49 protein-coding genes (1 of these 49 running past the window's edge) are annotated in these 57671 nt (G+C 73.6%); 27 read left to right on the top strand and 22 right to left on the bottom strand.

Annotation, left to right across the window (positions count from 1 at the left end):
• Positions 1-31: the start of a hypothetical protein gene (locus AB0J67_RS03495; RefSeq protein WP_363475798.1), read on the bottom strand. 515 nt of this gene lie to the left of the window's left edge; only the first 31 of its 546 coding nucleotides appear in the window; it begins with the start codon at positions 29-31; the stop codon falls past the left edge of the window.
• A gap of 175 nt (positions 32-206) precedes the next feature.
• Between AB0J67_RS03495 and AB0J67_RS03490 the strand changes: the two genes are divergently transcribed.
• Together AB0J67_RS03490 and AB0J67_RS03485 are read left to right on the top strand one after the other, a co-directional pair.
• On the top strand, positions 207-962 hold the full coding sequence (locus tag AB0J67_RS03490) for a hypothetical protein (protein WP_363475796.1): 756 nt from the start codon (positions 207-209) through the stop codon (positions 960-962).
• Between the two features lie 52 nt (positions 963-1014).
• Complete coding sequence (locus tag AB0J67_RS03485) at positions 1015-1404, top strand: tautomerase family protein (protein ID WP_363475794.1); 390 nt, start codon at positions 1015-1017, stop codon at positions 1402-1404.
• A gap of 7 nt (positions 1405-1411) precedes the next feature.
• Here AB0J67_RS03485 and AB0J67_RS03480 read toward each other — a convergent pair whose 3' ends face one another.
• Entirely contained in the window at positions 1412-1696 is a 285-nt protein-coding gene (locus AB0J67_RS03480) for a transcriptional regulator (protein ID WP_363475793.1), read from the bottom strand.
• A 33-nt stretch (positions 1697-1729) separates the two neighbouring features.
• Between AB0J67_RS03480 and AB0J67_RS03475 the strand changes: the two genes are divergently transcribed.
• Positions 1730-2353 (top strand): hypothetical protein, encoded by a 624-nt coding sequence (locus AB0J67_RS03475; protein ID WP_363475791.1) that lies wholly within the window; start codon positions 1730-1732, stop codon positions 2351-2353.
• 58 nt (positions 2354-2411) lie between these two features.
• Here AB0J67_RS03475 and AB0J67_RS03470 read toward each other — a convergent pair whose 3' ends face one another.
• The 3 genes from AB0J67_RS03470 to AB0J67_RS03460 are packed head-to-tail and all read right to left on the bottom strand — an operon-like array spanning position 2412 to position 4242.
• Complete coding sequence (locus AB0J67_RS03470; protein WP_363475790.1) at positions 2412-3176, bottom strand: hypothetical protein; 765 nt, start codon at positions 3174-3176, stop codon at positions 2412-2414.
• Positions 3177-3199: 23 nt separating this feature from the next.
• Entirely contained in the window at positions 3200-3547 is a 348-nt protein-coding gene (locus AB0J67_RS03465; protein WP_363475789.1) for a hypothetical protein, read from the bottom strand.
• Complete coding sequence (locus AB0J67_RS03460) at positions 3544-4242, bottom strand: hypothetical protein (protein WP_363475787.1); 699 nt, start codon at positions 4240-4242, stop codon at positions 3544-3546. Before AB0J67_RS03460 ends, AB0J67_RS03465 begins: the two co-directional genes overlap by 4 nt.
• Positions 4243-4479: 237 nt before the next feature.
• Between AB0J67_RS03460 and AB0J67_RS03455 the strand changes: the two genes are divergently transcribed.
• Positions 4480-6165: a PQQ-dependent sugar dehydrogenase gene (locus AB0J67_RS03455; RefSeq protein ID WP_363475785.1), complete on the top strand. Its 1686-nt coding sequence runs from the start codon at positions 4480-4482 to the stop codon at positions 6163-6165.
• Between the two features lie 33 nt (positions 6166-6198).
• On the opposite strand, the gene AB0J67_RS03450 is transcribed toward AB0J67_RS03455, so the two are convergent.
• The 10 genes from AB0J67_RS03450 to AB0J67_RS03405 all read right to left on the bottom strand — a co-directional run bounded on the left by AB0J67_RS03450 (position 6199) and on the right by AB0J67_RS03405 (position 17344).
• On the bottom strand, positions 6199-7293 hold the full coding sequence (locus tag AB0J67_RS03450; protein ID WP_363475783.1) for an LLM class flavin-dependent oxidoreductase: 1095 nt from the start codon (positions 7291-7293) through the stop codon (positions 6199-6201).
• Between the two features lie 134 nt (positions 7294-7427).
• Positions 7428-7958, bottom strand: a complete 531-nt coding sequence (locus AB0J67_RS03445; RefSeq protein WP_363475781.1) for an NAD(P)H-dependent oxidoreductase — start codon at positions 7956-7958, stop codon at positions 7428-7430.
• Positions 7955-9016 carry an aldo/keto reductase gene (locus AB0J67_RS03440; RefSeq protein WP_363475779.1) on the bottom strand — a complete coding sequence of 354 codons (1062 nt, stop codon included), beginning with the start codon at positions 9014-9016 and terminating at the stop codon, positions 7955-7957. Before AB0J67_RS03440 ends, AB0J67_RS03445 begins: the two co-directional genes overlap by 4 nt.
• A 20-nt stretch (positions 9017-9036) precedes the next feature.
• Positions 9037-10368 carry an LLM class flavin-dependent oxidoreductase gene (locus tag AB0J67_RS03435; protein WP_363475777.1) on the bottom strand — a complete coding sequence of 444 codons (1332 nt, stop codon included), beginning with the start codon at positions 10366-10368 and terminating at the stop codon, positions 9037-9039.
• A complete protein-coding gene (locus tag AB0J67_RS03430) occupies positions 10365-11102 on the bottom strand; it encodes an ABC transporter ATP-binding protein (RefSeq protein WP_363475775.1) in 738 nt (245 codons plus the stop codon). Before AB0J67_RS03430 ends, AB0J67_RS03435 begins: the two co-directional genes overlap by 4 nt.
• Positions 11078-11917 carry an ABC transporter permease gene (locus AB0J67_RS03425; protein WP_363475774.1) on the bottom strand — a complete coding sequence of 280 codons (840 nt, stop codon included), beginning with the start codon at positions 11915-11917 and terminating at the stop codon, positions 11078-11080. The genes AB0J67_RS03430 and AB0J67_RS03425 overlap by 25 nt, the downstream gene beginning before the upstream one ends.
• Positions 11917-12978, bottom strand: a complete 1062-nt coding sequence (locus AB0J67_RS03420; RefSeq protein ID WP_363475772.1) for an ABC transporter substrate-binding protein — start codon at positions 12976-12978, stop codon at positions 11917-11919. Before AB0J67_RS03420 ends, AB0J67_RS03425 begins: the two co-directional genes overlap by 1 nt.
• Before the next feature lie 3 nt (positions 12979-12981).
• On the bottom strand, positions 12982-13491 hold the full coding sequence (locus AB0J67_RS03415) for a flavin reductase family protein (RefSeq protein WP_363475770.1): 510 nt from the start codon (positions 13489-13491) through the stop codon (positions 12982-12984).
• Positions 13492-13826: 335 nt separating this feature from the next.
• Positions 13827-15611 (bottom strand): ABC transporter ATP-binding protein, encoded by a 1785-nt coding sequence (locus tag AB0J67_RS03410; protein ID WP_363475768.1) that lies wholly within the window; start codon positions 15609-15611, stop codon positions 13827-13829.
• Positions 15608-17344, bottom strand: a complete 1737-nt coding sequence (locus AB0J67_RS03405; RefSeq protein ID WP_363475766.1) for an ABC transporter ATP-binding protein — start codon at positions 17342-17344, stop codon at positions 15608-15610. Before AB0J67_RS03405 ends, AB0J67_RS03410 begins: the two co-directional genes overlap by 4 nt.
• Positions 17345-17556: 212 nt before the next feature.
• Between AB0J67_RS03405 and AB0J67_RS03400 the strand changes: the two genes are divergently transcribed.
• From AB0J67_RS03400 to amaP, 6 genes are read left to right on the top strand one after another with little or no spacing between them, the layout of a single operon-like run.
• The gene (locus AB0J67_RS03400) at positions 17557-18024 is read left to right on the top strand and encodes an Asp23/Gls24 family envelope stress response protein (protein ID WP_363475765.1); all 468 of its coding nucleotides are present in this window, start codon (positions 17557-17559) and stop codon (positions 18022-18024) included.
• Positions 18024-18407 (top strand): hypothetical protein, encoded by a 384-nt coding sequence (locus AB0J67_RS03395; protein WP_363475763.1) that lies wholly within the window; start codon positions 18024-18026, stop codon positions 18405-18407. The genes AB0J67_RS03400 and AB0J67_RS03395 overlap by 1 nt, the downstream gene beginning before the upstream one ends.
• A gap of 22 nt (positions 18408-18429) precedes the next feature.
• Positions 18430-18624, top strand: coding sequence for a hypothetical protein (locus tag AB0J67_RS03390; RefSeq protein WP_363475761.1), 195 nt, complete (start codon positions 18430-18432; stop codon positions 18622-18624).
• The gene (locus AB0J67_RS03385) at positions 18621-19037 is read left to right on the top strand and encodes an Asp23/Gls24 family envelope stress response protein (protein ID WP_363475759.1); all 417 of its coding nucleotides are present in this window, start codon (positions 18621-18623) and stop codon (positions 19035-19037) included. Before AB0J67_RS03390 ends, AB0J67_RS03385 begins: the two co-directional genes overlap by 4 nt.
• Before the next feature lie 13 nt (positions 19038-19050).
• Positions 19051-19584 (top strand): DUF6286 domain-containing protein, encoded by a 534-nt coding sequence (locus AB0J67_RS03380; protein WP_363475757.1) that lies wholly within the window; start codon positions 19051-19053, stop codon positions 19582-19584.
• Positions 19581-20165: an alkaline shock response membrane anchor protein AmaP gene (gene amaP, locus AB0J67_RS03375; RefSeq protein WP_363475755.1), complete on the top strand. Its 585-nt coding sequence runs from the start codon at positions 19581-19583 to the stop codon at positions 20163-20165. The genes AB0J67_RS03380 and amaP overlap by 4 nt, the downstream gene beginning before the upstream one ends.
• A 163-nt stretch (positions 20166-20328) precedes the next feature.
• Here the strand turns inward: amaP and AB0J67_RS03370 are convergent, their stop codons facing one another.
• The gene (locus tag AB0J67_RS03370; protein WP_363475753.1) at positions 20329-20895 is read right to left on the bottom strand and encodes an AAA family ATPase; all 567 of its coding nucleotides are present in this window, start codon (positions 20893-20895) and stop codon (positions 20329-20331) included.
• A gap of 361 nt (positions 20896-21256) precedes the next feature.
• Here AB0J67_RS03370 and AB0J67_RS03365 point away from each other — a divergent pair, with 361 nt between their 5' ends.
• From AB0J67_RS03365 to AB0J67_RS03355, 3 genes are all read left to right on the top strand, one after another.
• Entirely contained in the window at positions 21257-21757 is a 501-nt protein-coding gene (locus tag AB0J67_RS03365; RefSeq protein ID WP_363475751.1) for a hypothetical protein, read from the top strand.
• Between the two features lie 195 nt (positions 21758-21952).
• Positions 21953-22444, top strand: a complete 492-nt coding sequence (locus AB0J67_RS03360; RefSeq protein ID WP_363475749.1) for a hypothetical protein — start codon at positions 21953-21955, stop codon at positions 22442-22444.
• Positions 22445-22800: 356 nt separating this feature from the next.
• Positions 22801-23175: a VOC family protein gene (locus tag AB0J67_RS03355; protein ID WP_363475747.1), complete on the top strand. Its 375-nt coding sequence runs from the start codon at positions 22801-22803 to the stop codon at positions 23173-23175.
• Positions 23176-23235: 60 nt separating this feature from the next.
• Here the strand turns inward: AB0J67_RS03355 and AB0J67_RS03350 are convergent, their stop codons facing one another.
• Together AB0J67_RS03350 and AB0J67_RS03345 are read right to left on the bottom strand one after the other, a co-directional pair.
• Positions 23236-24888 carry a heparinase II/III family protein gene (locus AB0J67_RS03350; RefSeq protein WP_363475877.1) on the bottom strand — a complete coding sequence of 551 codons (1653 nt, stop codon included), beginning with the start codon at positions 24886-24888 and terminating at the stop codon, positions 23236-23238.
• A gap of 5 nt (positions 24889-24893) precedes the next feature.
• The gene (locus AB0J67_RS03345) at positions 24894-26030 is read right to left on the bottom strand and encodes a substrate-binding domain-containing protein (protein ID WP_363475745.1); all 1137 of its coding nucleotides are present in this window, start codon (positions 26028-26030) and stop codon (positions 24894-24896) included.
• 311 nt (positions 26031-26341) lie between these two features.
• Here AB0J67_RS03345 and AB0J67_RS03340 point away from each other — a divergent pair, with 311 nt between their 5' ends.
• From AB0J67_RS03340 to AB0J67_RS03315, 6 genes are all read left to right on the top strand, one after another.
• Positions 26342-27352, top strand: a complete 1011-nt coding sequence (locus tag AB0J67_RS03340) for a hydroxyacid dehydrogenase (RefSeq protein WP_363475743.1) — start codon at positions 26342-26344, stop codon at positions 27350-27352.
• Positions 27349-29520 carry a DUF2264 domain-containing protein gene (locus tag AB0J67_RS03335; RefSeq protein WP_363475741.1) on the top strand — a complete coding sequence of 724 codons (2172 nt, stop codon included), beginning with the start codon at positions 27349-27351 and terminating at the stop codon, positions 29518-29520. The genes AB0J67_RS03340 and AB0J67_RS03335 overlap by 4 nt, the downstream gene beginning before the upstream one ends.
• Positions 29521-29532: 12 nt before the next feature.
• Positions 29533-30801, top strand: coding sequence for an extracellular solute-binding protein (locus AB0J67_RS03330; RefSeq protein WP_363475739.1), 1269 nt, complete (start codon positions 29533-29535; stop codon positions 30799-30801).
• Between the two features lie 64 nt (positions 30802-30865).
• Entirely contained in the window at positions 30866-31807 is a 942-nt protein-coding gene (locus tag AB0J67_RS03325) for a sugar ABC transporter permease (RefSeq protein WP_363475737.1), read from the top strand.
• Positions 31804-32664 carry a carbohydrate ABC transporter permease gene (locus AB0J67_RS03320; protein ID WP_363475735.1) on the top strand — a complete coding sequence of 287 codons (861 nt, stop codon included), beginning with the start codon at positions 31804-31806 and terminating at the stop codon, positions 32662-32664. Before AB0J67_RS03325 ends, AB0J67_RS03320 begins: the two co-directional genes overlap by 4 nt.
• 6 nt (positions 32665-32670) lie before the next feature.
• Entirely contained in the window at positions 32671-33321 is a 651-nt protein-coding gene (locus AB0J67_RS03315; protein WP_363475733.1) for a DUF624 domain-containing protein, read from the top strand.
• 42 nt (positions 33322-33363) lie between these two features.
• Here AB0J67_RS03315 and AB0J67_RS03310 read toward each other — a convergent pair whose 3' ends face one another.
• Entirely contained in the window at positions 33364-34062 is a 699-nt protein-coding gene (locus AB0J67_RS03310) for a TetR family transcriptional regulator (RefSeq protein WP_363475731.1), read from the bottom strand.
• Between the two features lie 66 nt (positions 34063-34128).
• On the opposite strand from AB0J67_RS03310, the gene AB0J67_RS03305 reads away from it, so the two are divergent.
• From AB0J67_RS03305 to AB0J67_RS03290, 4 genes are all read left to right on the top strand, one after another.
• Entirely contained in the window at positions 34129-35250 is a 1122-nt protein-coding gene (locus tag AB0J67_RS03305; protein ID WP_363475729.1) for an NAD(P)/FAD-dependent oxidoreductase, read from the top strand.
• A 205-nt stretch (positions 35251-35455) separates the two neighbouring features.
• Positions 35456-45208, top strand: coding sequence for a calcium-binding protein (locus AB0J67_RS03300; protein ID WP_363475727.1), 9753 nt, complete (start codon positions 35456-35458; stop codon positions 45206-45208).
• A 251-nt stretch (positions 45209-45459) separates the two neighbouring features.
• Positions 45460-45960 carry a SigE family RNA polymerase sigma factor gene (locus tag AB0J67_RS03295; protein ID WP_363475725.1) on the top strand — a complete coding sequence of 167 codons (501 nt, stop codon included), beginning with the start codon at positions 45460-45462 and terminating at the stop codon, positions 45958-45960.
• Complete coding sequence (locus AB0J67_RS03290; RefSeq protein WP_363475723.1) at positions 45957-47327, top strand: hypothetical protein; 1371 nt, start codon at positions 45957-45959, stop codon at positions 47325-47327. Before AB0J67_RS03295 ends, AB0J67_RS03290 begins: the two co-directional genes overlap by 4 nt.
• Before the next feature lie 64 nt (positions 47328-47391).
• Here AB0J67_RS03290 and AB0J67_RS03285 read toward each other — a convergent pair whose 3' ends face one another.
• Both AB0J67_RS03285 and AB0J67_RS03280 read right to left on the bottom strand, forming a co-directional pair.
• Positions 47392-48228, bottom strand: coding sequence for a potassium channel family protein (locus AB0J67_RS03285; RefSeq protein ID WP_363475721.1), 837 nt, complete (start codon positions 48226-48228; stop codon positions 47392-47394).
• 139 nt (positions 48229-48367) lie between these two features.
• Complete coding sequence (locus tag AB0J67_RS03280; protein WP_363475719.1) at positions 48368-48850, bottom strand: MarR family transcriptional regulator; 483 nt, start codon at positions 48848-48850, stop codon at positions 48368-48370.
• 84 nt (positions 48851-48934) lie between these two features.
• Here AB0J67_RS03280 and AB0J67_RS03275 point away from each other — a divergent pair, with 84 nt between their 5' ends.
• The 3 genes from AB0J67_RS03275 to AB0J67_RS03265 all read left to right on the top strand — a co-directional run bounded on the left by AB0J67_RS03275 (position 48935) and on the right by AB0J67_RS03265 (position 53729).
• A complete protein-coding gene (locus tag AB0J67_RS03275; RefSeq protein ID WP_363475717.1) occupies positions 48935-49600 on the top strand; it encodes an NAD(P)H-binding protein in 666 nt (221 codons plus the stop codon).
• Positions 49601-49921: 321 nt separating this feature from the next.
• Positions 49922-52990, top strand: coding sequence for an EAL domain-containing protein (locus tag AB0J67_RS03270; RefSeq protein WP_363475715.1), 3069 nt, complete (start codon positions 49922-49924; stop codon positions 52988-52990).
• A 58-nt stretch (positions 52991-53048) separates the two neighbouring features.
• Positions 53049-53729 carry a DUF899 family protein gene (locus AB0J67_RS03265; RefSeq protein ID WP_363475713.1) on the top strand — a complete coding sequence of 227 codons (681 nt, stop codon included), beginning with the start codon at positions 53049-53051 and terminating at the stop codon, positions 53727-53729.
• Here the strand turns inward: AB0J67_RS03265 and AB0J67_RS03260 are convergent, their stop codons facing one another.
• The gene (locus AB0J67_RS03260; RefSeq protein WP_363475711.1) at positions 53730-55898 is read right to left on the bottom strand and encodes a DEAD/DEAH box helicase; all 2169 of its coding nucleotides are present in this window, start codon (positions 55896-55898) and stop codon (positions 53730-53732) included. It abuts the gene before it with no gap.
• A 332-nt stretch (positions 55899-56230) separates the two neighbouring features.
• Between AB0J67_RS03260 and AB0J67_RS03255 the strand changes: the two genes are divergently transcribed.
• Positions 56231-57628, top strand: coding sequence for a trehalose-6-phosphate synthase (locus AB0J67_RS03255; RefSeq protein WP_363475709.1), 1398 nt, complete (start codon positions 56231-56233; stop codon positions 57626-57628).
• The last annotated feature ends 43 nt before the right edge of the window (positions 57629-57671 follow it).

Raw genomic sequence — 57671 nt, 5'->3', positions numbered from 1 at the left:
CGCCGAGCAGCGCCGGGATCTGATCGAGCACGACAGACAATGAGCACCTTCCTGCGGTGGACGGATCCCAGAGTCGCACGGGGCCGCAATATCGATCACAGGCGATAGATGCGGGTGCGTGTCGATAGACTGCGTCAGCCTTTGAGCGGCGGCCGGGCGGAGCTCCGGGGGGCACCGGAGAGCCGGCCGGTGTGGCACCATGCGGCATGGCCGACGTCAGGTGGAGAAGGACCGCGGGGATCGTCCTCACCCCGGTGGTGTGCGCGGCGCTGCTGGTGCTGGGCGTGATCGCGTTCGTGCTGGGGCTGAGCGTCACCGGCAACAACGTGATCGACAACGCGTCCGTGGACTACGGGTACCTGCTGGTGGCGGTGATCGTCACCGTACTGGCGGCCGTCGCGGCGTACCGGATCGCGGGGCTGCTGCGGGTGCGCGGCTGGTGGACGGTCGTCGCGGCGCTGGTCCCGGCCGGGGTGTTCGCGTTCCTGCAGCTCGGCGAGGGGTTCGGCAAGCGGGAAGGGGGCCTGGCCTGGCTCGCGGGCCTGGCGGTCGCGCTCGTCGTCGCCGCGCTGCTGGCCCGCCGCGGCCTCGTCCGCATGGCATGGATCTTCGGGGTGCTCGCGGCGGTCGCCGTGGCCGACATCGCGGTGATCGTGCAGCTGATGCCGTCGACCGGGGCCGGCGTCGATCCCGCCGAGACGCTCGACCGGGCGTACGCGCCGCTGTGGATGCTGTTCGCACTGATCAACTACGACTTCGGCCTCGACCCGCTCGCGTGGCACATCGGCGACTCGCTCGACCTGCGCGAGGTGGGGTATCCGCTGTACGCGCTGATCGCCCTCGGCTTCGTCGTACGCGCGATGCGGCGCGACCCGGTGCCCGCCGGGGAACCGGCTCCGCCTGCCCCGTCGCAGCCGGGTGCGGTGGAGGCGGGCGTTCGCGCGGAAGGCACGCCGTCCTGAGCGACGCGCGGACATAAGCTGGTCCGCGGTTCGCCGTCGGAGGGGAGCGGTAGTGGCGCAGGTGAAGGTCTACGGGCTCAGGGCGCATCTCGACGAGATGCGCGGGCCGATCTCGGACGTGATCCACGGCTGTGCCGTCGAGGTGCTCGGGCTGCCGCCGGAGAAGCGGTTCCACCGCTTCCTCAGGCTCGACCCGGAGGACTTCCTGTATCCGGCGGACCGCAGCGAGCGCTACACCGTCATCGAGGTGTCGATGTTCGAAGGCCGCACCGTGGACACCCGCAAGCGCTTCGTCCGGGAGCTGTTCGCCCGGCTGGAGAGCGGCTGCGGCATCGCGCCGCAGGACGTCGAGATCACGATCTTCGAGACCCCGCGCCACAACTGGGGGATCCGCGGCCGGCACGGCGACGAGCTGAAACTGAACTACACCGTCGAGGTCTGAACGTTGCTCAGCCGGCCTGCGGGACGCCCGCGGGCCGGTAGGTGGTGCGCCGCATGACGGCGTAGACGTGCCGCTCGTTCTCCACCATCGAGACGAGCTCCCAGCCCCACTGCTCGACCATCTCGACCGCGGCCAGCAGCGACTGCACCCGCTCGCCCATGACGTTGATGTGCGAGTGGACCGCCAGGTAGCGGTGCGGGTACGAGCGGAGGTCCGCGCGGCCCTCCAGCAGCGCTCGGGCGGTGACGAAGCGTTGCTGGGCGATCATCTCTGCGGTCTCGATGCCGGGCATGCGGTCCACCGTATCCGACGGTAGGTTCGGGCGATGACCTCGCTGCGCCTGGTGCCCCTCGCCCTGACCGCCCTGTCGCTGGCCGCGTGCGCGGGCGGCACGCCGACGCCGGGGGCGAGCACCGCCGCCGCCACACCGTCGGCCGCGGCGGCGTCGCCCTCGGCGGCCGCTGCCGCCTACCGCTACTCCGATCTGGACCTGTGCGCGGCGACGGACCTCGCGCCGCTGGCGGGCCTGAAGCTCACGGTGCAGGACGAGCGCCGCACCGCCCCAGCCGGGCACCGCAAGGGCGAGGGTGAGGCGTGCCTGCACGAGATGAAGACGGCAGGCGGCCACACGGCGCGGCTGACCGTGGAGGCGATCCCGGCGGCGTCGGCGGACGCGGCGGACGCGATCTACCGGGCGGTGGAGCAGGACGCGATGAAGGCCGACGGCGCGGTCGCCGGGCCGTGGGAGCAGGGCGCGGGCCGCACGCTGGACACCACGCAGGGCTACCGGCACTCGGAGTACCTGGTGCACGGGGTCAGCGGCAACCTGCACGTCTCGGTGTGGCTGGCCGTCGGCGGCGACGAGTACACGCCGAAGGAGAAGCTCGCGCCGCTGGTGAAGGCGGTCGCCGAGCAGGTGCACGGGACCGTCGCCCGCGCCTGGCGCTAGCAGGAGACGCGAAGGGCGCCGCGCGTGGAGCGCGGCGCCCTGCACGTGCGGGCCTCGATCAGCCGGTGACGGCCTGCGGCCACGCCCCGTCGGGGAACTTGCCGTAGTCGACGCGGTCGCTGACGGTCTTGCGCACGTTCTCGCCGGCCTCGACGATGCGCTTGACGATGCTGAGCATCGTGTTGACCGCGGTCTCCACGATGGCGCCCACCGCCGAGGCGAGCCGGTCGATGGCCCACGGGATGTCGATGATCGTGGCCGCCTCGATCGCGGCGGTCGTGATCTCACCGAGGATCCGGCCGAGCACCGTCGACAGCTCGGTCACGAACGTGACGTTGGCCATCGCGATGCCGTACAGCCACTCGCTGATGAAGCCGGCCTTGGCGGCCAGGGCGTCGACGGCGTCCTTCTGCGGGGGCACGACCTTGTCGTTGTAGTAGCCGGCCGTGCCGCCCTCCCAGTAGGCCAGGTTGCGGTTGGCGTACTGGGCGACCACCGGGCTGAGGTTGGAGACGGGCTTCTTCACCGCGTCCAGCCAGTGGAAGCTGATGTTCACCAGCGAGATCACCGGCGTGTAGTGGGCGAGCACCTCGCTGCCGTACTTGAGGATCTTGTCGAGTGCTTCCTTGAACTCGTTGATGCTGTGGTGGATCCAGAGCTTCACCGCCGGCGACAGCAGGAACCAGTTGCTGTCGGCGTGGTCGATCGCGGAGTTGGCCTTGTCGACGATCTTGGTGAGGTTCTCCCGGATCTGGTCGACGGCCTTCTCGATGGCGCTCGTGTGCTCGAACGCGCTGCCCTGGGGCTCGGCTGGGCTGGTCATCTGGGGTGCATTCCTTCCCGGGATCAGGGCTGGGTGTAGATCTTCTCGAGATCCGCCTTCTCCGTCTGGTCGGTGCGGTCGAACTCGGCCGCGATCCGGTCCAGCGCGCCGCCGAGCTGCTCCCACTCGGTGACCGCTCCGGCGACGAGCTTCTGCACGTGCTCGTAGTAGGTCTGGTAGGCGCTGGAGTGCGCCGCGGTGGCGACCAGCTCCGTGGGGCCGATGAAGAACGCGGTCGGGCCCAGCATGAGGCCCTGGTTGCCCACCGGGTTGCTCTTCACCGCCCCCATGTCGTCCGACAGCTCGCGCCACTTGCCGGCCTCCTCACGGACGTTGTCCGTGATGACCTTGGTCGTCGTCGGGTCTGTCACAGGTTCTCCCTCCCCGTCGTGTCCTGTGCCTGCTGGAACAGCTCCAGTGCCGCCGACCGCAGCTGCGCGCTGTCGGCCTGCTCGACGAGCATCACGTCAGCGGTGATGCTGGTCAGCGAACGGCCCCGGCAGGTGCCCCGGAAGTGCCCGAACGGGCTGTGGACGGTGTGGGTCCCGTCGGCGGGTGCCTGCCGCGACAGCTTGTCGGCGCGGTACATCATGTCTTCCACATTGGACAGCATGCGCCAGATCTCCGCGATACCCGGTTCGGGCGCCTCCGGCAGCCGCCGCGGCGGCGCGGGCTCGTCGCCGCCCTCGGCGGCCCGGCGCTCCTGCTCCGCGAGCGAGGCCAGGGCCAGGGCGTTCACCATCGCGGTGCTGGCGTTGCGGTGGGCCTCCAGCAGGGCCGGGCCGAGGCTCTGCGGGATCAGCTCCTGGCGCCAGTCCGACCGGATGTTGACGTCCACGACGTCACCCCGCTGGTCCACCGCGACCAGCACCGAGCCGGTGCCGTCCGCGGCCTCCTCGTAGCGCGGAGCCTGGTAGCCGCGCCCGCCGACCTTCTGCAGGTCGGCCAGCGCCGCCGCGCGCAACTGCTGCGGGTCGCCGAGGAAGTCCAGGTTTCGCAGCTGGAACTCGTCTCGGTGCTCAGGATGCATGTGCCGCGCCCCCCGGTAGACATGTGGTGTGTCCATGCGGGTCCATCGTTGCGGCCTGGCTGATACACACCTGGTCTGCCGGCGATGTGCCGCGCATGGGCCCCTGACGATAGCGGGTGACGGCTTCGGCGTCCGTCCGGGCGGCGGCTTTCCCGCCGGGGCACCGGTCGGCACCGCCCGGGTGCCCTGGCGTCGCGGCTGTGACGAGGGCTCCGGGCGCTCCGGCCGGATGGGGGCTGGTGCTGGAGCCGCCCGCCTCGCTAAATTTCCGCAATGACGCCCGTCGCTCCGACCCCGGTCGCCGAGGGTTCCCGCGGTTCCCGGCTGCTCAGCGGCCTGCTGTTCGTCGCGGTCGCGGGTCTGGTCGTCCTGGTGCTGCGGTGGCCGGAGCCGCCGCCGGACACGTCTGCGCCCACCTCGCCCGGGGCGCTGAGCGTCGGCGAGACGACCTGCAAGTCGATCTCGCTGAGCTGGGCCGAGTCGTCGGACGACCGGGAGGTCGCCGGGTATGACGTCCACCGCGACGGCCGGGTGGTCGCCAGCGCCGGCCGCGACGCGCGGTCCGTGGTCGTCGACGTGGCGGCCGGCGGCGACTGGAAGCTCCACGTGAGCGCCCGCGACGAGGCCGGCAACGTGTCGCCGGCCAGCGCGACGGTCGCGGTGACGCCGCCGGCGTGCGGCGCGGACGCCAAGGCGCCCGCCTCGCCCGGCAACGTCAAGGCCACCGCCGACGGCACGACCGTCACCATGACCTGGGACGCCGCCAAGGACGACGTCGGCGTCGCGGCGTACGACGTGTTCCGGGACGGAACGCGGGTCGGCACCCTCGCCGGCACGGGCGGCGAGCAGTTCACCTTCATCGACTTCGGGGTGCCCGCCGACAGCCGGCACCGCTACCAGGTCAGCGCCCGCGACGAGCAGGGCAACGCGTCGGGGCGCGGCGGCGGCGTCGAGGTGACCGCGGGCTCGTCGTGCACGCTGCTGTGCGCGGTCACCGTGGTGGCCGAGGACACCGGGGTCGTGTCCGGGCTGGTGGAGCTGCCCGACGGCACGGTGCTCTACAGCCGGCGGGACACGCGCGACGTCGTCCGGCTCGATCCGCGCACCGGCAAGGCCACCCCGGTCGGTGCGGTGCCGGGCACGGCCGGCTCCGGTGAGGGCGGCGGCGTGCTGGACATCGCCGTCGCGCGCACCTTCGCCAGGGACCGCTGGGTGTACGTCTTCCAGTCGACGGCGACCGACAACCGGATCGTCCGGCTGCGCCTGGGCGGCGGCGGGCTGGACGGCGGGTCGATGCAGTCGCTGGTCGTCGGCATCCCGCGGGGCAAGGGCAACAACGGCGGGCGGCTGCGGTTCGGGCCCGACGGCAGGCTCTACGCCGCCACCGGTGACGCCGGCAACGCGCGCGCGGCCCAGAACCAGGCCAGCCTCGCCGGGAAGGTGCTGCGGTTCAACGCCGACGGCACCGTCCCGTCGGGCAACCCGTTCGGTGGATACATCTGGAGCCTGGGCCACCGCAACCCGCAGGGCCTCGCCTTCGACAGCCGGGGCAGGCTGTGGATGCAGGAGTCCGGCGGCGACGTCGTCGACGAGACCAACCTGATCGTCAAGGGCGGCAACTACGGCTGGCCCGCGTGCGAGGGCACCGAGTCGAAGTCCGGCGGCGGCTGCGAGACGCCGGGATTCGTCGCGCCCCGGCACATGTTCTGGGCGGGCGACCACGGCTGCGGCGGCCTGGCCTTCGTGCGCGACGTCGTCTACATCGCCTGCGCGGGCAGCACCCGGCTCCACCGGGTCGCGCTCGACGGCGACGCGTTCGCCGACGTGCGGGCGCTGCTGGCGGGCGCCTACGGCCAGTTGCACACGGCCGTGCCCGGCGCGGGCGGCACGCTGTGGACCACCGGCACCGACGGCACCGTGACCCGGATCCTGCGCATCACCCTGCCCCCGGTGGAGTGACCGCCGCCCGCGCCGGCGCACCCGCGCCGGCCTTCACGCCGGGACGGCGGCCGCGGTGGACGCCTCCTGCCGCAGCAGGGGCAGCAACTGCTCGCCCTGGCGCCTGATCTCCGGCAGGTAGGGCGTGTCGGACAGCACGAAGTGGGTGACCCCGAGCTGCTGGTACCTGCGCAGCGAGCGCGCCACGTCGGCGGCCGACCCGACGAGCCAGGTGGTGCCCGCGCCGCCGCCGCCGAACTTGCCGGGCGTGGTGTAGAGGTTGTCGTCGAGCACCTCCCCGCGCGCGGCGAGGTCGAGCAGCCGCCGCTGGCCGACCGCCGCATGCCGGCGCACGTCGCGGGCGAGCGCGTCGTTGGCCTGCGCCATCTTCGCGACCTTCGCCTCGGCGTCGGCCCAGGCCTGCTCGGTGGTGTCGCGCACCAGCGTGGTGACGCGCAGCCCGAACTCCAGCGGCGCGTGCTCGCGCCCCAGCGTCTGGCTGAGCCGCCGCAGCCGCTCGATCCGCTCGCGTACGCCGTCGAGCGGCTCGCCCCAGAACAGCTGCACGTCGGCCTCGGTGGCGGCGACCTGCTCGGCGGCCTCCGACGCGCCGCCGAAGTACAGCCGCGGGTGTCTGCGCTCGCCGCGCACGACCGGGCGCGGCACGACGGTCGCGCCGGTGACGCTGAAGTGCTCGCCGTGGTGGGTGACGTCGTGCTCGGTCCACAGCCGGCGCACGATCCGGATGAACTCCCTGGTGCGGGCGTAGCGGTGGGCCTGGTCGCCCTCGCTGTCGCCGTACGCGGCCAGGTTGTCCTTTCCCGACACGATGTTGACCAGCACCCGGCCGCCGGACAGGTGGTCCAGGGTGGCGGCGGCGGAGGCGAAGTTGGCCGGCCGCCAGTAGCCGGGCCGGATCGCGATCAGCGGCTGGAACGTGGTCGTCTGCGCGGCCAGCGCCGCGGCGACCGTGAAGGTGTCCGGCCGCCCCCAGCCGGTCCCCAGCAGCGCGCCGCCCCACCCGTGCTCCTCCAGGGCCTTCGCCTGGGCGGTGAGGGTAGGCAGGCTGTTGTGGTCGTCTCCGGCGTCGTCGCCGCGGTGGCCGGGGCGGGCCTGGTTGGGGATGTACCAGAGGAACTCGCTGCTCATCAGCTGGCCTTTCTGCTGGACCGGGCGATGTTCGGACGGGGGCGGCGGTGCGACGGCGGGCCCGGCGGAGGCGGGCGGGACGCCGTGCCGTGTCGCGGTCAGGGGCGCGACACGGCACGGCGCTGCTCAGGACGTCACAGCGCCGCCACGGGGTGCGCGATCGCGCCCGCGTGCGCGGCCGCCCACCGCGCGGCGATCTCCGCCCGGTCGGCCAGCCGCGACTCCAGCACCGCCAGCGGTGCCACCACCCGCGCACCCAGCTCGACGAGTACGCCGCCCAGGGCGGCAGCGGCCGCGTCGGCGTGCTCCGGCGAGGCGGCCACGGCCACCGGCACGGCGGTGACGCCGTCGAGCTGCCGGTGCCCGAACTGGTCCAGGAACAGCTTCAGCAGCCCCGTGTAGCTGCCCTTGTACGCCGGCGTCGCGACGATCAGCAGCCGGGCCGACCGCACGGTGGCGAACGGATCCGGTCCCGCCTTCGCGCCGTAGGCCGGCTCCGGCCCGAAGGACACGCCGACGATCTCGGCCAGCTCCAGCACCCGCACGCCGTCCGGTGGGGTGCCCAGCCGGGCCGGCAGCGCCCCGGCCACGGCCTCGGCCAGCTCCCGGGTGCGTGAGCCGGCCCGCGGGTTGCCGACCAGCACCACGACGTCCGCGGCGCTCACCGGGCCCCGCCCGCCGCGGCCGGGGCCGCCCCGCCGCGGCGGCGCTGCGCCGGATCGGTCAGCGACGGCGGGTGGTATCCGGCGTCGGCTGGGTTGAGCGTCGTGCCGGGCGGGACGATCGCGTCGATGCGGTCCAGCACGTCCGCCGACAGCGTCACCTTCGCCGCGCCCAGCTGCGACTCCAGGTGCGCCAGCGTGCGCGGCCCGATGATCGCCGAGGTGACCGCCGGGTGCTGCAGGACGAACGCGATCGCCAGGTGGATCACCGACAGCCCGGCCTGCTCGGCCAGCGCGTTCAGCTCGTCGATGACGGCCAGCTTGGCGGCGTTGGCGGGCACGGACGGGTCGTACCGGGCCGGCATCCGCCCGGCGCGGATGGAGATCGGCGTGGTGAGCCCGGAGTGGTAGCGGCCGGACAGCCAGCCGCCGGCCAGCGGGCTCCACGGGATCACCGCCAGCCCGTACCGCTGCGCCACCGGCAGCACCTCACGTTCGACGCCGCGGGCCAGGATCGAGTACGGCGGCTGCTCGCTGACCGGCCGCTCCCGGCCCCGCTGCTGCGCGATCCACTGGCTCTCCACGATGTCCGACGGCCCGAACGTGGACGTGCCGAAGTAGCGGACCTTGCCCTGGCGGACCAGGTCGGTCAGCGCGCCGAGGGTCTCGTCGAGGTCGGTGCCGGGCTCGGGCCGGTGCACCTGGTAGAGGTCGATCCAGTCGGTGCCCAGCCGGCGCAGGCTGTTCTCCACCGCCTGGAAGATCCAGCGGCGGGAGTTGCCCCGGTGGTGCGGGTTGTCGCCGACCTGGTGGTGGAACTTGGTGGCCAGGAAGACGTCGTCGCGCCGCCCCTGCAGGGCCTTGCCGACGATCTCCTCCGACTCGCCCGCGGAGTAGACGTCGGCGGTGTCGATGGCGTTGATGCCCTCGTCGAGGGCCCGGTGGATGATCCGGATGCTGTCGTCGTGGTCCGGGTTGCCCCGCTGTCCGAAGTTCATCGCACCGAGCGTCAGCGTGCTGATCTGCACGCCGGTGCGGCCGAAGGGCCGGTAGTCGACCATGGTGTTCCTCTCTGTGGGGATCAGACGGTGGCGGGCTGCCGCGCGAAGCGGTTCGCCGGGCGGGGCAGGCCGTAGTGCTCGCGCAGGGTGGCCCCCGTGTACTCGGTGCGGAACAGCCCCCGGCGCTGCAGGATCGGCACCACGTGCGCGACGAACGTCTCCAGCCCCGACGGCAGCACCGGCGGCATGATGTTGAACCCGTCGGCGGCGCCGCTGCGGTACCACTCCTCGATGGCGTCGGCGACCTGCTCCGGCGTGCCCGCGAAGGTGCGGTGCCCGCGCCCGCCGCCGAGCCGGCCGATCAGCTGGCGCACGGTCAGCCGCTCCCGCCGCGCCAGCGTGACGATCAGCGTGTACCGGCTCTTGGCGCCCTCGATCTCGTCCTCGTCGGGCAGGTCGGCGGGCAGCTCCCGGTCCAGGTCGAGATCCTCGGGGGCGACCCGCAGCGTGGTGGCGAGCTGCTTGCGGGCGTACTCGGGCTTGATCAGGCGGTCCAGCTCGGCCTCCAGCGCCAGGGCCTCGGCCTCGGTGGACCCGATCGCGGGCACGATGCCCGGCAGGATCTTGATGGTGTCCGGGTCGCGGCCGGCCTGCGCCGTGCGCTGCTTGAGGTCGCGGTAGAACGCCTGCGCCTCGGCGAGGGTCTGCTGGGCGGTGAACACCGCCTCGGCGTACCGGGCGGCCAGCTCCTTGCCGTCCTCGGACGACCCGGCCTGCACCAGCAGCGGGTGGCCCTGCGGCGGGCGCGGCACGTTGAGCGGCCCGGCGACCCGGAAGTGCCGCCCGGCGTGCGCCGGCGGGTAGAGCAGGCTGTCGTCGCCCCACCGCCCGGCGTCCTTGTCGCCCAGCGGCGCGGCGTCGTCCCAGCTGTCCCACAGCTTCAGCGACACCTCGACGAACTCGGCCGCCCGCTCGTACCGGTCCCGGTGGGCGGGCAGCTCGTCGAGGTTGAAGTTGCGGGCCGCGTCCACGCCGGCCGTGGTCACGATGTTCCACCCGGCCCGGCCGCCGCTGATGTGGTCCAGCGACGCGAACCGCCGGGCCAGGTTGAACGGCTCGTTGTACGTCGTCGACGCGGTCGCGATCAGGCCGATGTGCTCGGTCGCCCCGGCCAGCGCGGTGAGCAGCACGGTCGGCTCCAGCGTGCCGGACGGCCGCCGGCCGATGCTGTTCCACAGCACCGGGCTGTCGGCCAGGAACAGCGAGTCGAGCTTGCCGCGCTCGGCGATGCGGGCCAGGCGCTTGAAGTGCTCGACGTCGGTCTGCGCGAACGGGTCGCTCTCCGGCAGCCGCCAGGCCGCCTCGTGGTGGCCGACGCCCATCAGGAACGCGTTGAGGTGCAGCATGGTCATCCCTCCGTCTGGTCCAGGCCCAGCGAGCGCAGCAGCGACTCCCGGTACGCCAGGAACTGCGGCTGCCGGTGCGAGCGCGGCGCGGGCAGGTCGATGCTCACGTCGACGGTGAGCCGGCCGGAGTCGATCAGCAGCACCCGGTCGGCCAGCTTCACGGCCTCGTCGACGTCGTGCGTGACGAGCAGGACGGCGGGCCGGTGCCGGGCGCACAGCTCGCGCAGCAGTTCGTGCATGCGCAGCCGGGTCAGCGCGTCCAGCGCGCCGAACGGCTCGTCGGCCAGCAGCAGGTCCGGCTCGGACACCAGGGCCCGGGCCAGCGCGACCCGCTGCTGCTCGCCGCCGGAGAGCTCGTTGGGCCAGGCCCGTTCCCGCCCGGCCAGCCCGACCTCGGCCAGCGCGGCACGGCCGCGCTGCCGGGCGTCGGGCCCGTCCAGGCCGAGCACGACGTTGTCCAGGACCCGCTGCCAGGGCAGCAGCCGGGCGTCCTGGAAGACGACCGAGGACCGCTCCGGCACGTCGATCAGGCCGGAGCCCGCGACGTCGCGGTCCAAGCCGGCCAGCGCGCGCAGCAGGGTGCTCTTGCCCGAGCCGCTGCGGCCCAGCAGGGCGACGAACTCGCCCGGTCCGATGTGCAGGTCGAGGCCGTCCAGCACGGTCCGGGCGCCGAAGCCGCGGCGCAGCCCCCGGACGGTCACGGTGCGGGTGCCGGTCAGTCCGCCAGCGTGCGTCGCCATGACAGCGCCTTCCTCTGCGCGAGCCGGACGGCGCCGTCGGACAGCAGCCCGAGCAGCCCGTACAGCACCAGGCCGACGATGATGATGTCGGTCTGGCCGTAGGTGCGGGCCAGCTCCATCATGTAACCGATGCCGCTGGTCGAGTTGATCTGCTCGACGACGACCAGCGACAGCCACGCGCCCACCACCGCGAACCGCATCCCCAGCAGGAAGCCGGGCAGCGCCCCGGGCAGCACGATCCGGCGCAGGAACACCGCCGGGCGCAGCCGCAGCGACTCGCCCAGCTCGACGTACCGGCTGTCGATGCTGCGCAGCCCGTTGTGGGTGTGGATGTAGACGGGCACGAACACGCCCAGCACGATGGTGATGACCTTCATCTGCTCGTCGATGCCCAGCCACAGCACCAGCAGCGGGATCAGCGCCACGCCCGGGATGGCCCGCTTGATCTGGACCGGGCCGTCGACGATCGCCTCGCCCCACCGGCTCAGCCCCGAGATCAGCGCGAGCACGGTGCCGATGACGGTCCCGATGGACAGCCCGAGTGCTGCCCGCTGCGCCGAGACGGCGAGGTTCTCCTGCAGGCGGCCGCTGGCGATCAGGTCGCCTGCGGTGGTCACCACGGTCCAGGGCGCCGAGAGGGTACGCGAGTCGAGCCAGCCGGCCGCCGAGCCGATCGCCCACAGCGCCAGCAGCAGCAGCGGGCCGATCGCCGCCGCGAACGGGATGGGGCGGCCCGGTCCGAGGCGGCGCCGCTGCCTGCGGGCGGGCAGGGTCGCCGCGGTGGCCCGCGGCCGGGTGAGCACGGACGCGGTCATCAGGCACCTCCGGCGGCGAGCGCGTCGGCGGCGACGGTCTCGTACCGCCGGTCGTAGAGGTCCTCGGCCTTGAGCGGCTTGTTCCCGGTCTCCTCGGCCAGCAGGTCGATGGTCTCCTGATGCCGGGAGATGGCGTCGGCCCAGCTCGGCGGGATGTCGGCGACGCCCGCGTTGGCGACGATCCAGCGCCCGTCCTCGGCGGTCAGGCCCTGGTCCTTGACGTAGTACCGGTCGATCCACTCGTCGGGGTTGGCCTCGCGCCAGCGCCAGGCCCGCGCCCACACCTGGACGTACTGCCGGATCGCGGCCGCCTTGGCCGGGTCGGCCAGCACGGTGATCGGCGCGTAGAGGTGGCCGGGGTCGTCGCGCAGGCCGTGCGCGATCGTGGTGGCGCCGTCCTTGCCGTACTTGCCCTCGTACCGCTTGACCTGCACACCGCCGATCGGGGCGACCTCGACCTGGCGGCTGGCCAGCGCGTTGGCGTAGACGTCGCCGGTGCTCGGCAGCTCGATCAGCTGCACGTCCTGCTTGCTCAGCCCGGCCTTGCGCAGCACCCGCAGCACCAGCGCGCCCTGCGCCTGCCCCGGGCTGTAGGCGACCTTCTTGCCGCGCAGGTCGGCCAGCGACGCGACCGCGACGCCGGGGGCGATGCCGAGCCGGTAGATGGCGTGCTCGAGCGGGTCCTGGCGGAACTTGGAGGCGACGATCCGGGTGGGGATGCCGGTCCAGTGGGAGTGGATCGGCGGGATGTCGGCGACCGAGCCGAGGTCGAGGGCGCGGGCGCGGAACGCCTCGAGGGTCTGCGGGCCGCCGCTGAGGTTGGCCCACTCCACCTCGAAGGTCAGCTTCTTCGCCTCGCCGGAGAACTCGATCGCCTTCTGGTGCTCCTTGTCGCCGATGACGAGCCTCGTGCCGCTCGGCACGGACTCGGCCAGCGGCGTGTCGAGCGCGACCGTCGCGTCCGGTGGGTCGTCACCGGCGCACGCGGTCAGGCCCAGCGCCAGTGCGCCTAGGCCGGCGGACAGCAGCGCGCGGCGGCCCATGGTGAATGGCTGGTTCATCGGTCACTCCTCGGTGGAAGGGCGCAGGGAGGTGTAGCGGCCCAGGTGGTAGAGCAGGGGCGGGTCCTCGCCGTGGTGGCCGGTCAGCGGCTCGGCGAGCACGATCGTGTGGTCGCCGGCGGTCACCCGCTCGGTCACCCGGCACAGCAGCCAGGCGACCGGGCCGTGCAGCAGCGGCACGCCGTGCGGGCCGTACTCCCAGCCGGGGTGCGCGGCGAAGCGGTCGATGCCGCTGGTGGCGAAGGTCCGCGCGACGTCGTGCTGGCCCTCGCCGAGCAGGTGCACCGCGACGTGCTCCGCGCGGGCGACGGTCGGCCAGCTCGACGATGAGGTGGCCAGGCAGAAGGAGACGAGCGGCGGGTGCAGCGACACCGAGGTGAAGGAGGTCGCGGTGAACCCCGCGGGCGGGTCGCCGGCGGCGGTGATCACCGTGACCGTCGCGGCCTGGCGGCGCAGCAGGGAGCGGAAGGCGTCGGAGTCGATCGGCGTGGGCGGTCGGGCGATGACGGTCATGACGTGCCTCCTGGCGAGGACGACGGGTGAGCGCCACGCGGGTGTGCGTGGTCGCGGCGCGTCGGGCGGCCGTTGGTTCGGTCACGGAAGCGGCTGCCGGGTGGAGCCGGCATCGTCGCGGTGGGGTGGCGGAGGGGTGCGCCGCTCAGCAGCAGCCGCAGGCGGAGGTCCAGCCACGACAGCATCCCCGCGACACCGCGACCGCGGTGCCGTCGAGCGGGGTCTGCGTGCTGGTCATGCCGACGACGTTATCCGACATCTCCTACGGGGGAAATAGGAATTCCACTTATTGGGAAGTGTCGATATTGTTGCGAAATCTCGACTGCTACGCCCGCTCAGGCCTTGTCGCCGTGCCAGGAGCGCCACAGCGCCGCGTACGCGCCACCGGCGCGGACCAGCTCGTCATGGCTGCCCAGCTCGCTGATCCGGCCGTTCTCCAGCACCGCCACCCGGTCGGCGTCGTGCGCGGTGTAGAGGCGGTGCGCGATCGCGATCACCGTCCGTCCCTCCAGGACGGCGCCCAGCGAGCGCTCGGTGCGCCGCGCCGTCGTCGGGTCCAGCGCGGCCGTCGCCTCGTCCAGGATCAGCGTGTGCGGGTCGGCCAGGACCAGCCGTGCCAGCGCCAGCTGCTGCGCGTCGGCCGGGTTCAGCTGCCGCGCGCCGTCGCCGAGCTCGGTGTCGAGCCCGTCGGGCAGGGCTGCGTACCAGTCGGCGCCCACCGCCGCGAGCGCGGCGCGCATGTCGTCGTCGCCGGCGCCGGGCGCGGCGAAGGCCAGGTTGTCGCGCAGCGTCCCGATGAACACGTGGTGCTCCTGGGTGACCAGCGCGATGCGGCGGCGGCGTTCGGCCGGGTCGAGATCGGTCACCGCGATGCCGCCGATGCTGACCACGCCCTCGCGCGGCGCGTCGATCCCGGCCAGCAGGCGGGCCAGCGTCGACTTGCCCGCGCCGGACGGCCCGACGACGGCCAGCCGCTCGCCGGGGCAGATCTCCAGGTCGATGCCGTGCAGCACGTCGTGGCCGCCGGCGTAGGAGAACCGCGCGCCGCGTACCAGCAGCTGCTGCCCCCGCGGGGCGCAGGAGACGCCGCGCGGCTCCGGCGGGACCAGGCCGATGCCCAGCACGCGGGCCAGCGACGCGGAGCCGCGCTGCGCCTGCTCCATGAACATCATGATGTGGTCGAGCGGCGCGATCGCCTGCTGGGAGTAGAGGGCGGCGGCGACGACCGCGCCCAGGGTGAGCCAGCCGTTGGCGAGGAAGGCCCCGCCCGCCAGCAGCATCGCCGCCGCGGGCAGCGCGTAGCCGGTCTCCACGACGGGGAAGAAGACGGTGCGCAGGGCCAGCGTCGTCCGCCGGGTCGTCCACTGCCGCTCGACCCGGGCGTTGCCGACCCGGACCCGCTGCCCGGCCAGCCGCAGCGCCTCCACGGTCCGGGCGCCCTCGGCGGTCGCGGTCAGCGACTCGGTCAGCTGCGACGCCGCCTCGCCCTCGGCCAGGTACGCCTGCGGCGCGCGGCGCAGGTACCAGCGGGCCACCGCGACGGTCGTCGGGACGCCGGCGAGGATGGCCACGCCGAGCAGCGGGTGCAGCGCGAACACGGCCGCCACGATGAGCAGCAGCTGGATCACCGAGATCAGCACGATCGGCACCACCTGGCGCACGGTGTTGCCGACCGTCGCCACATCCACCGAGCTGCGGGTGGCCAGATCGCCGGTGCCGGCCCGCTCCACCACCGAGATGGGCAGGCGCAGCGTACGCGCGACGAAGTCCTCCCGCAGCCGGGCGTTGGCACGCTCGCCGAGCCGATTGCTGACGTTCTGCGCGGTGCGCCACAGCAGGATCTGCGCCACCACGCACGCCGCGATGACCAGCGCCAGCTCGTCCACCTCGGCGGCGGTCGCACCCGCGGTGACCCGGTCGATGATCCGGCCCACCAGCCACGGCGCGGCCAGCCCGGCTGCCGCCGCGGCGACGTGCAGCACGAGCGCGAGCGCCACCGACCGCCGCTCGGCGCGGGCCAGCTCGGCCAGCGACCTGCGCACGGTCGCCCGGTCGGCGACGGGCAGCGTGTTCGTCGAGGTCGCGGTCGGCGAGGTCGTGGTCGTCGCGGTGCCGGTCAACGCAGGGCCCCCACTTCGGCGGCGTCGGTCTCGGGTTCGTCGGCCTCGCGGGCGACCAGCGCCCGGTAGCCGGGCTCGGTGTGCAGCAACTCCTCGTGCGTGCCCACGGCGGCGACCCGCCCCGCGCGCAGGTACGCCACCACATCGGTGCGGCCCAGCAGCAGCGGCGAGGTGGCGAGCACGACGGTGGTACGGCCGGTGCGGTGCTCGTACAGGCGGTCGGCGATGCGGGCCTCGGTGTGCGAGTCCACGGCGGAGGTCGGGTCGATGAGGATCAGCACCTCGGGCTCGGCGAGCAGGTGCTGCGCGAGCCGGACGCGCTGGCGCTGGCCGCCGGACAGGTTGCGGCCGCGGGCCTCGACCGGCGCGTCGAGCCCGCCGGGCAGCGACTCGACGACGTCGTCGGCGGAGGCGGCGTGGATCGCGGCGGCCAGCCGCGCATCGGTGTGCTCGCCGCCGGCGCGCAGCAGCTCGCGCAGCGTGCCCGCGAACAGGTACGAGTCGTGGTCGGCGACGAGGATCCGGTCCCGGACCGCGCCCGGGTCGAGGCCGGCGATCGCCTGCCCGCCCCAGGTCACGTCGCTGGGCGCGTACCGGCCGAGGCGGTCGGCGAGCGCGATCGCGTCCCCGGGGTCCTCGGCGGCGACGCCGATCATCCGTCCCACCGGGACGGTGAGCCCGGACTGCGGGTCGTGCAGGCCGGCAGGCCCGTCGGGAGCGGCGCCCCCAGGGCTGTCGTCGGGCTGTATGCGCAGCACGGCGATGATCCGGCGGGCGGCGACGACGCCGCGCACCGTCATGAACCCACCTTCGAGCAGGAACCAGACCGGCGTCGACAGGATGGCGACGTACCCGTAGACGGCGACCAGCTCGCCGACGGTGATCTGCCCCTCGGCCGCCATCCGTGCCGACAGCCAGACGACCGCGGCCAGGAACAGGGCCGGGACGCCCGCGGTCAGCGCCTGCACCCAGCTCATGATGTCGCCGACGCGGTAGCCCTGGCGCAGCAGGCGCTGCGACCGGGCGGCGTAGCGGCGGGCGAACAGGTCGCGGCCGCCGACCCCGGCCAGGACCCGCAGCCCGGACACGATGTCGCCGGCCCGGGCGGTCAGGATCCCCAGCTCGTGCCGGTAGGCGGTGTCGACGCCCTGCAGCCTGTTGAGCAGCGGGCCCACGGCCAGCGCGACCACGGGCACCCCGAGCAGCACGAACACGGCCAGCATCGGGTCCACCGCCCAGAGCACGACGGCCGCGACCGCGTACGACAGGACCGCGCCGACGCCGGGCCCGGTCATGGTCAGCGCCCACGACGCCTGCGAGATGTCGGTGCCGCAGACCGTCGCGATCTCGCCCGCGGGAACCCGTCGCGGTAGCACCGCGCCCAGCCGCGCGACGTGCCCCAGCAGCACCTGCGACGAGCGCGCGGTCGCGTCCTCGCGCAGGAAGGTCATGGTCCGGTGCCGCACGATGCCCAGCCACGCCACGACGGCCCCGGCGGCGATGATCGCCGCGACCCAGGACAGCAGGGCGCGGGTGTCGCCGGTGCGCAGCCCGTCGTCGATCGCCCGCGCGATCAGGTACGGCCGGACGGCGAGCCCGATCATCCACGCCGTGGCCACGACGCTGCCGCGCAGGGCACGCGGCCACTGGCAGCGCACCAGCCACCACAGGTACCGCCCGGGGCCTCTCGTGTCCGGGATGCCGGGGTCGGGATGGGGGAGGCGTGGGGGCATGGAGGTCAGGCTACCGACGGCCGGGCCGCCTGGCGTGCGGGTTCTCAGCCGGGTGACCGTGCGGTGCGCCCGCGCGCCCACCCGCTCGCCTGTCGGCGCTCGCCGCGCGCTGCCGCCGCCGTACCGATGGTGCGAACAAAACTCACAAATCATGACTAAAGGGGGCGTGGCTGGGAACGAAGGAGAAGTCGCCCCGAATCGAGGAGTTGGCCATGACGCAAACTGTGGAACGTTCTCCGGCACCGGCGACGCCGGCCGGAGACAAGGAGAAGCTGCGCAACGACCGCCTGGTCACCGACAATGGCAAGATCAGCGTGGCGCAGGGCGTGGTCCAGAAGATCGCGGGCATCGCCTGCCGGGAGGTGGCGGGCGTCTACTCGATGGGCACCGGCACCGCCCGGGCGTTCGGCGCGATCCGCGAGCGCATCCCCGGCAGCACCGGGCCCAACGTCGCGCAGGGCGTCGGCGTGGAGGTCGGCGAGACGCAGGCAGCGGTGGACCTCGACATCGTCGTCGACTACGGGGCCAGCATCGCCGAGCTCGGCCGCAGCGTGCAGCGCAACGTCAAGCAGTCGATCGAGCGGATGACCGGCCTGGAAGTCGTCGAGGTCAACGTGAACGTCGACGACGTGCACCTGCCGGAGACCGGCCAGGAGCACACGCCCGCCCGGGTCGAGTGATGAACGCCCCGGCGGCCACGTCGCTGTCGCTGGTCGACGGCGTCGACGTCGACGCGGTGGCGGCCGCCGCCCGCGCCTGCCCCGGCGTGGAAGCCCTGGAGGGAGGCTTCCCGGAGGTGGCGACGTACCTCACCGGCCGCCGCGTACGAGGGGTGCGGGTGGTCGGCGACACCGTCGAAGTCCACATCCGGGCGGCTTGGGGCATTCCCGTCAACGAGACCGGGGCGGCGGTGCGGGCGGCGGTCGCGCCGCTGGCGGCCGGGCATGCGGTGCACGTGACGATCGCCGGGCTCGGCGACCCGTACGGGCCCGCCCCGGCAGGCGCCCCTGCGGTGCCCGCCGGCCTCGGCGCCCGCGACAGGTATCCGCCGATCGGGAGCTGAGCAGCACGCGAGGGAGCAGAAGATGAACCAGACCAAGTTCGGCACCGCCGTGGGGCTGGTCCTCGGCATCGTGCTGGTGTTCGCCGGATTCGGCCCGATGCTGGTGGTCGCACTGTGCGGACTCGCCGGTTGGGCGGTCGCCAAGGTCCTGGCCGGCGAGGTCGACCTCGGCCGGCTCGGCGAGAGCATCAGCCCGCAGCGCCGGAGCCCACGATGACCCAGGTTCTCGCGCGGCCGTGGGACCTCCCGCTCGCCGACGCAGCCTCCGCCGCCGGAACGATACACATCGAAGAGGACGTGATCGCGAAGGTGGCCGCGCAGGCCGCCAGCGAACTGCCCGACATCGGCTGCCCCACGCGGGGGCTGGGCCACCTGGGCGCCGACACCCTCGGCGCCAGGGCGGACCTCAGCCGGCGGCCCAAAGCGTCGGCGCAGGTCGACGGCGACCGGGCGTACCTCGACCTGGTGGTGAGCGTGCGCTGGCCGGCCCCGGTGCCGCAGGTCACCGCCGCGCTGCGCGAACACGTGCGCACCAGGATCGAGGAGCTGACCGGCCTGACCGTCCACACCGTCAACATCGAGGTCGCGGACCTGATCACCGACACCGACACCGGTGCCCGCGTGCACTGACCCTGGAGGCAGCATGAGACGGGTCGTCAACCGCCTGCTCGCCCTGATCACGAGCCTGGCGCTCATCGCACTCGCGGTGCTGGTCGTCATCGAGGTGGCCGCCGCCCTGCTGGGCAGGCCCCCGCTGGTGGTCGACTGGCCGGCGGCGGCGCGGTGGGCCCAGGACACCACGTGGGGCGACCGGGGGACGCTGGCCGTCAGCCTGCTGCTGCTTGTGGCGGGCGCCGCGCTCGTCATCGGGCAGCTGTGGCCCGGCCGGCTCAGCCGCCTGGCCGTCGACAGCCCCGATCCGGCCACCGACGTCGCCCTCAGCCGGCGCACCGTGGCCCAGGACGTGTCGACCGCCGTCCGGGAGGTCGACGGCGTCGTCCCGCAGCACGTGAAGGTCGGGCGCGCGCGGATCGCCGTACGGGCCGCGGCATCCACCGCTGACGACACGACGGCCCTGGCCGAGGACGTGAAAGCCGCGATCCGGCAGCGGCTCGACCAGCTGCACCTGCGCCGTCCACCGCGGCTGGCCGTCAAGCTGTCCCGGAGGATCTCATGAACGTCGATCGCTTCAACCGCGTCGCCCTGCTCGTGCTCGGGCTACTTCTGCTGGGCGCCGGCACCGCGGGCGTGCTGGCCCACACCGACGCGCTGGGCTGGTCCGCCACCGGGCGCCCGGTCGCCGGCGATGCCGTGCCCCGCTACCTCGACGCCAACCCGTGGGTGTGGCCGGTCGCCGCGGTCGCCGCCCTGGCCGTGCTGCTGCTGGCCCTGCGCTGGCTGCTCGCGGTGCTGCTGGCCAGCGACCGCCTGCGGACGCTGACGCTGCGCACGGATCGGCAGGCCGGCGACCACACGACGCTGGCCGCCGCCGCGCTGGCGGGCGCCGTACGCGACCAGATCGAGCGGTACCGGGGCGTGGCGTCGGCGAAGGTCCGGCTCACCGGCAAGCCGGAGCGACCGACGATGGCGGTCGCCGTCGGCACCGACCCCGGCCCCGCCCAGGGCGACCTCGGCTCCCTGTGCGAGCGCATCGAGCGCGGCGCGCTCGCCGACGCCCGCCGCGCCCTGGGCCGGCCTGACCTGCCGGTCCGGCTGGATCTCGACGTGGGCCGCCGCCGGCAGGCGCGCGTGGTGTGACGAGGCGTCGCCGCACCGCCCGGCGGCGGAACCGCGACAGGTCGCCGATCGCCGACGCCTGCGGATCGGGCCGGTGCGGCCGGGCGCGACCGGCCTCGGCGCTTGATGCACGCCTGCAGCGCGTACGCCAGGTCTGTGTAGTCGCTCCGCCACGGCCCACGTGTCAGGCGGTGAGCATCCGCAGGCTGGTCTTGACGTTCTGCTCGAAGTCGGCCGCGGAGTCGAGCACGAGCCGGTCGAGCGGCCAGGTCTGGTACGCCTTGCGGGCGCGCTGGATCTGCGCCCAGGTCACGACCGGTGCGAGCCCGGTGGTGACGGTCGGACGGCCCTGCTCGCGGCGGGTCTGCTCGTGGCGGGCGGCCTGCTCCGCCGCGGCGTTGCGCTGCTCGACACGTGCGCGGTGCAGGTCCTCGTCGGAGCAGACGACCTCCAGCACGCGCAGCTCGCAGCCGTAGCCCTCGGCCAGCGCCTGCCAGACCTCGCGAGCGGCGGGCGCGGCGTTCACCGCGTCGGCGATCACCGGGTGTCCCATGCGCAGCTGCTGCTCGGCGACGGCCGCCACGACCCCGTACGCGGCGATGCCCACGGAGGTGGTGCGGGGGAGTCCGGCGCGCCACAGCGCCTGCTCCACCGGATCCACCGAGACCACCGCGGCGGGCAGCGCCATCCCGATCGCCTCGGCCAGCATCGTCTTCCCGGTGCCGGGAAGGCCCGTCATCACGATCAGCACCGCGCCGATGCTAGTCGACGCGGTGCGTCGGATCTGGACGACAGGATTGCGGACCGGACTTCCGAGTCACCTCTTGCGCCGCTTCTGCGGCCATTGCGCGCGCCGCGGTGCCCGGCGGCCGGCGGTCGCCGCGAGCGGGCATGTCACCCCCCTTAAGTGCTGTTCACCCTTTCTGGGTAATTCGCCCGGATGTCACCCGCCGCACATCCGCCCTGGTCAGCCGCCCGACTCGGCGGCCGTAACGCACCGTGTTCTCTATGCCGCGATCCGTGGCCGATGCGGCAAGGTTGTCCGTGGCCGCAACCGGTCGCCCACCAGGCGATCCGCACCGCGGCGTACCGACACAGGAGGAGCCTCACCCGTGAGCAACCAGCCGCCGCACCGGCGCCGCCGGCCCGCGTTCGCCGTCGCGGGCGTCGTCGCCGCCATCGCGGTGAGCGCGACCGGCACCGTCGCGGCCGCGGCGACGGCCTGGATGGCGGTCACGTCGGCACCGGTCGACGGGCACGCGGGCCTGTGGCCGCTGCCGACGGTGAGTCCACGGCCGACGGTGAGTGCCGCGCCCACGCCGACGGCTCCCACACCGGCGACGGGTTCCGGGCCGACCACGGGTCCCGGGCCGGCGGGTTCCGGGCCGACCGCCACTGCCGGGCCTTCCGGGTCGGCCGAGGCCACCGGCGAGCCGGTCCGTTCGCAGGGCCCGGCCGCGCCGGCGGCCTCGGCTTCGCCCGAACCATCGCCGACGCCGCCCGCGGCGCACCCGCCGGCGCCCGACCAGGGCACCCCACCGGATCCGGAGCCCAGCTCCGCGCTGCCCGAGCCCGTGCCGCCCACGTCGCCCACCGACACTGCGACGCCCTAGCCCCAACGTCGACCACCGACACTGCGACGCCCTAGCCCACGTCGACCACCGACACTGCGGTGCCCCAGCCCGCGACGCCACGTCGCCCACTGACACCGCGGCGCCCCAGCCCGCGGCCTGGCACCACTTCCACCACCACCGGCCCGGCGCATCGCATGGATGCGCCGGACGACCCGCCCTGTCCAGGAGGACACAGTGAAGCACACCAAGCGCACCAAGCGGACCACCGTCGTCGGTCTCGCCGTGCTCGGCATCGTCGCCGCCGCCACCGCCGCGTGGGCCGCGTTCGGCACCACCGTCGTCGCCGAAGCCAGCGGATCGGCCGAGGCGGTCGAGGAGATCATCGTGGAGGGACAGCAGCTGAGCCCCAAACTGCTGCCCGGTGAGGCGTCCCAGGTCAGGCTCGTCATCGCCAACCCGAACGACAACGTCAAGACCGCGATCACGGGCATCTCGCCGGGCACCGTCAGCGTCTCGGGCCTCGACGACCCGGCCCACGCGGAGATGTGCGCGACGCACATCGTCACGACGGAATGGTCGATGCCGCCGCTGCCGACGCTGGGCAAGGAGGGCAGTGCCAACGTGACCATCACCAACGGGGTGAAGCTCCGTGGCGAGGCCCCCATCGAGTGCGAGGGCATGACCTGGAAGACGCACTGGAACGTGCAGTTTCAGGCAGTCCGCTGAGCGCGGAGCGGCGGCCTCGGGCCGGCTCCCGGTGACCGGCGGCCCGGACGCCGTGTCACTGCTGATCGTCGGTGTCGCCGCCGTGCTGCTCGGGGTGGGCAGCCGGTGGGCGGCCCGGCGGTGAGGGTCCCACCGGGGTGGACATCGGGTCCGAGGGCTTCGTACCAGCCCTCGGACCCGATGCGCATGCGGCGCGCGGGGGCGTCGGCGTCACCCAGGGTGAGGCCTCCTCCAGGCGAAGGAGACCGCCGCCCGGCGGACCCTGGACGACGCGCGCACCGGCCCGGACATCGCGACCCTCGCCTTCGACGCGGTCCGTGCGGATCGCGCCGAGCCGATGTGTGAGCATGTCTGTCATGATCATGAATTTGCACAGCATCACCGTCGACTGCCACGACTGCTACGCCCAGTCGCTGTTCTGGACCCAGGTCACGGGCTGGCAGGAGGACCCGAACGACCCGAACGGCCCCGGTGACCCGAACGGCCGCCTCGTCGGTCCGCACGGCATCAACCTGCTGTTCATCCCGGTGCCCGAGGGCAAGACCGGGAAGAACCGCGTACACCTCGACCTGCAGCCGCAGGAGCGCACTCGCGACGAGGAGGTCGAGCGGCTGGTGGGCATCGGCGCGACGGTCGTGTCCGACCAGCGCCGCGAGGACGGCCGGGGCTGGGTGGTGCTGGCCGACCCGGAGGGCAACGAGTTCTGCGTCGAGCGCGGTCCGCTGGGCTGACCTGCCGGCGCTCGGCCGTGCCGAGCGCACCGGCGGCGGAGCGTCCGCCGCCGGGCGCGATCACCTCAGGTGGAACACGAACCGGTGCGACGACCGGCCGGCCGGCGCGAGCACCGGGCACCGCAGCCGGTAGACCCGGTCCGGCCGCCCCTGGTGGTCGGTGGTGAGCAGTTCCTCCACCGACGCCTGCGGGCAGGCGCGGGCGAGCGTGACCAGGCCGTCCCAGTCGGCCGAGCCGGCCGACAGCGACGGGCGGCGGCGGCTGATGAAGATCTCGTCGACCGGCAGCGCGCGCTCGGTGTCGATCTCGTCGGTGAGCTCCAGCCGCCCCTGCGGCCACCAGTGGAAGCGGCGGACCAGCGAGCGCAGCCCGGCCACCTGGTACGCCGCGGTCAGGTCGAGGTCGAAGCAGACGGTGCCGCCGTCGGCGTGGTAGCGCAGGACCTTCGCCGCCCGGTCCCGGCCCGGCAGCTGGACCTCGCCGTCGACGACCGGGACGGAGTGCCCGAGCGACGACGGCTGGAGTACGTCGTAGCGGCCGGACCGGAAGTACGCGGCGGTGTACTCGCCCGCGCCGAGGTCGTCGAGCACGCTCTCGCCGCGCGTGTGCAGGATGAAGTGGCCCAGGTCGTTGTGGTTGTGCGGCTCGTCGTTGTGCCCGCCCTTGGCGGCGAACGCGAACCGGCCGCGGTGGACCACCCACCCGAGGTCGGGCAGGTGGCCGGACGGCTCGGCGGCGGCCAGCGGGTCGAGGGGGCGGAACCAGGCCAGGGTGCGCGACAGGTGCCCCCACCGGTAGCAGTGGTCGTCGTGGAACGACGGCACGACCTGCGCCGGGGCAGTGCCGAACCGCTCCGCCAGCCGGGTGAGCAGCCCGGCCGGCAGCCACGGCCGCTCGGAGGCGTCGGAGAACGGCACGTACGCGCCTCCGCCCAGCGACACCCGCTGCGGGAAGCTCGCGATCTCGCGCACCTTCCCGCCGGCCAGCAGATCCTCGCCGGTGTACGCCCGCAGCGCCTCGGCGAAGTACACGAAGTACCCGAACCCGTAGACCCAGTAGTCGACGCCCTCGGCACAGCCGCCGTCGTCGCCGAACCCGGCGAGGTAGCGGTCCATGGCCCGGCGGCTGCGGTCGAGCATCGCCGCCAGCCGGTCGCCGTCGGCGGGGCGGTCGCCGAGCAGCGCCAGGGCGGCCATGCCGACGGCGCCCCCGCACACCGACTCCCAGTTGTTGCCGAAGCCCTCCCAGTCCAGCGGCCGCGGGTCGGCGTACGGCTCGAACACCCGGCGCTCCACCTCGGCGCGCACCCGGTCGGCCACGCGCGGGTCGAGCCGGTCGCCCAGCGCGGCCACGGTCTCGGCGAGCGTGTGCGCGGTCTCGGCCGCGAACAGGTCGACGCACCGGTCGGGCCGCGTGCCGTGGCGCTCGTGCGCGGGCAGCGCCCAGCTGTACTCGTCGCACACCGCCCACAGCGTGTCCGCCAGCGGGGCGGGGTCGGCGTCCGGGTCGAGCAGCGCCTGGGCGGCGCGGGCGGCCAGCACGGCGCGGCGGCGGAAGTAGCGCCGCTCGTAGCGCAGCCGGTTGCCGGTGTCGGCGAAGTCGCGGTACGCGGTGAAGGTCAGCTCGGGCAGCGCGCCGTCGGCGGCGGCGCGCAGGTCGCGTACCAGCGAGGTCAGGGCGCCCGCGGGGCGGGGGAAGGCGCTGTCCGGCATGGACGTCACGCGCTCGGGTGCACGCTGCTGGAGTCGCGCACGATGAGCTGCGGGCTGATCAGCACGCGGTGCACGGGCCGGCCCGGGTCCTGGACGCGCCGGCACAGCAGCTGCATCGCGGTCTCGCCGATCGTGTACTTGGCGGGCCGGACCGCGCTCAGGGCGGGGTTGGCCAGGCCCGCGACCTCGTCGTCGAACGCGACCACGGCCAGGTCGCGCGGGACGCGTACGCCGCGCTCCTCGCAGCGGGCGACCAGCGAGATCGCCTCGCGGTCGGAGTGCGCCAGCAGCGCGGTGGTGCCGGTGGCGAGCCAGGCGTCGATACCCCGGTCGATCGCGTCGCCCCACCGGGGGTCGCGGTGGTCGGGGCTGATCACCTCCGGGGTGCCGTCGAGTTCCAGGCCGAGGTCGGCGGCGGTCTGCCGCCAGCCGCGCTGCACCGCGGGCGTGTGCGGGCTGCTGGCCGAGGCGAGGAACCCGACCCGGCGGTGGCCCTGCGCGGCGAGGTGGCGCACGGCCAGGCTCGCCCCGAACGCGTGGTCGGTGGAGACCGACTCGACGTGCTCGTGGTACGCGCCGACGGTGGCGGTGCGCTCGACGAACACCACGGGGATGTCCAGCCCGGACAGCCAGTCGATCAGCTGCGCGGCCCCGTCGCCGAGGGTGGGCGGCGCGATCAGCAGGCCCTGGATGCCCGCGGTCTCCAGCAGCCAGGACGTCTGGCGGCGTACGTCGGCGATGTCGTCGTAGGACGAGCCGCGCAGCACGATGCGCACCCCCGCGTCGGGGGCGGCGTCGCGGGCGCCGCGGACGATCTCCGGCCAGTAGTAGTCGAGCGACGGGACGACCATGCCCACGGCGGGGCGGGCCGCCTCGTCGAGGCTGGCGGGCCTGCCCGAGTCCTCGACGGCCACCGCGGACGGCGGCTGGGCGTCGGCGCCGCGGGGCAGCCGGATGCCGCCGTGCACGCGCTCGATCGCGCCCTCGTCGGCGAGCTGGGCGATGTCGCGGCGCACGGTGACGGTGGTGACGCCGAGGGCGCGGGCTATCTCGCTGACCCGCAGCGTGCCGCGGGCCCGCAGGTCGGCCAGCAGCCGCTCGCGGCGCTGGTCCGGCAGCAGCGGCGGCTCGGACAGGGTCACTGTTCCTCCACGATCGTGTCGCGCGGGTAGGCGTCGATTGTGCACGGACGCGTGCGGTGGCGGGACATGCGGCGGGCAGCCGAACGGCTCGACCCGGCCGGCCCGGACCGGCATGGCGTCATGTCGTCCCTCCCTCGCCTAGAAACGAACAAATTCGTTCACAAAGAAAAGTCCAGGTCAACGCGTTTCGTGTTACAGCTCGGTAACGGGCACTTGTCGTGCAGTTCTCTCGCTGGTCTACTTCTCGCACCTGTTCGAACGAACAGAAAAGAACATAACAGCAAGGCAGAGGAACAGGAGGGGCGACCCGCATGTACCGTCCGCAGGCGCTGCTCGTGATGCGGCCCGAGACGTTCCGGCTCCAGTTCGGGCCGCAGGAGCTGGCGCGGCTACGGTCGCTGGCCGACCTCGGCGATCCGATCTGGTCCGACGACATCGACGCCCCGCACACCCGAGCCCGCCTGGCCGAGACGGAGGTGCTGCTCACCTCGTGGGGCTGCCCCACCCTCACCGCCGAGCGGCTGGACGCCGCGCCACGGCTGCGCGCCGTGCTGCACTGCGCCGGCAGCGTCCGCCACCTGGTCTCCGACGGGATCTGGACGCGCGGCATCCTGGTCACCAGCGCCGCCGAGGCCAACGCGACCCCGGTCGCCGAGTACACCCTCGCGTCGATCATCCTCGCGGGCAAGAAGGCCCACCTGCTGGCCGCCCAGTCACGGCTGCTCCCGGCCGACTGGGACGCCGTGCACCACCGCGACGACCTGTCCAACTACGGCCGCACCATCGGCATCGTCGGCTTCTCCCGGATCGGCCGCCGCGTCGTCGAGCTGCTGCGGCTGCTCGACACCGCGCAGGTGCTCGTCACCGACCCCTACGCCGACCCGGACGCCGTCGCCGCCGCCGGCGGGCGCCTCGTCGAGCTCGACGAGCTGCTGGCCGCCTCCGAGATCGTCTCCCTGCACCTGCCCGAGCTGCCGCAGACCCGGCACGCCATCGCCGCCCGCGAGCTGGCCCTGCTGCCCGACGGCGCGACGGTGATCAACACCGCCCGCGGCGCCGTGGTCGACACCGCCGCGCTGGAGCGCGAGTGCGCCACGGGGCGGCTCAACGCCATCCTCGACGTCACCGACCCCGAGCCGCTGCCCGCCGGATCGCTGCTGGCCCAGCTGCCCAATGTCATGATCACACCGCACATCGCCGGGTCGCTCGGCGCGGAGACCCGCCGGCTGAGCGCCCAGGCCCTCGACGAGCTCACCCGGCTCGTCCACGGCGAGCCCCCACTCGACGCCGTCACCAGCGAGGCCCTGGAGGTAAGCGCATGAGCGAGCAGCCCGTCCCCGCCGCCCGGCACGACGACGACCGCCGCGCGGTGTCCGCAAGCGCCGGACCGCGGCTCGGGACACCGGACGGCGCGCATGACGCCGCGCGGCTCTCGCCGTACACCGGCTGGACCCGTGCCGAGTGGGCCGCGCTGGCCGACCGGATGCTCAACGCCGCGTGGCGGCACGCCTCGCCCACCGGCGCCCGGATCACCCCGCCCGGCACGCCCGGCGGCTACGGCACCGCCGTCGACGGCCTCGAAGGCTTCGCCCGCACGTTCCTGCTCGCCGGGTTCCGCATCACCGGCGAGCAGGGCCGCGACCCCGGCAACCTGCTGGAACGCTACGCCCAGGGCATCGCCGCGGGCACCGACCCGGACTCGGCCGAGCGCTGGGTCATGCCCCGCGAGCACGGCCAGGCGAAGGTCGAGGCGGCGTCGATCGCACTGATCCTCGACATGACCCGGCCGTGGCTGTGGGACCGGCTCGACCCCGGTGTCCAGGAGCGCGTCGTGGACTATCTCGCCCAGGTCGTCGGCGACCACACCTACCCGCAGAACAACTGGGTGTGGTTCCGCATCGTGGTCGAGCAGTTCCTCGCCTCGGTCGGCGGCCCCTGGTCGAGCGAGGACATGGAGGCCGACCTGGCCCGCCACGAGTCGTTCGTCCGCGCCGACGGCTGGTACAGCGACGGCGACGAGCGCAGCTACGACCACTACGTCGGCTGGGCGCTGCACCTGTACCCGATCCTGTGGAGCCGCATGGCCGGCGCCCAGGACCGGTCCGCCCCGCTGCTGCCGGGGTACCGGGCGCACCTTGACCGGTTCCTGCTGGACGCGGTGCGGCTGGTCGGCGCGGACGGCTCGCCCCTGATCCAGGGCCGCAGCCTGGTCTACCGGTTCGCGGCCGCCGCGCCGTTCTGGGCCGGCGCCGTCGCCGGCTCCGACGCGGTGGCACCCGGACTGCTGCGCCGGGCCGCGTCCGGCATCGTCAGGCACTTCGCCGACCGGGGCGCGCCCGACGCCGACGGCCTGCTCACCCTCGGCTGGTACCACCCCTGGCGGCGCATGGCCCAGCGCTACTCGGGCACCGCGTCGCCGTACTGGGCGGCCAAGGGCATGCTCGGCCTCGCGCTGCCCGCCGACCACCCGGTGTGGACCGCCGTGGAGCAGCCCCTGCCGGTGGAGGAGGCCGACCAGCTCGCCGTGATCGCCGCCCCCGGCTGGGCGGTGGCGGCGACCAGGGCCGACGGCGTCGTGCGGGTCTACAACCACGGCACCGACCACGCCCGGCCCGGCGACCGCAGCGGCGACTCGCCGACCTACGCCAGGCTGGCCTACTCCACCGCGACCGCCCCGGCCATGGACGACGACGGCTGGGACACCCCGCTCGACCAGTCCGTGGTGCTGCTCGACACGCACGGCCGGGCCACCCACCGCAGCGGCTTCACCACCCTCGACGTGCGGCTCGACGACGACGGGACCGCCGCGGTGCTGGCCTCGCGCGCCCGCTGCCACTGGGTCGACCCGGATCCCACCGCCCCGGACCACGGCTCCGGCCGCCCGGGCACCGCCGTCGACGCGGGCACCGTGACCACGGTGTCGGTCGTACGCGGCGCGTGGGAGGTGCGCCTGGTCCACGTCGATCCGGACGGCGCGCCGGGCTGGGCGCAGGTCACCGCGCTGCGCATCGGCGGCTGGCCGGTCCCCACCCTCGGCCCGCAGGCCGCCGAGCACCTCGCGGAACCGACCGGCTCGGGCGGCGCGGCGGGGCACCCGGCACCCGGTGCGCCCGGCCGCCACGACGGCGACGGCACGCGGCCGACGGCCCACGCCACGGGCGCCGCGCACACCACGACGGCGGTCGGGCTGCACGGCCTGGACCTGGCCGCGGTGGACACCGCCCGCGACGCCACCCCGCTGGGGGAGTGGACCGCCATCCCGTGGCTGCAGGCCGCGCCCCGGCCGGGGGCCTGGCACGTCGCGGCCTTCGCACTCGACGGCGGCACCCGGCCGCCGGCAGCAGAGATCTCCGGACCCGAGGACGCGCCGGTCGTCAGGGTCACGTGGCCGGACCAGGTCACCACGACGGCGGCACTGCCCTCGCCGCCCACCGGCCCGCACCACCACGCACAGCACCGATCCTCCGCCGCGTCAGCGGCCGTCCAGTAGGAAGGAACGTTCGTGAACAGAAGGAAGATGCTGGCAGCGGTCGGCCTGGCGATGGCCACCCTCCTGCCGCTCACCGCATGCGGCTCCGACGGCGACCAGGCCGAAGGCGGTCCGGTAGAGCTCACCGTCGCGGTGTGGAGCCTCGCCACCACGCCGGAGTTCCAGACCCTGTTCGACGCCTTCCACAAGGCGAACCCGGACATCACCATCAAGCCGGTGGACATCCTCGCCGCCGACTACCCGACCAAGGTCACCACGATGCTCGCCGGCGGGGACACCACCGACGTCATCACCATGAAGACGCTGGCCGACTACGTGCGCTTCGCCGGCCGGGGCCAGCTCGCCGACGTCACCGACCTGGCCACCTCGGCCGAGGGCGGCAAGCTCGCCGGGCTCGACCAGTACAAGCAGGACGGCAACAAGTACTTCGCGCTGCCGTACCGGCAGGACTTCTGGGTCCTGTACTACAACAAGAAGATGTTCGACGCGGCCAAGCAGCCGTACCCGGAGAACCTCACCTGGGACCAGTACGTCGAGGTGGCCAAGAAGCTGACCTCGGGCACCGGTGACAAGAAGGTCTACGGCGCCTACCAGCACGTCTGGCGCTCGGTGGTGCAGGCGATCTCCGCCGCGCAGACCGGCGGCGACCAGCTGAGCGGCGACTACAAGTTCTTCGCCGACCAGTACCGCACCGCGCTGGCGCTGCAGGAGGCCGGGGCCACCCAGGACTTCGGCACCGCGGTGACCCAGAAGACCGGCTACGCCTCGATGTTCGAGTCTCAGAAGACCGCGATGCTGCCGATGGGCACCTGGTTCATCGCGAAGCTGCTGTCCGAGAAGAAGAAGGGCACCACCGACGTCGACTGGGGCATCGCGCCCATGCCGCAGCGCACCGGCGCGTCCGGGGTCACCACCTTCGGGGCGCCGACCGCGTTCGCGGTGAACAAGAAGGCCAAGCACGCCGCGGCGGCGAAGAAGTTCGTCGAGTTCGCCGCGTCGCTGGAAGGCGCCAAGGCCATCGCCGGGATCGGCGTGGTGCCCGCCTACCAGAGCGAAGAGGTCCGCACGCAGTACTTCGCGCTGCAGGGCATGCCCACCGACGACCTGTCCAAGCGGGCCTTCACTCCGGACAAGATCAACCCGGAGATGCCGGTCAGCGACAAGACCGCCAAGGTCGACACGGTCCTCAGCGAGGAACACCAGCTGATCATGACGAAACAGAAGTCGGTCGACGACGCGATCAAGGAGATGGAGACCCGCGTCAAGAACGAGGTCAACTGACCCACGCACCCGCGGGCGGGGACGGCATAATGGCCGTCCCCGCCCGCCCCCTCGGGAGGACGACATGGCAGACCTGCTCACCGCGCAGCCGGCGACCGCCAGCGCCGCGCCTTCGCCGCCGCGGCCGCGCAGCGCCAGGCGTGCCCGCACCACGCTCATCGGCTGGAGCTTCATCCTGCCGAACTTCCTCGGCTTCGCCCTGCTCACGCTCGTGCCGGTGGCCGGCGCGCTGGCGCTGTCGTTCATGGAGTGGGACTCCTACAACCCGCCGGAATGGGTCGGGCTGGACAACTTCGAGCGGTTCCTCAACGACGAGTCCACCCTGATCGCGCTGCGCAACACCGCCTACTACGCGCTGGGCCACGTGCCGCTGACCATGCTCGCCGCGCTGGGCCTGGCGCTGCTGCTCAACCGCAGGCTGCGCGGAGTCGGCTTCTTCCGCGCCGCGGCGTTCTTCCCGTACGTCACCTCCATGGTGGCCGTCGCCATCGTCTGGAACATGCTGTTCGACCCCCAGTTCGGGCCGGTCAACCAGTTCCTGCAGTTCATCGGCGTCGACTCGCCGCCCGGCTGGACCACCAGCGTCGACTGGGCCATGCCCGCGGTCATCCTCACCAGCGTGTGGCGCGACATGGGCTACTACATGGTGCTGTTCCTGGCCGGCCTGCAGGCCATCCCGAACGAGTACTACGAGGCCGCCAAGGTCGACGGCGCCACCGCCTGGCAGCGCTTCCGCGCCGTGACCCTGCCCGGCCTGCGGCCGGTGACCTTCCTGGTGCTGATCCTGCTGACGGTGCAGAGCTTCAAGATCTTCGACCTGATCGTGGTCATGACCGACGGCGGCCCGGGCCGGGCCACGCTCGTGCTGTCCCAGCAGATCTACCGCAAGGGCATCTGGGAGGGCGAGTTCGGCTACGCCTCGGCCATCTCCGTCGTGCTGTTCCTGATCGTGCTGGTCTTCACCCTGATCCAGTTCTGGTTCAACTCTCGCCGGGAGCGCTCATGAGCACCGCCGACCCCGCCGCGCCCCCGGCGGGCGCCCGCCCGCGCACCCTCCTCCAGGTCATCCTGTACGCGGTGCTGGCCGTCAGCGCCGTGGCGATCCTGCTGCCGTTCGGGTGGATGATCAGCGCCTCGCTCAAGCGCAACAACGAAGTCCTGACCAGCCCGATCCGGTGGATCCCGGAGGACTTCCAGTGGCACAACTTCGCCGACATCTGGGCGCAGATCCCGCTGGGCACCTACCTGGGCAACACCGTGTTCCTCAGCCTGGCCATCACGCTGCTGCAGGTGCTGACCGGCAGCTTCGCCGCGTACGGGTTCGCCAAGGTGCGCTTCCGCGGCCGCGACACGCTGTTCGTCGCCTACATCGCCACCATCGCCGTGCCGTGGCAGGCCTACATGATCCCGCAGTACATCATGATGCAGAAGGCCGGCCTGACCGACACGTTCCTGTCGCTGATCCTGCTGCAGGCCTTCGGCGCGTTCGGCGTGTTCCTGATGCGCCAGTACTACCTCACCATCCCCGACGAGCTCAGCGAGGCCGCCCGCGTCGACGGGCTGTCCGAGTACGGCATCTGGGCCCGGATCATGCTGCCGCTGTCCAAACCGGCCCTGGCCAGCCTCGCCCTGCTCACGTTCGTCAACACCTGGAACGACTACATGGGGCCGTTCATCTACCTGACCAGCAACGACCTGTGGACCATCCAGCTGGGCCTGCGCTCGTTCGTCGGCCAGTACGACGCCGACTACGCGATGATGATGACCGGCTCGGTGCTGTCGGTGCTGCCGATCCTGGTCATCTTCCTGCTCGGCCAGCGGTACTTCATCCAGGGCATCGCCACCTCCGGCATGAAGGGGTGAACCGGCATGCGACTGCTCGCCCGCCTGCCCTACGACATGATCTTCGGCACCGTGTACGCCGGGCTGCGGATCAACCTGTGCCTGGTCGCGGCGTGCCTGCCGCTGCTGGCCGCGCTCGCGCTCAGCGACCGGCCGCTGCAGGCCTGGCCGTTCTACACCGCGCTGGCGGCGACCTGCGGGCCCGCCGCGGCGGCCGCCTTCGCCGCTTTCCGCGGGTTCACCGAGGGTGACGACCGGGTCGGGCGGTCCTTCTGGGCCGCCTACCGGAACTCGTTCGGGCGGGCGCTGGCCGCCGGCGCGGTCGCGGCCGCGCTGGTGATCGTCCTCGTGGTGGACTTCCAGCTCGCGCTCGGCGGGCCGCTCGGCGCGGTCACGCCCGTGCTGGCGCTGCTGATCGCGCTCGTCGTCGCGGCCACCACCGCGCTGCTGGCCACCGGCGCGCGGTGGTCGCCGAAGACGCTGCTGGCCTGCGCGTACCTGTCGGTGCGCAGCTGGCACCTGAGCCTGGCCAACCTCGCCGTCCTCGGCACGCTGGCCGCCGCGGTCGCGGTCAAACCCGCGATCGGGCTGTTCCTGCTGCCCGCACCCGCCCTCTACGTGGTCTGGGCCAACGCCCGCCACCTCACCGCCGCGCTCGCCGCCACCGCCCCCCGCTGACCGCCGCTGCCCGCTGACCGGCCGGATCGGCGTCGCGGCCGGTCAGCGGGCAGCGACGGCCCCGGCCCCGGCAGCCCCGGCCCCGGCAGCCCCGGCAGCGTCGATCCCGGCGGCGTCGGCCCCGGTGGCGTCGCGTGCCGCGGCGAGGCCGCCTGCCACGACGGCCACCGCCAGCGGGCGGACCGCCTCCGGCACGACCAGCTCGGCCGGGCCGGTCACCAGCGCGAACAGCGCCCCGCCGTAGGAGACCAGCATCGCCGGGATCGCGGCAGGCGGGATGGCCAGGCCCACCTCGGCGTGATGGCCGCCGGTGAACGCCGCCATCGCCGCCATCAGCTCATCGATCGCCGCCGCCAGCGCGGGCCGGCGCAGGCTCTCCAGCCGCAGCTCGAAGATCGCCAGATACCGCTTGCGGTGCGGCCCGGCGGCCAGCAGCAGCGAGCCCGTGATCAGCTCGATCGCCCGCTCCCGGTCATCGGCCGCCCGGCCGGCGGGACCCGGGCTCTCGGGCGCGCCGCGCGCCGCCTCGGCCATGTCGGCCTGGTGCTGCTCCACCACCCGCTGCGCGGTCGCCACGAGCAGGGCCTCGCGGCTGCGGAAGTAGTTCGACGCGGTCCCGGCGGGCAGCCCGGCCCGCCGGTCGACGGCGCGGTGGGTGACGCCGTGCACCCCGGACTCCACGAGCAGGTCGATGGCGGCGTCCGCGAGCAGCGCCCGCCGCTGTTCGTTCGGTGGTGGCATCCCGCTATGGTATGGCACCATCCGTAGTACAACGCTCGTAGTTAATGGCAGTGTCGGAGGTTCGCCGTGGAAATTCTCATCGCCGGAGGCGGCGTCGGAGGGCTCGCGCTGGCCCGCGGCCTGGCCGGGTCCGGCCACCGGGTGCGGGTGCTGGAGGCGGCCCCCGCCCTGCGCACCGGCGGCGCGGCCTTCACGGTCTTCAGCAACGGGGCCGCCGCGCTCGCCGGGCTCGGCGTGCCGCCCGGCGACTTCGGCGGCCGCCTCGACAGGCTGCGGTTCGACACCGCCGACGGGGCGACGATGGTCGACGCCGACCTCGCCGACGTCGCCCGGCGCACCGGCTTCCCGGTGGTGAGCACCCCTCGCGCGCGGCTGATCGAGCACCTCGCCGAGGGTGTCGACGTCGTGTTCTCCCGCGAGGTCGTCGACGTCGAGGTCCGCCCCGACGGGGTGACCGCGATCGACGCCACCGGAGCGCGCCACGACGCCGACGTCGTGGTCGGCGCGGACGGCCACCGCTCCGCCGTACGCCGTGCGGTCCTCGACCCCGCGCCCGCCGCCGAGAACGAGTGGACCACCTGGCAGGGCCTGACCCGCGTGCTGCCCGAGCTGGCCGGGGGCACGACGGGGGTCTGCGTCGTCGGGCGGGCGGGCCTGGTCGGCATGCTGCCCTCCGGCGACGGCCTGCTGCAGTGGTGGTTCGACGTGGACGGGCCGCTGTCTGGGCCGCCCGCCGCCGCCCTCGCCGCACGGTTCACCGGGTACGGCCCGCTCGTCTCCGCGCTGGTGGAGCAGATCCGCGACGCCGACCTGGAGTCGTTCCGGCACGTGACCCACCGCATCCCGGACCGCTGGGGGCGGGGCGGTGCGACGCTGCTCGGCGACGCCGCGCACGCGTTCCCGCCCACCCAGGCGCAGGGCGCCAACCAGGCGCTGGAGGACGCGTGGGTGCTCAGCCGCATTCTGCGCGCCGGTCCGGCGTCGCCGGCTGAGGCGCTGCGCCGCTACGAGCGGCTGCGGGCGCCCCGGGTGCGCAAGGTCTCCCGCCGGGCGGTCAGCGAGCGGACCAACAAGCCGATGCCCGCACCGGTGCGCCTGCTCCTCGGTCTCCTGCCGCGCGCGGTCGTCGCGAGGGCCTACGCGGCGCAGCTGCGCGGGGTCAGCAGCGTCCTCCACGGCGAGGTCTGACCGCGCTGGCCTGGGCGGAATCCACCGCTCGGCCGAGCTGCTGTCACCGTCGCATGTAGACACCGTGACACGTCTGACGACGGAACAGGTCGATCACGTGTCGGCAAAGTGATAGACACATTGCTCTATATAACTGCGTCCCGTCTTCTGGCGAGGTTGCCGCCCATCGGCGGCGGGGGACCTTGCCTGGGGAGGGCGATCGGGCGTGAGACGTCGGATCTCTGCGGTGCTGGCGCTGGTGCTGGCGATGCCGCTGTCGATGGTGTACGCAGCACCGGCACACGCCGACGAGCCCTGGGAGGCGGCGCTCAAGGGCCTGGCCGCCCAGGCGGGGGACTGGGCGCAGCAGGGGCTGAGCCAGGTGGGCCGGCTCGCGCAGCCGATACCCCTGCTCGGGGTGAGCCCGGGCAGTCTCGTCGACGCCGACCAGCTGATCGAGAAGGCCTCCGGTGTCCTGCAGGACGCCCTGACCAACGACGACGCCCCCGTGCCCGGCGGCGGCACGCTGGACAGCTCGGTCACCACCGAACCGAACGGCGACCACACCCTGGACCTGACGCTGCGCTACCACCGGCAGCTCACCAAGCAGCAGTTCAACGCCGCGGGCGTCACGCTCGGCGACGCGGTCGGCGTCGACGGCTGGGCGACGCTGCGCCTGAAGCTGCGGGTGAACGAGGCGGGCACCGCCGCCTGGCTGGTGCGCGACTCGGCCGCGCCGCGCCTGGACATCGACGCCGTGGCCCACCTGGGCGACACCGGCCAGGCCAAGGCGGCCCTCGGCATCCTGGGCGTGTCCGTCGACGCGTCCTCGACCCTGGACGTCAGCGCCCACTTCGTGGTCAAGATCAATGACCCGAACGGCGACGGCAGGCTCGCCTTCGGCGACGGCGAGCTCGGCGCGGCCGGCTCGCTGTCCGGCCTGGTGCAGGTCGGGTTCGACCACGCCGGCGGCGTCATCGGCACCGAGCCCGACGGCGACGACATCACCGAGACGGCCACGGCGGGCAAGGCGCACGCCGAGATCCACCTCAAGCCCGCCCCGACACAGGACCCCGGCGGCGGCGCACCGGTGCTCAACGTCGCGGCGAGCGTCAACGCGGCGATCACCCTGGACTGGGCCGACATCACCACGGGCACCCCGGCGGTCACCACCACCGGCCTCGACCAGACGCTGGCGAAGTTCCAGAACATGAGCCTGCTCGACCTCGCCGCGGGCCTCGCGCAGGTGGCCGAGCTCATCGGCGGCATCCAGGCCAGCGAGCACGCCGGCAACCGCAAGCTGCCGTTCCTCAAGGGCACCCTGGCCGACGCTGTGAAGATCAACGAGCAGCTCGTCGCGTTCCTGCGCGAGAACGTCCGCCCCAAGCCCGGCGACCAGGAGTTCGAGCAGGGCGTCGACGACCCGGCGCTGGCCGGGCAGCCGCGCTTCACCAGCCTGCAGGACCTGTTCACCAGGCTCGCCCAGGAGGGCCTGCTCGACGCGGCGGCGCTGCCCGCCGGCGGCGCCACCCTGGTCGACGACAAGATCGCCTTCCCGCTGAAGTTCGGCCGGACCTCCGACTGGATCCCGCTGGACCCCGGCGCGGCCAGGGTATCCGGCACCGGCGCCACGTTCAGCCCGACCGGCTTCACCCTGCCCGACGACCGGTTCGCCGCGGGCACCCTCGTCGGCCAGCGCGTCGTGGCCGGCACCTCCGGCGGCACGATCACCGCCAACACCGCTGACTCGGTCACCCTCGACGCCGCCGGCTGGGTCGGCGGCCAGCCGGTCGACACCAGCGCGTGGGTCATCAGCAGCGGCGAGGCGCACGTCGGCGCCGTCGAACTCGGCAGCGCCCTGACCAAGCCGGGCAGCGACGGCAAGACCGGCCTGCGCGGCGCCAACGCGCAGGCCAGCCGCGCCGAGGTGAAGCCGTCGTACCAGGCGCGGGTCACCATCCTGCTCGACCTGCGCCCCTCGACCGACCCGCAGGCCAACGCCGACCGCGTCATGCTGCGCACCGACCCGGCCGTGCCGCTGTTCACCGCCGCGTTCCCCATCCGCACCGACATCGACTTCTTCACCACCGCGGGCTTCCTCAAGGTGAAGCTCACCGGCAACCTGAACGTCGGCCCGGCCACCGGCACCGACATGATCAGCGTCAGGTTCCAGCAGGCCGAGGACGTCAGTCTTGCCGCCCTCTACGCCAGGCTGCTGACCCAGCACCTGCCCGCGCAACCGGGCGACCTGCTCACCCCGGCCGTCTCGGTGAAGGCGACCGGCCAGGTCAAGGTCGCCGTGCCCGGCGCCTCCGGCAGCCTCGGCACCGGCGTGGGCGTCGACGTCGCCTGGACCCTGCCCGACGCCGCCCCGACCGTCGACACCTCCAGCCTGTCCGGCCTGTTCGCCACCGACTTCGACCCCGGCGACCCGCAGGCCCTGATGGCACTGGTGATCGCGGCGCTGCGCCAGGTCAACGAAGCCATCGCCGACCCGGCCACCGGCAGCGGACCGCTGTCGGCGAAGCTGCCGATCATCGGCCGCTCCGCCAAGCAGCTGCTCGGCTCCGACGAGAGCGGCGTCGGCAAGCCGGTCACCTTCACCGACGGCACCGACGGCACCGCCGGGACGTTCCACCTGGTCGACTCCGGCCGCACCGGTGCGCCGTTCGCCGCGCGCCTGACGGGCCGCACCATCGTGATCGGCAGCCACGCCTACCGCATCACCGGCGTCGTCGACGGCGCCACCCTGCAGATCGACGGCGGCGCCCAGCCCCGGCCGTCGGACGGCACCGCCTACGCCGTACGCCCCGAGCTCGCCGACGCCGTCGACAAGCTGCTGGCCGACCCGCCCGCGACCCTGCAGGACGCCATCGACCAGCTCAACTCCGTGCTCGGCACCGGCTCCGGGTTCGGCTTCGAGCTGGACACCGCCAAGCCCGGCGGCCCCCACCTCAAGCTCGCGTGGACCTGGAAGCGGCACTTCCACACCGGCGGCCCACTGGCCCTGAGCTGGGACGGCACCCGCGACCTCGTCAGCGTCGACGCGCAGGGCACCTTCGGCGTCACCGTCGACGGCGACGCCTCGATCGGCCTGCTGCTGCCGCTGCGCGCCGACGGCGTACCCCTCATCGACAAGAGCTCCCACGCTTCCGTGCGCGTCGGCGCCGCCGCCACCGGCGTGGCGCTGACCGCGAAGGTCGGCCCGCTGGAGCTCGCGGTGGGCAAGCTGCCCGCCGACCCGGCCACCGTCAAGGCCGATCTCGGCTTCAAGCTCGGCGGGCTGAGCACCGACGGGCCGATCAGCAGCCTGCTCACCGCCGACCTGGAGCGCACCACGGCCGGAGTGGACTGCGGCGCGGGCACCAGCGGCACCGCCATCTGCGTCGACGCGCCGGTGTTCTCCTCGATCTGCACGCCCGACGGCGGCGGCAGCAACGTGCTGGCCGTGCAGATCGGCAAGGACCTCGACGTGCAGGGCTCCAGCGTCCCGAACTTCGCCGGCTGCTTCGCCGGCTACCAGCTCAACCCGCTGGACTTCACCGGTGGCATCGACGGCTACCTGTCGAAGATGGAGGAGGCGCTCCGGCTGGCCAGCTTCGACGGCAAGCTGCCGCTGGTCGGCGACGACCTCCAGCAGGGCCAGCGGTTCATCGCCGACCTGCGGACCAGGGTCAAGGAACTGATCGGGCCGGCCCTGGCGACCGCCGGCGACAACGTCGCGGTCGGCAACGCCATCACCAGCGCGCTCAACGGCGAACCGGGCTTCGCCAAGGTGAAGGTGACGGTGGACTGCACCACCCCGCCCGGCCCCTGCATGCCCGACGCGTTCAAGTCGATCCGCATCCAGCTCGACGCGAGCCGCGGCACCGTCACCCCGGCTGCCGGCTGCACCGGCGACTGCCTGGACAAGCAGGTCCCGCTCGACATCGGCATCCCCGGGCTGTCGCTCAAGGCGGGCAAGGGCGCCACCGGCGGCATCGCGGCCGAGCTGGGCTGGCGCGTGCACCTCGACGTCGTGCTCGACCGGGAGCTCGGCTTCTACGTCGCCACCCACGGCCAGGCCGCCGGCGACGACACCGCACCGGAGCTGGCGATCGGCGCCGCCTTCGACATCACCGGCCCGATCCAGGCCCAGCTCGCGTTCATCCAGGTCACCGCCCAGAAGCAAGGGCCGGCCACGACGAAGCCGCTGGTGCATGCCTACTTCGGCATCGACCTGCACGACGGCGAGGCGAGCTGCTGGGACGGCGGCTGTGCGGCCGAGGCCGCACGGCGGCTCGCGCTGGCCGACATCGCGGCCATCGGCGACCACGTCCGGGTCCGGGTCGACGCCGAGGTCGACATCAACTGGCTGCTCAAAGCGAAGGTCGACGCCGGGCAGGCGGCATCGGCGCTGCCCGGCATCCAGGCGGTCCTCACCCTCAAGTGGGGCATCAGCAACCACAGCGGGCCGCTGTCGGCGGCCACCGCCACCCCGCTGACCGTCGGCTTCTCCGACATCAAGCTCGACGTCGGCACGTTCTTCAGCAAGATCCTCAGACCGGTGCTGGAGAAGGTCAAGCAGATCACCGGGCCGCTGCAGCCGATCATCGACACGCTCTACGCCCCGATACCGGTGCTGTCCGACCTGTCCCGAGCCATCGGCGGCGACGACATCACGCTGATCTACCTCGCCAACAAGTTCTCCACCATGGCCGACGGGCCGGATCTGACGTTCATCGACCGCATCCGCGACGTGATCACGTTCGTGAACAAGGTGCCCGACTGCAACACCAGCGGCGACGGCTGCCTGATCCCGCTCGGCGACTTCCTCGTCGACCCGGCCAAGGCGCTGTCCACGGCGGCGTCGCCGGCCTCGGCCGAGGGGCTCATCGACAAGACCAACGGGTACGACCCGGAGTCGGCGCAGACCGTCAAGGACAAGGTGGACTCGCTGAGCAACGGCGAGAAGCTCTACACCCCGCAGCCGTCGCTGGCCGAGAACAAGAGCAACGCCGACAAGCTCGGCTTCTCGTTCCCGATCTTCGACAACCCCGCGTCCGCGTTCGGGCTGCTGCTCGGCCAGGACATCGAGCTGGTCGGGTTCGACTCGGGTCCGCTGTCGCTGGGCTTCACCTGGCGGCAGAGCTTCGGGCCGGTGTACGCGCCGCCGCCGGTGATGATCACGCTGGCCGGCAGCGCCTCGGTCTCGGCGCACATCCGGATGGGCCTGGACACCAAGGGCATCCGCTCGGCGATCGAGGCCGCCCAGGACGAGACCGCGGTGGACGCGATCGGCATCCTCGACGGCATCTACTTCAAGACCACCGACGACAAGGGCAACGCCGCCCCGGTGATCACGCTCAAGGGCGAGATCGCGGCAGGCGCCCAGGTCACCGTGCTGTTCCTGTCGGCCGGCATCGAGGGCGGCGTACGCCTGACCGTCGGCTTTCTGTGGAACGACCCGGACAACGACGGCAAGTTCCGCACCAGCGAGTTCCTGCAACGACTGCAGGTCAACCCGATCTGTCTGTTCACCGTCAGCGGCCAGCTGTCGGTGTTCCTGAAGGTCTACATCACCATCAACCTGTTCCTGTTCTCGAAGACCTTCGACTTCACCCTGGTCAACGCCGTGCTGCTCGACTTCCGGGCACAGCCGGACTGCAACCCGCCGCCACCGGAGCTCGGCGCGGTGCACGGTGACACGCTGATCGTCTTCGCGGGCCGCTTCGGCAAGCCCGCCCAGCGCGGCCACGCCGTGTGGAACAACACCGACAAGGGCGACGTGGTCAAGGTCTACTCGCTGCACTACGCCGACGAGGAACTCGGCCAGCCGGTCTCCGGCGACTTCGACGGCGTGGCCGTGGAGTCGCTGGGCCGCCGCCAGGTGTTCCCCGACGCGGGCATCAGGCGCGTCGTCGTGGACGGCCGGCTGACCGGCGACTTCGACGCGGCCAAGTCCGGCATGACGCTGACGTTCCTCGGCGACGGCGACAAGAGCAAGACCGCCCCGGCCGACGCGGGCACGGTGACCTCGTCGTTCGAGCTGGACGCGGTCATCGTCGGCACCCCCGGGCCGGACCGGATCAAGACCGGCACGGGTAACGCCTGGGTCCAGGGCGGCAGTGGCGACGACATCATCACCACCGGCGACGTCGCCGCCGCCGACGGCAGGGCGATGACCGTCTCCCGGGTCGCCGGCGGCCCCGGCAAGGACGTCATCACCACCGGCGAGGGCGACGACATCGTCTCCGGCGACGGCGACCTGGACATCAGCGCCCGGCCCGGCACCGTCAAGGTGACCACGCCGCAGGGCGAGGTCGACCTCAGCGGCGTCGTGGACTGGGACCCGGCGAAACTGCACGAGCCGCCGTCGTCGCCGACCACCGGCGACACCGCCGACGCCGACCACATCGCCGTCGGCCACGGTGCCAACAAGGTGTACGGCAACGACGGTGACGACGTCATCGGCGTCAACATCGACGACAAGCGCGGCAACGGGTCCAACACCCTCGTCGGCGGCCAGGGCTCGGACACGATCAGCGGCGGCAAGGGCGACGACCACGTCCACACGTACAGCACGGCCGTCCCCGACGACGTCGACGAGCACGGCTTCGGGCCCAGCACGGACGTCGACAAGGTCGACACCGGCGGCGGCACCGACACCGTCGTCGGCTCGCAGGGCGTCGACCTGGTCACCTCGCACTCGCCGAACGGCACCACCGCGCACCTCAACGGGTACGGCAACGACGACGTGCTCATCGGCGGGCACGGCACCGACGAGATCTACGGCGGCCCGGACGACGACTGGGTGATCGCCGAGCCGTCCCGGGTCGGGACCGCGGCCGGCCCGCCCGACGACGGGTTCGGCCCGGCGCGCACGGTGACGCACGAGCCGCTGCCCGCCGGTGTCACCAGCCAGACGAAGCTGCTGGTCGGCGGCCTCGGCCGGGACCACATCATCGGCGGCGACGGCGGCTCGACGGTCTTCGGCGACAAGCACCTGACCGCCGAGCTGTGCCGGGACGCCTCTACGTTCGACGCACAGCCCGCCCCGGAGGACCAGGGGTCCAGGGACCTGATCCTCGGCGGCAGCGGTGTCGAGGTGGTCAGCGCGGGCAGCGGCGACGACCGCACCGACCTGGGCGCCGGCGCCGACCGCGTCTGCGGCCAGCGCGGTGACGACGTGCTCTACCTGGGCGACGGCGACGACCGGGCCTGGGGCGGGGACGGCCGGGACCAGGCCTTCGGCGACGCCGGGACCGACACGATCTTCGGCAACGCGGCCGACGACGCCGTCTACGGCGGCGACGGCGAGGACACCATCGAGGGCGACGGCGGCTTCGACCGGGTCTTCGGCGGCGACCACAACGACGTGCTCTACGGCGGCAGCCGCGCGCCAGTCGAGCCCGACACCGGCGACCAGCTCTTCGGCGAGGGCGGCGACGACCGCATCGTCGGCGACAACGGCACGGCCCGGATCGGCGACGTCGGCCCGTTCCCGTACGACCTGGACGGCAGCGTGCCCGCCGCGGGCGGCCCCGACCTGATCGAGGCCGGCGGCGGCCACGACACCGCCTACGGCGGCCTCGCCGACGACACCGTCCTCGGCGGCGACGGCGACGACCACCTGGAGGGCAACAACGCCAGGGACACCGTGCGCGGCGGCGGCGACCTCGACACGATCATCGGCGGGTCCTCGCAGCAGCCGGCCGCGGGCACCGGCCGGCCCGACACCGGCGACCTCCTCTACGGCGACGACGGCGCGGACCTGATCCTCGGCGACAACGCCCAGGTCTTCGCCGACGGCGTGCCGACCCGGGTGACCCGCAACCGGGCCTTCCCGGCCCGCCGGGTCGAGCTGCTCGACCTCGGGTTCACCCCGGTGGCCGGGACCAGCGGCGACGACTACATCGACGGCGGCGCGCTCGGTGACGTCGTCTACGGCCAGTCCGGCGCCGACCGGGTCCTCGGCGGCTCCGGCGACGACTACGCCGAGGGCGGCCCCGGCGTGGACTGGATCGAGGGCGACGGCGGCGACGACGACCTGGCCGGCGGATCGTCCACCGAGGACACCGCGGGCAGGGGCCAGCCGGACCAGGCCGACGCCGTCTGGGGCGGCCCCGGCTCGGACGTCACCCTCGGCGACAACGGCCTGGTCGTACGGCCGCTCGAGGGTGAGCAGCCCACGGCGGCGACGGTACGCCTGGGCACCGGCGGGCAGCCGGTCGCCGCGCGGACGGTCACCATGTACGACCTCGCCGCACCGGCCGACACCAGCAGAAGCGGCGCCGACCGGATCAGCGGCGGCCACGGCGTCGACGTGGCGTACGGCCAGGACGGCGACGACGCCCTCACCGGCGACGGCGACGGCGACTACCTGGAGGGCAACGGCGGCGCCGACACGCTGCGCGGCGACCTGGCACTGGCCGAGGCCGGGCATACGACGGTCACGCCGCTGCCCGACCCGGGCTGGCCGGGCAGCGCCTCGGGCCCTGGTGACCTGATCGGGACGGACACGCCCGACGGGCAGGACGACCTGATCGGCGGCTCGTCCCGGCAGGGCTTCCGCGACGCGGGCGACCTCGTCGAGGGCAACGGCGGCGCGGACGTGATCCTCGGCGACGACGGCTCGCTGCTGCGTACGCTGATCGGCGGCGGCACGGCCGAGCGCGTCTACACCGAGCGCTACCCGACCGGGGCCGTCCCGCCGGACGCGACCGCCGTGCGCACGCACGACCCGGCCCTGCCCGGCCCGTCGACCCGGTTCTGCGCCACGGCGCAGGCCACCTGCGAACCGGCCGGCGCCTTCGGCGCCGACCAGCTGTGGGGCGACGGCGGTCAGGACGGCGTGTGGGGTCAGGACGGCGACGACACGATCCGGGGCGGCGACGGCGACGACGACCTCTTCGGCGAGCTGGGTGCCGACACCCTGTTCGGCGAGGCGGGCGACGACGTGATCCTCGGCGACCGCGGCGGCGTGGTGAACCAGCACCTCAACCCCGACGACGTGGCGGCCCTCGGCTTCACCGTGAGCACCGGCGGCACGCCGGGCGAGTCCTACACCGGGTTCCGGGCCGGCTACTACGACCGGCGGGTCGACCTGCTCCACGACACCGACGGCGACACGTGGATCGGCGGCTCGACGAGCGCGCCGATGCCGCGGGACGGGTACGGCTCGGGCGGTGACGACCGCATCCGCGGCGGCTCGGGTGCCGACGACATCCACGGCGGGTTCGGCGACGACCTGGCCAACGGCGACAGCGGCGGCGACGAGGTCTTCGGCGGCATCGGCGCGGATGTGCTGTGGGGCGGCAAGGGCTGCGATCCGGTCCTGGACGCGGCCGCCGCGGACTGCCTGAAGGCGGGCGCGTTCGACCCGGACGCGCGCGGGGACCGCGACCGGTTCGTCGACCACGTGTTCGGCGGTGCGGGCGCAACCGACGGCCCGTCCATCGCCGGGGTCCTCGGCTCCGACCTGCTGGACTTCATGCCCCGCGGCAGCCACCCGGGCGCCTGCACCGCGAACCCGTGGCCGCAGACGACCGGCGGCGTGACCGTGGACCCGTGCTCCTGGTTCACGATGACCGGGATGGACAACGCGTCCGATGCCGACAACCAGCACCACCACGGCACGGACTGGATCTACGGCGGCTGGGACCGCGACGTCCTGCAGGCCGACGTGGCCCAGAACGGCCCCAACCCGGGCGACCGGCTGCTGGACTGGAACGGCGCCTACAACCTCTACACCCACTGCAACGCGGCCTACGGCGGATACAACGACGTCCGCCAGCACAGCCCGGCCATGCTGGAGTTCCTGCGGAAGCTGGCCTGGGGCTCGGGCGCGGGCCGCGCGGCCGCCGACGCGAACACGCCGGGCACCTCGGCGTTCCTCGAGCTGGCGCTGACCTATCCGGGCGAGAACGCGCACGGCTCGGGCAGCGCCTACCCGACGACGCCCGGCCATTTCGACGACCCGACCAGCTGCACCGACTGAGGGGGCGTCCGACAGCAGAGGGCAGGACCGCGTCCGGGGATCCGTGACACCCGGACGCGGGCACGGCTGACACCGTGATGGGACAGGTGAGGAGAGCGCCGGCCGGCGCTCTCCTCACTCGTTCGCGGCGGCCCGTCGGCAGGAGCAGGCCCGTCGTGGCCTACCGTCGCGGGTCCCCGAAGATTCGTCGGCCGGGCGGCACAACCGCCGGGCGGCGTGCTCCGGTCAGGGGTACGGACGAGAGGGGTCGCATGCGGGCCGACGAGGAACGCGCGTTCACCGAGTACGCGCAGGGGCGGGTGCTGGAACTGCGCCGCACGGCATACCGGCTGTGCGGCGACTGGGACCAGGCGCACGACCTCACCCAGACCGCCCTGATCCGGCTCTACCGCCACTGGGCGCGGGTGTCGCGGGCCGACTCCCCGGACGCCTACGTGCGCCGCATGCTGGTCAACACCTTCCTCGACGACCGCCAGTCCTGGTGGTCACGGCGGGTCAGGCCGTTCGCCGAGCCGCCGGACGGCCCCGCCCCGGCCGAGGACGTGGCCGACCGCCTGGACCTGATGGCCGCGCTGGCCAGGCTCGCCCCCGGCCAGCGCGCCGTGATCGTGCTGCGCTACTGGGAAGGCCTGGACGTGGCCGAGACGGCGCGGGTGCTCGGCTGCTCACCGGGCACGGTCAAGAGCCAGACGTCGTACGCCATCGCCGCGCTACGGCGGCTGCTGCCGAACCACCTCGGAGGCCGGGCATGAACGACCAGCAGATCACGGACCTGCTTGCCGCCACCCCGCAGGATCCCGAGCCGCCACTGCCGCCGGGCCTGCTGGAGGGCCTGATCCCGGCGGCCCGGCGCGACCTGCGCCGGCGGCGGGCCACCGCCGCGCTGTGCGCCGTCGCCGCGCTGCTGCTCGGCACCGGCGTGCTGCTGATCCCGCCGGTCGGCGGCGACACCGGCCCGGCCCTGCGGCCGCCGGGCACCGCGACCCTGCCCGACCGGATCGCCGGGTACTCGCCGCTGACCGGCACGGTCGGCGACTCCCCACCCGGCCGGGCGATCATGCTGTACGGGTACGGCAACAGCGAGATGTTCAGCACCTACCAGTCGCTCGTGCTGTCCGCCGACACCGACGCCTACCGGCAGCTCGACGCCGTGTCCGGCTACAGCGGATCCTGGCTGCTCGCCCCGGACGGGCGCACGGTCGTGCTGGCCCCACCGGACCGCAGCACCGCCGAGGTGCAGGTGGTCGACCTGGAGACCGGGCAGACCCGGGAGGTGAGGCTGCCCCGCGCCGGCGGCGTCACCCCGCTGGCGCTGTCCCCGGACGGCCACACCCTGGCGTACTCGGTCGTCGACACCACCCGCATCGCCGGTGACCTGGCCATGGGCGTCGGCAACGTCATCCAGCAGCACGCCTCCGAGCACGGCGAGCTGGTGCTGCTCGATTTGCGCACCGGGCGGGCTGTGCAGACCGGGGTCGGGCCGGCGGCGGCGGCCGCGTTCGCGCCGGACGGGCGGCGGCTGGCGGTCCAGTCCCGGCTGCAGACCTTGCTGGTGGGCCTGGACGGCGGCCGGCAGGGCGAGCTGGCGGTGCCGCAGGGCTACGGCATCACCATGCACAACGCGTGGTCACCGTCGGGCGGGTTGCTCGCCGTGGTGCCGTGGGCCGTCGAGGACTGGGGGACCGACCGGGCGTACACCCTCGACTACACCAGACCGGGCGCGGTGCGGACGGTGAGCCTCGCCGAGCCGTCGGCGCTGCGGGTCGGCGCGGCGGAGACGGAGACGTTCCTGGGCTGGCTGTCCGACGCCGAGGTGCTGGGCAGGTCCTGGGACTACGCCTCCGACACCGGCGCGCTGTGGGCGGTGCCCGTCGACGGCTCCGCCCCGCGGGTGCTCAGCGGTTTCGACGCCGCCTACCGGTGCGAGCTGGGCACCCAGCGCTGCGTGCCGTACGAGGTAGCGGTGGCCGCCGGGCTGCTGCCCGAGCTGACCGTGCGCCCGGCCGGTCCGCCGGAGCGGGGCCCCTGGCCGATCGCCTTCCGGCTCGCCGCGCTCGGCCTGTTCCTCGCACTCGCGGTGGGGGGCTGGTGGCTGGTGCGGCGGGTCCGGCGCCGATGACCGGCTGCCGAGCAGTGCCGGTGTGTGCGGCTGCCGACGGGTTCGATGCGCAGCGGGTGGCGGCTCACTCGCCCGGCGTGGGCTGGTCTCCCGCGGTGAGGTGACGGGTGAGCACGGTCAGCTGCTCCCGCAGGCCGGCCAGCTCCCGCACCTCCGCGCGGAGGTGGGCGAGCTCGGCGAGCACCGGCTCGTTCGACGGTTCCCGTTCGGCTCCGGACTCCTCGGGCTGGAGGCCGAAGAAGCTGGCGAGCGAGCCGGCGAGGAGGCCGAGCAGGGCGACGCCCATGAACATGATGGCCGTGCCGTCGATCCGGCCGGCGGTCGTGACGGGCACGATGTCGCCGTACCCCACGGTGGTCAGGGTGACCGTCGCCCACCAGATGGCGTCGCCGAAGGTGGCGAACTCCGGGTTCGTGGGGTGCTCCGCGTAGTAGGCCATGGCGGCACCCACGAAGAGGACCGCCACGGCGACGACCGCGACCCGCCCCAGCCGGGCGAAGAGCCGCCGGACACCCTTGGTGGCGAGCAGGAGCCGGCTGAGCCTGGCCAGGCGGAGGATCACCACGATGCTGCCGCCGTGTGCCCCGGCGAGCAGGAACCACGGTGCGGTGAGGAGCACGATCGCGAGGTCGAACTTGCCCAGGCGGGTGCCCAGGTAGTTCACCAGCAGTCGCTCGTGCGCGAAGAAGTCGACGACGAACACCAGCCACGAGACCACGCCGATCAGGACGGCGACCCAGTTCCCCTGCTCGGGCACGATGATCAGGGGCAGTACCGCCGACAGGATGATCGGCAGCCGGGCCAGGCGGTCGTACTTCGCCAGCGCCGCCGCGGCCGCCGCGTCACGCGGCTGTCCGCGTCGCGGGACCGCCGCGGTGCTTTCCCCGTCCGTCGCGTTCACATCACAGATCCTGCCCGTCGCGAACCGTCGCGTTCGGTAACCGGGCAGCTCACGCCGCAGCGTGTTGTCAGCCGCAGCCGGTGCGCGGACGGGCACCAGTGCCGTGGCGGGAGCCGGCCGCCCGGGATGGTGTACGCCATCAGGCGCCGGCGATGTCGCCGGTCGCGCCGCGGACGGCCGCGCCGGCGCGGCGCAGGAAGTCCGCCACCACGCGCAGCTCCTCCTCGGTGCAGCCCGCGCAGAGCTCGTCCATGGCCGCGTTCGCGTCGGCGAACAGCCCGTGGATCTCGCGGGCGCGGTCGGGCGGCACCCGCAGGGCCACGCTGCGCCGGTCCGCGCTGTCCCGCTCGCGCACCAGCCAGCCGCCGCGCTCCAGCCGGTCCAGCACGCCGGTCATGGTCGCCGGGTGCAGACCCGCGGTCCGGGCCAGCGTGCTGGGGCTGAGCGGGCCGTGCCGGCTGACCAGGTCGAGGCAGTCCAGGTCGACCTCCCGCAACCCGAGCCGGGCCCCGACCTGCCGGTTGAGCATGCCCAGCTGGACGCGCAGGTCCCGCAGGTCGCCCTTGATGACGTTGCCGAGCTGCCGGCGCTCCCGCGGCCCCGGAGGTGTTACGGGATTCATATTGTATGGACTCCGAACTGAGATAGTACGACACTCATATTGTATGAGCGCCTGACGGCGCACCCGACAGGAAAGGGCGGCACCATGAAGCTGACCATCTTCGCGGCGACCGGCGGCATCGGCCGCCTGCTGCTGGCGCAGGCGACCGCGGCGGGACACGAGGTGACCGCGGTGGCCCGCGACCCGAGGCGCCTGCCGGCCGGTGTCCGGGCGGTCGCCGCCGACCTCGCGGCGCCGGACCCGTCGGCGCTGGCCGAGGCCGTCGCCGGGGCCGACGCGGTGCTGTCCGCGCTCGGGCCGCGCAGCAGGGCCGACGCGGGGATCACCGCGCCCGGCACCCGCGCGATCGTCGACGCGATGAAGCAGTCCGGCGTGCGCCGGATCGTCGTCGTCAGCGCCGCGCCCGTCGGCACCGTCGCCTCGCCGGGCAACCCGCGCCCGCCGCGGCACGACCCCGGTGACGGCGTCTTCATGCGCTACCTGGTCGGCCCGCTGGTGAAGGCGGCGCTGCGGGTGCACTACGAGGACCTGGCGCTGATGGAGGACGTGCTGCGCGGCAGCGGCCTGGACTGGACGTCGGTGCGCCCGCCGCGGCTGACCGACCGGCCGCTGACCGGCACGTACCGCACGGCGCTGGGCCGCAACATCCGCGGCGGCGCCTTCGCCTCCCGCGCGAACGTCGCCGACTGCATGCTGCGCGCCCTCGCCCGGCCGGAGACCGTCGGGCAGACGGTGGGCATCGCCGACTAGGGGCGGCTATTCCGGGACGGATGTCTATTTGCTATGAAACATCAGACAAGCCGTTAGCCTGGCTAAAGGTGTACCTTTGCGGCGTTCGCAAAAGTGGTGAATCGCCCCCCAGCGGCAGACGGACAGGCCGATGCCGGCCCCTCCAGGCCGGCCCCAGGGCTGGACGTCTGCCCATACCCGGCGAAGGTCGCGGCAGCCCGCGGCCGCCGGGTAGCCGACGTCAAAGGTGCAGGTCAGCTATTGAGGCACGTGTTCAGGCAAGCAGCCCCGGCTGAAGCTCTGGCCAGGCAGCCGCGAGCAGCCGTTCTCCCCTTCAACGCCATGGCGGTCCTCGCCGCCCTGGTGATCGTCGGCCTGGCCGGGTTCGTCCTGCCCGACCCGGCGGACAGCGTGGCGTCGGCGCTGATCGGCGCGGGCGCGGCCGTGGCGATCGGCTACGGCGTCCGCCGCCACCGGCCCAGCCGGCCCTGGCCGTGGTGGGTCCTGTGCGCGGCGATCTGCCTGTCGGCGCTCGGCGACGCGGCGTACGCCGTGGTGGCCGGCGCGCACCGGCCGGACGCGTTCTTCCCCTCCGTGGCCGACGTCCTCTACCTGGCCATGTATCCCGTCCTCATCGCGGGCCTGCTCGGCCTGACCGGCCCGCGGGCCCGGGTCCGCCGGCGCACGGTGCCGCTGGACACGATGATCCTGGTCAGCGGCCTCGGGCTGCTGATCTGGATCTTCCTGGTCACGCCGCACCTGGCCGACCAGAGCATGTCCCCGGCGCAGCGGCTGCTGTCGGTGGTCTATCCCGTCGGCGACGTGCTGATCCTGGCCGCGGTCGCCCGGCTGGTCGTCGTGCACCGCTTCCGTCCCGCCGTCACGCTCATGGCCGCCGGCACCGCGGGACTGCTGCTCACCGACCTGGTGTACGCGCTGTCGCCGCTGCGCGGCCACGGCCCCGTCGGGCACCTCATCGACCTGGGCTGGCTGCTGTTCTACGTCGGGTGGGCCGCCGCGGCCCTGCACCCGTCCATGGCCGCGCTCACCCAGCCGCCGCCGGTCGCCCCGCGCCGGCTGAGCCCGGCCCGGCAGGCGATCCTGCTCGGCGGCGCCGCGCTGCTGCCGTCGGCGCTGCTGGCGATCGAGGCGGTCAACGGCCGCGTCCTGCACACCCCGGTGCTCACCGCGTTCGCCGCGGTCACGACGATCCTGATCGCGGCCCGGCTGCACGGCGTCATCGCCGAGCACCGCCGCCACCTCGCCCACGCGGAGGTGCTGCGCGCCACCGCCACCGAACTCGTCGGGGCCACCGACGTGCCGGACGTGCGCGACTGCCTGGCCGCCGCGATCGGCCAGCTGGCCCCGAACCGCCCCGCCGCCTTCCACATGATCATGAACGAGGACGGTGGCGGGACACCCTTCCCCGCCGACTTCGGCGCGACGATCATCGAGGCGGGCGCGCTCACCCCGGCCGCGGCCGCGGCCGTCGCGCCCTACCCGCACGTGCTGGTCTGCCCGGTGCGGCTCGGCAGGCACCACGGCGGCGACGCCGCGCACCGGGCGACGCTGCTCGTCGGCGCCGACGCCGGGCTGCTGCAGACCCTGCAGTCGCCGGTGGCGACCCTGGCCGCGCAGAGCGCCCTGGCGCTGGAGCGCGTCGCGCTCACCCGGCGGCTCGTGCAGCACGACAGCGAGCAGTACTTCCGCGCCCTGGTCCACAACGCCACCGACGTCATCCTCATCGTCGAGCCCGGCGACCTGCGCATCCGGTACGCGAGCCCGTCCGCGGCCGGCGTCTTCGGCCCCGGCGAGCTGCGCGGCGCGTGCCTTGCCGAGCTGACCGCCCCCGAGGGCCGCCGCCGGGTGCGCGATCAGCTCGCCAACGCCCCCGCGGGACCGGTCGGCGGGATCGCGGACTGGGCGGTGATCGGCGACGACGGGCAGCGCATGGAGCTCGAGGCGATCTGCCGCGACCTGCGCGACGAGCCCGCCGTCGGCGGCGTCGTGGTCACCCTGCGGGACGTGACCGGGCAGCGGCGCATGCAGCGCGAGCTGACCTACCAGGCCTACCACGACTCGCTGACCGAGCTGACCAACCGGGCGGCGTTCCGGCAGAAGCTGACCGAGGCCGCCGACCGGGCGCACCAGACGGGCACGCTGGCCGGCGTGCTGTTCATCGACCTGGACGACTTCAAGCTGGTCAACGACACCCTCGGGCACGACTCCGGGGACCGGCTGCTGCGCCTGGTCGCCCGGCGCATCGTGGGCGCGATCCGGCCGTACGACACCGCCGCGCGCCTGGGCGGCGACGAGTTCGCGGTGCTCATCGAGCACGCGCCCCAGCCGCAGGCCGTCTTCGACGTGGCCGACCGGGTGGTGGCCGCGCTGGCCAAGCCGTTCGAGCTCGACGGGCGGCTGGTGTCCGGGCGCGCCAGCGTCGGCGTGTCCTTCACGAACGACGGGCACACCGCCGAGGACCTGCTGCGCCAGGCCGACGTGGCCCTGTACGCCGCCAAGGCCGAGGGCAAGGGTGGCTGGCGCTCGCACGACCCGGCGCTGGACACCCAGACCGTCGAGCGCATCCAGCTGCGCGCCGAGCTGGAGCAGGCGGTCGCCCGCGGCGAGTTCTTCCTGGAGTACCAGCCGATCGTGCGGCTGGCCGACCAGGCCGCGGTCGGGTTCGAGGCGCTGCTGCGCTGGAACCATCCGCGACTGGGCCGGGTGATGCCCGGCCGGTTCATCGAGATCGCCGAGGACACCGGCACGATCGTGCCGATCGGCAACTGGGCGCTGGGCGAGGCGATCCGGGCGGCGGCCCGCTGGCCGCAGCCGCCCACCGGCGAGGAGCCTTACGTCAGCGTGAACGTCTCGGCGCGGCAGTTCCGCACCAGCGGCTTCGCCGCCCGGGTGCTCGACACCCTGCGCGAGGCGGGGCTGCCCACCCGGCGGCTGCTGCTGGAGATCACCGAGACGCTGCTGCTCGGCGACGAGGAGCAGGTCTGGCAGGACCTGACCGACCTGCGGCAGGCCGGCGTGCGGGTGGCGATCGACGACTTCGGCACCGGCTACTCCGCGCTGAACTACCTGCGCCACACCCCGCTGGACGTGCTCAAGCTCGACCGGGTGTTCACCAGCAACATCACCACGTCGCAGCACCAGAGCGACCTGGTCGCGGGCATCCTCACCCTGGCGGACAAGGTCAACCTCGACGCCGTCGCCGAGGGCATCGAGCAGCCCGCCGAGCTCGCCCACCTGCAGGACGCCGGCTGCAGCTACGGCCAGGGCTACCTGTTCGCCCGCCCGATGAGCGACGACCAGACCCGCGACTGGATCACCGCCGCGCGCCGGCGCGTGGCGACGCCGCCGCGTGTGACGGTTCCGCCGCCCGGCGACCCGGCGCGAGCCTAGGCTGGTTGGCGAAGCGGGCGCGGCGGCCCGGCACCCGCGCCGTCTCCGGGAGGTCGCGATGCGTCAGACCAATCTCGGCGGGGAGTCGGCCGAGTACACCGCCGCCCGCAAGGAGCTGCGCCAGGCCGAGATCGAGCTGATGCGCCACCGCGAGCGCGTCGCGGCGCTGCGCCGCGCGCTGCCGCCGGGCCCCGTCGTCGACGACTACGTGTTCGAGGAGGGGCCCGCCGACCTGGCCGCGGGCGACGCGCCGGTGACCACGGTGCGCCTGGCCGACCTGTTCACCGGGTCCGGGCGCGACCTGATCGTCTACCAGTTCATGTACGGCAAGAAGCAGACCGAGCCCTGTCCGATGTGCACCATGTGGCTCGACGGGTTCAACGGGGTGGCCCGCCACGTCGCGCAGAACGCCGATCTCGTGGTCGTCGCGGCGGCCGACCCGCCCGCGCTGCGCGCCCACGCCCGCAGCCGCGGCTGGACCAACCTGCGCCTGCTCAGCGCCGGGACCGGCCCGTTCAAGTACGACCTCGGCAGCGAGGACGCCGACGGCGACCAGGACTCGACCGTGTCGGTGTTCACCCGCGACGACGACGGGACCGTGCGCCACTTCTACTCGGCGCACCCCCGCCTGGCCGACGACCTCGACGAGCGGGGCATCGACCTGCTCAGCCCGGTCTGGCACCTGCTCGACCTCACCCGCAACGGCCGCGGCGACTGGTCCGCCGGGCTCGGCTACTGATCACCGGTCGCCGGACCTGCGCAGCCGCGCCCGCTCCTGCTCGATGATCAGGCGTTCGGCGGCGGCCTGCCCGCTCCCGGCCTCGGCGCCGTCGACGGCCTGCGCGTTGGCCTCCTTCGACGCGCTCGGGCGGGCGTACTCGTCGAACAGCGCGGCCTTGCCCGCGACCAGCTCGCGCATGCTGGTGTCGACGGTGTCCTCGGCGATCAGCCGGAAGACCTGCACCGGCCGGACCTGGCCCATCCGGTGGCAGCGCGCGATGGCCTGCTCCTCGGTGCTGGGCTTCCACTGCGGCTCGACCAGGATCACCACCGAGGCGGTCTGCAGGTTCAGGCCCACGCCGCCGACCTCGATCTGGGTGACCAGCACGGCGGGTCTGCGGGCCGCGGTGAACGCGTCGATGACCTGCTGGCGCTGCAGCGGCGGGGTCGAGCCGGTGAGCGGACCGTGTGCCCGGGTGCCCAGCGCCGCGGCGACCGCGGCGAGCACGTCGCGGAAGTACGAGAACACGACCACCTTGTGCCCCTCGGCCAGCGCCTCCCGGGCGATCTCGCGGATGTGGTCGAGCTTGGTCGAGGCCCCGGCCGGGTCGCCGAAGGTGGCCCGGCGCATGGTCATGAAGTGTCCCTCCCAGACGGCCTTGCGGTAGGCGGCGAGTTCGTCGTGGGACAGCTCCACCGGCTGCACGGTCTCGATCCGGTCGGGCAGCTCGCCGAGCACGTCGGACTGGTTGCGGCGCAGGTACGCCGGCGCGATGGCGCTGCGGAACGCGGCGGGCGACACCGCCGCGGCGGCCTGCCGGGCCACCTCGGGGTTGACGTGCTCGGTGAGCACGCCGAACTCGGTCACCCGGTTCTCCAGCGGGGTGCCGGTCAGCAGCGCGACCCGGTCGGCCCGCTCGATGAGCCGCCGGCTGTGCGACGTGCGCTTGGCCGCCGGGTTCTTGATGTAGTGCGCCTCGTCGAACGCCGCCATGGCGACCCGCACGTCCGCGAGGTCGAGACGTTCCAGCGCCGTGTACGTGGTCACGCCGACGCCGCCCTGGGCGCGCCAGGCGGCGGTGCTCTTGGCCATGTCCCCGCCGTAGAGCAGGCGCGGGGTCAGCTTGCAGTGGCGCCGGATCTCGTGCATCCAGTTGCCGGCCAGGCTCGGCGGGCAGACCACGAGGAAGTGCCGCTCGCCGCCGGCGGCCAGATGGCACATGGCCGCGAGCGTCTCGACGGTCTTGCCCAGTCCCATCTCGTCGCCGAGGATCACCCGCCGCTGCGCGATCATGAACCGGGCGCCGAAGGACTGGTAGCCGCGCAGCGTGGAGTTCAGCAGGCTGGTGTCCAGGCGCAGCTCGTCGACGCGGGCGGCGTCGTCGGGCGGCAGCTGCCCGGCCGGTCCGCGCCCGGCGGTGTCCTGCCCGGTCGCCTCGGCCAGCAACGTCAGGTACGTCGCGGCGTCGGCCTGGTAAGCCCGCCACAGCTGCGCGGGGGTCGGCTCGTGCGCCAGGGCCCGCTCGGCGGTGTGCACCTTGGTGCGGGCGGCGGCCAGCCGCGGCGTGCTCAGCGCGGCGTCGAGTTCGGCCAGTGCCGCGCGGTCGGCCCGGCGGCCCTCGCGGCCGCGGAACAGGCTGCGCCAGCGGCTGTTGGCGCGGCGGGCGCCGTCGATCCGGGGCGCGACGGCGTCGTGCAGCTCGCGGGCCCGGCCGAGGACGGGGCGCACCTTGCGGCGGGCGACGGCGAGCCGGTGCAGGGACAGCAGCAGGTGGGTGTCGGCGGGCGAGCGGCGGTCCGGGTCGGGGCGCAGCACGGTCTCGGCCTCGGCTTCGACGGTCTCGGCCAGGGCCTGGACCGCGGCGTCGAGCTGGGTGACGGTGGTGGGCCCGATGCCGGGGTACTGGTGCAGCTGCCGGCGGCCGGCGATGAGCTGGCCGACGGTGGAGAACCCGGCCGCCTGCAGCGGCCCGAGGCGCAGCCGCCCGCCGGCGGTCTCCCGCAGCCGGGTGATGTCGGCCTGGTGCAGGCGTTCGTCCAGCAGCCGCCGGCGGTGCTCGGCGGCGAGCCCGCGGATCTCGGTGAGCAGGCGCTGCTCGGCCTCCAGCAGCCCGTGTGCGGCGCGTTGCGCATCGGCGGCGTCGGTGACCAGGGCACGTGCCTGCGGGCTGCGTGCGGCGGTGCTCATCGTTACCTCGTTTCGCGCCTGCCGTGCGGTGGCACAGCCCCACGGATTCTTGAGGTGCTGATGCCCGCTTCGGTATCGGACGTACCGGCGCTCTCCAGCCGATCGCGGTCGCGGGTGTCGGCGCCGCAGGGCCCGATCTGTCCATTGTGTAGTGTTCATCGGAGCTGCTTACTGCATGATCCGGCGTGGAGTGAATCCGGCGCGAATGAAGGATGTGCTTGCTGTAATCGCCGCGTAACTTTGGGTTGATACAAGTTCGCGTGACCCGGTCAATGCCGCACAGTCGTGTAAACCGACTCATAACCGCGAAAGCTCGGAAAGGGGAGCACCCGATGCGGGACGCCTCACTCGTCGTGGTCGCCAGCCGTCTTCCCATCAACGACGCCGCCGCCTCCGAAGGGGTGTTCGAGTGGCGCCGCAGCCCCGGCGGGCTGGGCGAGGCGCTGCATCCCGTGCTGATCAACAAGCCGGCCACCTGGATCGGCTGGGCGGGCCAGCCCGGGCCCACCCCGTCGCTGCCCGACGTCGACGGCGTGCACATGGTCCCGGTGGAGCTGTCCGAGCAGGACGTACGCGACCACTACGAGGGGTTCGCCAACTCGACGCTGTGGCCGCTCTACCACGACGCCGTCGAGCCCGCGGTGCACCACCGCCGCTGGTGGGAGGCGTACCAGCGGGTCAACCAGCATTACGCCGACCACACCGCCCGGGTGGCCGCCCACGGCGCCGTGGTGTGGGTGCAGGACTACCACCTGCAGCTGGTGCCCGCGATGCTGCGCGCCCAGCGGCCCGACCTGCGCATCGGCTTCTTCCTGCACGTGCCGTTCCCGCCCCCGGAGCTGTTCATGCAGCTGCCGCGCCGCGCCGAGCTGCTGCGCGGCATGCTCGGCGCCGACCTGATCGGGTTCCAGCGCATCCAGGCCGTGCACAACTTCCACCAGCTCGCCGCGAAGGTGCTGGGCGCGACCGTCGACGAGCGCGGCGTGCGGGTCGACGGCCGCCTCGCGGCCACCGGCGCCTTCCCGGTGTCGATAGACACCGCCGAGATGGAGGCGCTGGCCAGCCGCGACGAGGTCGTGCGCAAGGCCGCCAAGCTGCGTGCCGACCTGGGCGACCCGCAGCGGGTGATCCTCAGCGTGGACCGGCTCGACTACACCAAGGGCATCGAGCACCGGCTCAAGGCATACCGGGAGCTGCTGGCCGACGGCCGGCTCAAGGCGCCCGAGACGGTGCTGGTGCAGGTCGCGGTCCCGAGCCGGGAGCGCGTCGAGCAGTACCGGTTGCTGCGCGACCGGGTCGAGCGCGAGGTCGGCCGGATCAACGGCGACTTCGGCCGGGTCGGCGGGGCCGCGGTGCACTACCTGAGCCAGGTCTTCGACCGCACCGAGCTGGCCGCGCTCTACCGGGCCGCCGACGTCATGGCGGTCACCCCGCTGCGCGACGGCATGAACCTGGTCGCCAAGGAGTACGTCGCCGCGCGGGTCGACGGATGCGGTGCGCTGGTGCTCAGCGAGTTCGCCGGGGCCGCCGCCGAGCTGACGCAGGCATACCTGGTCAACCCGCACGACGTGGAGGGCGTCAAGGACACCCTCATCGAGGTGCTGAAGGCCGATCCGGCCGAGCCGAGCCCGCAGCTGGCGGCGATGCGGGCGCACCTGCGCGAGCACGACATCCAGGCCTGGGCGCGCGCCTACCTGACGGCGCTGGAGGCGGCCTGCGCGGGCCGGTGACCGGGCGCGACCGCGAGGCGGCGGCTGCGGGGGGCCACCGCCC

Source organism: Catellatospora sp. NPDC049609, assembly GCF_040675365.1.
Lineage (GTDB): Bacteria > Actinomycetota > Actinomycetes > Mycobacteriales > Micromonosporaceae > Catellatospora.
Note: the sequence above shows the minus strand (reverse complement) of the source record. Positions and strands in the feature narration are given on the sequence as shown.

Bases quoted from the DNA above. Each gene is read 5' to 3' on its own strand.
- AB0J67_RS03420 (WP_363475772.1), bottom strand. From the start codon at position 12,978: ATGAACCAGCCATTCACCATGGGCCGCCGCGCGCTGCTGTCCGCCGGC.
- AB0J67_RS03340 (WP_363475743.1), top strand. From the start codon at position 26,342: ATGTACCGTCCGCAGGCGCTGCTCGTGATGCGGCCCGAGACGTTCCGG.
- AB0J67_RS03470 (WP_363475790.1), bottom strand. From the start codon at position 3,176: ATGACCAGCCCAGCCGAGCCCCAGGGCAGCGCGTTCGAGCACACGAGC.
- AB0J67_RS03265 (WP_363475713.1), top strand. From the start codon at position 53,049: ATGCGTCAGACCAATCTCGGCGGGGAGTCGGCCGAGTACACCGCCGCC.
- AB0J67_RS03255 (WP_363475709.1), top strand. From the start codon at position 56,231: ATGCGGGACGCCTCACTCGTCGTGGTCGCCAGCCGTCTTCCCATCAAC.
- AB0J67_RS03460 (WP_363475787.1), bottom strand. From the start codon at position 4,242: ATGGACACACCACATGTCTACCGGGGGGCGCGGCACATGCATCCTGAG.
- AB0J67_RS03415 (WP_363475770.1), bottom strand. From the start codon at position 13,491: ATGACCGTCATCGCCCGACCGCCCACGCCGATCGACTCCGACGCCTTC.
- AB0J67_RS03280 (WP_363475719.1), bottom strand. From the start codon at position 48,850: ATGAATCCCGTAACACCTCCGGGGCCGCGGGAGCGCCGGCAGCTCGGC.
- AB0J67_RS03425 (WP_363475774.1), bottom strand. From the start codon at position 11,917: ATGACCGCGTCCGTGCTCACCCGGCCGCGGGCCACCGCGGCGACCCTG.
- AB0J67_RS03430 (WP_363475775.1), bottom strand. From the start codon at position 11,102: ATGGCGACGCACGCTGGCGGACTGACCGGCACCCGCACCGTGACCGTC.
- AB0J67_RS03440 (WP_363475779.1), bottom strand. From the start codon at position 9,016: ATGGTCGACTACCGGCCCTTCGGCCGCACCGGCGTGCAGATCAGCACG.
- AB0J67_RS03270 (WP_363475715.1), top strand. From the start codon at position 49,922: ATGGCGGTCCTCGCCGCCCTGGTGATCGTCGGCCTGGCCGGGTTCGTC.
- AB0J67_RS03315 (WP_363475733.1), top strand. From the start codon at position 32,671: ATGCGACTGCTCGCCCGCCTGCCCTACGACATGATCTTCGGCACCGTG.
- AB0J67_RS03275 (WP_363475717.1), top strand. From the start codon at position 48,935: ATGAAGCTGACCATCTTCGCGGCGACCGGCGGCATCGGCCGCCTGCTG.
- AB0J67_RS03355 (WP_363475747.1), top strand. From the start codon at position 22,801: ATGATCATGAATTTGCACAGCATCACCGTCGACTGCCACGACTGCTAC.
- AB0J67_RS03490 (WP_363475796.1), top strand. From the start codon at position 207: ATGGCCGACGTCAGGTGGAGAAGGACCGCGGGGATCGTCCTCACCCCG.
- AB0J67_RS03435 (WP_363475777.1), bottom strand. From the start codon at position 10,368: ATGACCATGCTGCACCTCAACGCGTTCCTGATGGGCGTCGGCCACCAC.
- AB0J67_RS03290 (WP_363475723.1), top strand. From the start codon at position 45,957: ATGAACGACCAGCAGATCACGGACCTGCTTGCCGCCACCCCGCAGGAT.
- AB0J67_RS03475 (WP_363475791.1), top strand. From the start codon at position 1,730: ATGACCTCGCTGCGCCTGGTGCCCCTCGCCCTGACCGCCCTGTCGCTG.
- AB0J67_RS03295 (WP_363475725.1), top strand. From the start codon at position 45,460: ATGCGGGCCGACGAGGAACGCGCGTTCACCGAGTACGCGCAGGGGCGG.
- AB0J67_RS03320 (WP_363475735.1), top strand. From the start codon at position 31,804: ATGAGCACCGCCGACCCCGCCGCGCCCCCGGCGGGCGCCCGCCCGCGC.
- AB0J67_RS03405 (WP_363475766.1), bottom strand. From the start codon at position 17,344: ATGCCCCCACGCCTCCCCCATCCCGACCCCGGCATCCCGGACACGAGA.
- AB0J67_RS03400 (WP_363475765.1), top strand. From the start codon at position 17,557: ATGACGCAAACTGTGGAACGTTCTCCGGCACCGGCGACGCCGGCCGGA.
- AB0J67_RS03385 (WP_363475759.1), top strand. From the start codon at position 18,621: ATGACCCAGGTTCTCGCGCGGCCGTGGGACCTCCCGCTCGCCGACGCA.
- AB0J67_RS03390 (WP_363475761.1), top strand. From the start codon at position 18,430: ATGAACCAGACCAAGTTCGGCACCGCCGTGGGGCTGGTCCTCGGCATC.
- AB0J67_RS03325 (WP_363475737.1), top strand. From the start codon at position 30,866: ATGGCAGACCTGCTCACCGCGCAGCCGGCGACCGCCAGCGCCGCGCCT.
- AB0J67_RS03480 (WP_363475793.1), bottom strand. From the start codon at position 1,696: ATGCCCGGCATCGAGACCGCAGAGATGATCGCCCAGCAACGCTTCGTC.
- AB0J67_RS03260 (WP_363475711.1), bottom strand. From the start codon at position 55,898: ATGAGCACCGCCGCACGCAGCCCGCAGGCACGTGCCCTGGTCACCGAC.
- AB0J67_RS03455 (WP_363475785.1), top strand. From the start codon at position 4,480: ATGACGCCCGTCGCTCCGACCCCGGTCGCCGAGGGTTCCCGCGGTTCC.
- AB0J67_RS03335 (WP_363475741.1), top strand. From the start codon at position 27,349: ATGAGCGAGCAGCCCGTCCCCGCCGCCCGGCACGACGACGACCGCCGC.
- AB0J67_RS03395 (WP_363475763.1), top strand. From the start codon at position 18,024: ATGAACGCCCCGGCGGCCACGTCGCTGTCGCTGGTCGACGGCGTCGAC.
- AB0J67_RS03350 (WP_363475877.1), bottom strand. From the start codon at position 24,888: ATGCCGGACAGCGCCTTCCCCCGCCCCGCGGGCGCCCTGACCTCGCTG.
- AB0J67_RS03380 (WP_363475757.1), top strand. From the start codon at position 19,051: ATGAGACGGGTCGTCAACCGCCTGCTCGCCCTGATCACGAGCCTGGCG.
- AB0J67_RS03450 (WP_363475783.1), bottom strand. From the start codon at position 7,293: ATGAGCAGCGAGTTCCTCTGGTACATCCCCAACCAGGCCCGCCCCGGC.
- amaP (WP_363475755.1), top strand. From the start codon at position 19,581: ATGAACGTCGATCGCTTCAACCGCGTCGCCCTGCTCGTGCTCGGGCTA.
- AB0J67_RS03310 (WP_363475731.1), bottom strand. From the start codon at position 34,062: ATGCCACCACCGAACGAACAGCGGCGGGCGCTGCTCGCGGACGCCGCC.